Origin of the sequence: Bacillus sp. FSL W8-0640 (genome assembly GCF_038007725.1) — a bacterium.
GTDB classification, from domain to species: domain Bacteria; phylum Bacillota; class Bacilli; order Bacillales; family Bacillaceae_G; genus Bacillus_A; species Bacillus_A cereus.
Genome location: NZ_JBBOXT010000001.1, coordinates 3,205,413 through 3,263,083 on the forward strand (window position 1 = coordinate 3,205,413; position 57,671 = coordinate 3,263,083).

Below are 57,671 nucleotides of genomic sequence, written 5' to 3' on the forward strand. Positions count from 1 at the left end.
TATTCTTTATGTAAAAACGCACTGCACTCCTGGCTAGAAACGTATGCACAACAAACAGGCCTCAGCATGTGTTGGGGCCGCATTTTTCATATGTATGGACCTCACGAACAAGGTAATCGGCTCGTTTCTAACATTATCACTTCCTTATTAAAAAACGAGGAAGCACTATGTACACATGGAAAACAATCGAGAGATTTCCTCCATGTGAGTGACGTCGCTGACGCTCTCGTAACAATATTAGAACACGGCGTTACAGGCACCATCAATATCGCTTCTGGTCAATCTGTACAAATTAAAGAGTTAGCTTCTATCATTGCTAAAAAGATAGGAAAAGAACATTTAATTAAACTAGGTGCAATCCCTTTCTCTAAAGATGAACCTTTATTTGTCGGGGTTAATGTAGAACGTTTAAAAACTGAAGTAAACTGGAAACCAACATACGATCTAAATACAGGAATAGAAGAAACAATTTTATGGTGGAAATCATTTATACAAAAACATAACGATATGCATCATTAAAACGTAAATCCTTCGTTCCTCTCGCTAATTCCTTATACCATTCTTCTAATCTTTCCGGCGTAACAATATGATGCGTACCCATTCCTCCATGCTTACTAGCTTCAGAAAGAGTCAGACCAATTTGTAACTTTCTCTTTCTCATCGCATCATTCCACGGACTAAACCCAAACCATAATATACAGGCAAGAGGTGGATAAATCATCGATTCATGCGCAGATAAATGTCTTCCAACCGTATAACTTCCATGCTCATGATTATGAATAAATCTTCCCCTTCTCCATAGTCTCCACTCCTCTGGTAAATAACCATGAAATCGCTGTTTCATTAAAGGTATTCCAAAGTTAAGTTCCGGATAATTATAGTTAGGATCATCGACCATAATAAGCCCTTCTAGCCAATACATCCTACCTCCCAATTCATCTAGTGATTTCCAAAACTGATTTTTATCTTGCATGCAAAGAAACTCAGTCGTATTTAAAATCATTTTCCATCCTTGTACTTCTTGTTCTATCCTCATCACTTCATGATCTGTCGCATATGCATCAAACTCTGGATTTACAGAATCTCGCACTTCCCAATGCGGTGCGAATTTTTTACAAATCTCAACGGAACGATCTGTTGAACCTTTATTAATTAAAATACCATGATCAAAAAGTTTCGTATGATGCATAAGCCACCATGGCAATAAATATTCTTCATTGTAAAAATGCGAAATAACGGTTGTAGTTATAATAATCTCCTCCTCTTTCTCTATTAATCTACTTTTTATCCTACAACCAATATACTCATAAGCAAAAATATGTTTCCTAATTATTGATCAAATATTATTAATATTTTTGTAAGTTTTCCTTTGGTACCCAGCCCTTCTCACCATCTCTTCCTTCGCCCCAAACCCATCCATTCAATTCTTCTAATCCAATCACTCTTTCTCCAATACTCACATTTAATTCTTTCGCAGTATATTGTTTTATAATAATTCCTGTTCCATTCATATCTTTTTTTATAATTTGCTCCGGAACCCATCCTTTCCGGTCATATTTCTCTTCGTGACAAAACATCCAGTTTTCCCAGTTTTCCGGACCAGCGTAACTCTCTATCATTTTCACTACATCCCCCTCTTCTAAGCGAATTGGATTAGGATAATTGCTAACATGTGATTTTATAACGATATATTTCATAACAACCTCCAATAATCAGAAAATTAAGTTATAATATCATTATAACTTAAAGAGGAGGAATGCACGCATGTACTACAACACTTCATTCGAAAACGATCAACCTGTAGCCCGTCTATAAACTAAGACGGGCAATCATATAACACATACACTACGCCTCGTCTTAGGGAACTCATAATACCCTAAAAATAGACGGAGGTACTTTACATGAAACAAACAATTTTAGGAGCTATATGTTTATCACTAGCAGCAAGTATATGGGGTGGTATGTATGTTGTTAGCAAATACGTACTCGATTTTATCCCACCACTAACACTCGTTTGGCTACGCTTTATCATTGCTTTTGTTGTTTTGTATGGCATTTTGAAACTAGCTGAGAAAAAGCAAAAGAAAAAAGTAACCATTCGCAAAAAAGATTGGCTCCTATTCGCTTGGATTGGATTTATCGGCTATTTCATTTCGATCACATGCCAATTTATCGGAACAAAATTATCCGACGCTCATACAGGCTCGTTAGTTACATCAGCTACACCTGCATTTATGGTTATATTTGCAGCGCTCATTTTGAAAGAAAAACTAACCGCTCGTAGACTTTTATCTACTATAATAGCGACAATCGGCGTCATTATCGTAATCGGGTGGGATATTGAAATTGGCTCCTATTTTATCGGAACAATCATTTTAGTTGGAGCCGCTATTACGTGGGCTTTACTATCTATTTATGTAAAGATCGCTTCAATCCAATTCTCATCCTTAGTTATTACAACGTATGCCATATTCTTTTCACTCTTTTTTATTACACCCTTTATGATATGGGAACTACAAACATCCTCTATCGGAACAGTAAATACGTACGTAATATTAGGCGTATTATACTTAGGTATTGTCTCAACAGCAGGTGCCTTTTTCCTTTGGAATAAAGGATTAGAATTAATAGATGCAAGCATCGGTTCCTTATTTTTCTTCTTCCAACCTATTGTTGGATCATTACTTGGCTGGCTCTTATTAAATGAGACATTAAATAGTAACTTTTTTATTGGCGGTATTCTTATTATATGTAGCGTTTTAATTACTACTTTTGAAAAGAAATAAAAAGCAGGCAGAGATTCTTAGTCTCTGCCTGTTCGCATTATTGGATCTTGGTCGTGAAAACCAATACAAATCGGTATATTACTTTGCACTTCACTACGTACACTTATAAAACTACACAGCGTTTTAGCAATTAAATATAAAGTTACACCGACTGCTTTTTCACTTGTGTCAAAGCCATTTCCATTATACATATCTGCTAATTCTACAGACCCCGGCCCCTCAATATTATATGTCCATTCAGATGCCCAATCATCGTCCTCTTCTTCAAGTGGAATATATTCCTCACAAATATAAAACTGACTATCCCATTCGTTATCAAGGTCATACTCAAAATAAATCGCTTTTGATTCTTCATTAGTAGCCATTTCTACAGCTGCATCCAAACCTACTCGAATACTTTTCTTATATGACTCTAAATCAATTGCTTTAATTCGTTCTGCATATTCTGCAGACGCTAACATGCTACAAATTTCAAAATACTTCGCTTCTATTTGCTCTACTGCTAACGAAAAGACATCCTCTTGCATCTCTTCTAAATACTGAAATATATCCACACTAAACACTCCTCACTCTTTACGCACTCCAATGCGATGGACGGGATAACATTTTCGGTAATTTCGTATGCTTATCCCCTTTCGCTGCGTTAATTTGAACTTGCGTCAGAAAAATACTATTTGTAAAATCAGCCCCGCGAATATCTGCATCTCTTAAATCTGCTCCGATAAGATCTGCTCCTCTTAAATTTGCTCCATTTAAGTTAGCCGCAATTAAGTAAGCACCCCTTAAATTTGCACCTTGTAAATTTTTCTTTTTCAAATTTGCTCCCATAAGATCTGCTCCGCGGTGAATGATTCGTTTCTTACGTGCAGTATTCATTTCCTTCCATACTAATTCGCTCGTTTCTAAAAGAAGAATGTTCACCTCTGCCCTATGCATTGGAACATTTATTTTCATTAACTCATCTGGATTTAAATTCGAAAGTCGCTCTGTCTCCTCAATTGCGGTCTCCAGCTCTTTATGAATTGGCTGTGTTGCCTTTAAAAGAATCGCTTCATTCAAATACCAAAGCATTTCATGAAGTTGATGCATAACCGGAAAAGCATCGTACATTTTTCTTGCATGCTTTGCATCTTTCCGCCAATCAATCCCTTTAAACGTACCCTGAGAAATCTTCTGCCCAGCACCGAAACACTCAAATACTGTACAACCTTTATAACCTTTTCCTCTAAGATTTTTATGTATACTACATTTAAAATCTGATTGTAAGTTAGAACATGGTTTACCACCATCTTTATTCACTGCAAAATCTACCGATGCTGCGAACGGTAATGCAACGCAACATAGACCGAAGCATTTTTCGCAGTTTGCTTTTAAATGATCGTTATGATTAGTCAAAATCTATACCCCCTGTTGTCTTTTGACTATTTCATAATATTCCAACTGTAATAAATAATCAATTTTAAAATAAACCAGCATCTTTCGTTTCAATTCATAACTTTATCATTCGATTTCCTTTCAATTGAAAAGGACTATTTCTATTTAATGAATTATAATTAAATTATAAATTTTCTAACTAAAAAGGAGACTTATTATGGCACTAGAAATGAAATCAAACTGTCAAATTTGCGATCAATCGCTCGAACAAGATTCTGAAGCATACATTTGTGTATATGAATGTACATTTTGCGCACCATGTACAGAAGAAAGACATAACGTTTGTCCAAACTGCGGCGGCGAATTAGTACGTAGACCGAAAAAGAAATAATAAAAAGCAAAGCGATATCGCTTTGCTTTTGTTTAGGCATCTGAAATTATATATTTAAAAACTTCACACAAACAGGCTCTGGCACAGCAACATCAGATTGTAAAAGTGTTAACTTACCTGTAGATTCATCTCTTGAAAATAACACAAGATTATGTGACTTTTCATTTGTAGCAACAAGAAACTTTTCAGTAGGATCTAATACAAAGTCTCTTGGCCAATTTCCTTCTGTAGATGTATGTTCCACAAATGCAAGCTCACCTGAGTTTTGATCTACGCTATAAACAGCGATACTATTATGACCACGATTACCTGCATATACAAAGCGGCCGTCAGAAGAAATATGGATAGCACTGCCTTGACTATTTTCATCAAATTGTTCTGGAAGAGTAGAAATATACTGTAATTCTGTAAAGGATCCTTCTTCCGAGTTATATGTTAGCGCAATAACCTCTGAACTAAGCTCCGTCATTACATAAGCGTATTTTCCATTTGGATGAAAAGCAATGTGTCTTGGTCCACTTCCCGGATTCACAGACAGGCTATTCACTTCTATTAATGTACTATCTTTTACTTCATACGTAATTATTTTATCTATCCCTAAATCAACGCCCACTACATATTTTTCATCAGGAGTGTACCCCGCGTAATGTGCATGTGGTTTTTCTTGTCTTTCTTTATTCGGACCTGAACCTTCATGTGCCATAATAGATGAAGCAGGATTTACAGTTCCATTTTCTTCATTTATTTCAAAAGACTCAATCGTTCCTTTATGGTAATTTGCTGTAACTACTGTATGATTTCCACTATCAACACTAATATGACAAGGAGAAGCCCCTTCTACTACTTGTCTATTTTTCGCTTTTAGTTCTCCAGTATGACTATCAATGGAATAAGCAGCTACACCGCCAGATTCGCCTTCCTTAACAACAGAATAGAGATATTCATTATTTCGGTTAATCGTTACATATGTAGGGTTATCCAGCTTAGCAGTAAGTGTTACATTACCAATTTTTTTTGCTTCCGTGTCTAAAATAAACTTATATATTCCTTCGCTATTTTCTTTCGTGTAAGTCCCAACATATCCGATAAACTCTTTGTTATCCTTCATTTTCATAACCCTCTCTCCCTATATTTTTCGTTCATCATACTTCTTAAAATATTTTATGTTGAAAGAGTATCCAAAAAAATCGGAGTACCTCTTTATACGTTACCATATTTTATTGGTAAATAACTTTTAAACCCACTTTTTTTGATACGCTGCTATACTTTCATATTCTTCTTCCAATTGACGGGACAGACGAATATAGATTGGCGTTAAATCTTTATATTTCTCCACACTTTCCATGTTTGGCTCATGATGAAAATCTGCACCTACCATTTCAGAAACTACGGATAATGTATCTATTTCACCTAAACTATATAAACCGAGGATTGCAGCTCCTAAGCAAGAGCTTTCGAAACTTTCAGGAACATATACGTCTTGATGGAAAATATCCGCCATCATCTGTCTCCAAAGTTCCGACCTTGCAAAACCGCCTGTCGCTTGAATTTTTTTCGGTTCGCCAATTAGTTCTTTTAAAGCGAGAAGAACTGTATATAAATTATAAATTACCCCCTCTAAAACAGCACGGATAAGATGTTCTTTCTTATGATGCAATCCGAGTCCAAAGAAAGATCCTCGTGCATTTGCATTCCATAAAGGAGCTCTTTCCCCTGCTAAATACGGGTGAAATAATAAACCGTCAGATCCAGGATTCACTTTTGCTGCTATTTCAGTAAGCACCTCATATGGATCTTTTCCTAAGCGCTTTGCAAGTTCAATCTCTGAAGTGCCCAATTGGTCACGAGCCCATCTGAAAATCATACCACCGTTATTAACTGGGCCACCGATTACCCAATGGTCTTCAGTTAACGCATAACAAAAAATTCTACCTTTTGGATCTGTTACAGGACGATTTGTTACAGCACGTATCGCACCGCTTGTACCAATTGTAACAGCCACAACGCCAGGATCTATTGCATTTACACCTAAATTAGATAGTACTCCATCACTCGCTCCTACTACAAAAGGCGTAGAAACAAGTACATTCATCTCTTTGGCAAACTCTTCATCTAATCCTGTTAAACTGTGCGTTGTTGGAACAAGCTTTGAAAGCTTTTCATCTGTAATTCCTGCTACATGTAAAGCCTCTTCATCCCACTTTAAAGATTTTAAATTGAACATTCCTGTCGCTGATGCTATAGAATAATCAATTACATATTCTTTATATAACTTGTAAAAAACATATTCTTTAATAGAAATGAATTTATAACTTTTTGCGAATAACTCTGCTTGCTCATTCTGTAGCCAAACTAATTTCGAAAGTGGTGACATCGGATGAATTGGTGTCCCAGTACGAAGGTAAATTTCATGACCATTCATATCATTCTTTATTTTCTCCGCCCAGCTTGCACTTCTATTATCTGCCCAAGTGATACATCTCGTTAACGGCTTTCCCTTTTCATCTACAGCAATGATACTATGCATTGCCGAACTAAAAGAGACACAAAGAATATCATTCGGCTGTACACTACTTATTCGTACAGTTTCTTTAATCGTATTTATTACTGCATGAAAGATTTCTTCTGGGTCTTGTTCTGCTGTTTCAGGTGTAGGAGAATATAAAGGATATTCAATTCCATGACTAGCAATAACAGATCCATCAGTAGAGAATAGAACTGATTTTGTACTAGTTGTCCCAATATCTACACCAATCATATATTTTGAGCTCACCATCTCTTCCTCCTAACAAAAAATTGCTACAGTATCCCACCATAAAAATACATTCCTTTTATCTATTGATAACGTTGTATGCTACAATTATCTAAATAGAAACATCTTTATCTTAAACAAACATATCGAGTAGTAAAACGCCTCCAAAAGCGATAAATGAAAGTAACGTTTCTAATACTGTCCATGTTTTAAATGTTTCTTTCACTGTTAAGCCTAGGTATTCTTTTACCATCCAGAACCCAGCATCGTTTACGTGAGAAAACATTAACGCTCCTGCACCTGTTGCAATAACGAGTAACTCTAAGTTCACACCTGTCGTATTTTCAACGATTGGCGAAACGATACCGGCTGCTGTTGTTAAAGCGACTGTCGCTGACCCTGTCGCAATTCGAATTAACCCAGCTACTATAAATGCTAATACAATTGGAGATAGAGCTAAATGCTCAGACATTTGAGCAATAGCATTCCCTACCCCACTATCGATGAGAATTTGCTTAAATCCCCCACCAGCACCAATAATCGCAACAATTGAACCGATTGGTAATAAGCTATCTTCTGTTATCTTCTTAATAGCTTTTTTATCGATACCTTGACGAAATCCAAGAAAATAGAACGCCGCAAAACATGCAATCAATAGTGCAATTATAGGACTACCGATTAATGTGACAATCTTCATCAAAGTATTAGAAAGAGGCACATAAGGAGCTGCTGCAGCTAAAACCATTAACATAACAGGTAACAATATAACTAAAAATGAAACTCCTATTCCTGGTAATTTCGTTGATTTTGTATTTACACGAATCAATTCCGGCTCATTTTCAGGAATTACACGTTTGTGAATCCATTTCGCAAATATAGGACCTGCAATAATCGCTGCAAAAAATGTAATAATGAGTGAATACATTAGTACCTTCCCAAGATTCGCTTTATAAATACCAATTGCAACTATGGCCCCTGGATGCGGAGGAACAAGGCCGTGTACGACAGATAGCCCAGCAATTGCTGGTAATGCTATCAATAAAATATTTTGTTTCGTTGTTTTATGAATTGAAATTACTAACGGCAGTAATATTAAAATACCTACTTCAAAAAACACCGGGATTCCAATAATAAAACCTGCAATTAACATCGCCCATGGTAAGTTTTTTATCCCAAAGGATTTAATAAAGAACTCTGCCACTTGCATTCCAGCACCTGACTCTGCCATCATTTTCCCTAAAATTGTACCTAATACTAAAATACCTACTAAATGCCCGAGAACACTGCCGACTCCCGTTTCATAAGCACTCACTATTTTATCCATTGGCATCCCAGACATAATTGCTAAAAACAAACTTGCAATCGTTAAACTAATAAATGCATGCCATCTCCACCACGATACCCCTAAAATAACAATTACGATTGATAATAATGTAATCATTAAAAGGTACATATTCATACGCAGTTCCACCCCTTTATGTAAACCCTTTCAAAATTGCTATACAATTAAGAGAACCTATATAGTTCTTTCATGAGTAAGAATTTATATATCGATATACAAATCATCTTCACAAAATAATAATTTATACAAAAAGAATCTCCCTTATCAGAGATACATGTTAACTCACCTCTCTGATAAGGGGATTTCTCTTCCATAATTATAATGTTATTGTGATAAACGCTTCGCGCGATCAATTTTCCCTTTTTTAAAAGTGAATGACACTTTCTTCTCTTGCTGTTTTCACGTAGTAAGACTACAAACTCAGTATCCACTTTAAACGATGAAGTTACTTAGGATTTGTCTTCTCATGAAAAACAACTTTCGGAAAGCACCTTCACTTTCATAACATTATAATTTAGGCGCTTTCGCCCAATCAGCAGCAAATTTCTCAATACCTTGGTCTGTTAATGGGTGCATAGCAAGTTGTTCAATTACTTTATAAGGGATTGTTGCAATGTGAGCACCTGCCATCGCTACACGAGTTACATGATCTGGATGTCTAACAGAAGCCGCAATAATTTGTGTATCTAGTTGATGAACATCGAATAATTCAGCAATTTTAGCAACTAATAGTACACCATCTTCAGAAATATCATCTAAACGTCCTAAAAATGGAGAAACGTACGTTGCACCTGCTCGAGCAGCTAAAAGTGCTTGGTTCACCGTGAAAATAAGTGTAACATTCGTTTTCACACCTTTTTCAGTAAGGTAGCGACAAGCTTCTAATCCTGCTAACGTCATCGGAAGTTTAATTGTAACTTTTTCATCGCCACCGTTAATTTTAATCAGTTCTTCTGCTTGGGCGATCATCTCTTCAGCTGTAACAGCATCTGGCGTTACTTCTGCCGAAACAGATTCAACTTTAGGAACTGCCTGACAAATTTCTGCAATACGGTCTTCAAATTTAATGCCCTCTTTTGCTACTAAAGAAGGATTCGTTGTAACACCAGCTAAAACTCCAAGTTTATATGCTTTTTTTATATCCTCAAGATTTGCAGTATCAATAAAAAATTTCATGATTAATTCCCTCCAGTTTTTAAACGTTGATGAGTTACATGTTTAATATGCTTATCCCGTAAAAGCCCGATTTGTGTGGAATGAAGCCCCTACTTATTAAAGTTTCACTTTATTTCTTTTCTACTGCATGTCCGCCAAATTCATTGCGCAGAGCTGCTACAACTTTTCCTGTAAATGTATCATTGTCTAATGAGCGGTAGCGCATTAATAGAGACATTGCGATAACAGGAGTTGCTGTTTGAAGGTCTAATGCTGTTTCTACTGTCCATTTTCCTTCACCAGAAGAATGCATAACACCCTTAATCTCATCCAGTTTTGCATCTTTAGAAAATGCATTTTCTGTTAATTCCATTAACCAAGAACGAATGACTGAACCGTTGTTCCATACTCTTGATACTTTTTCATAATCGTAGTCAAATTCACTTTTTTCTAGAATCTCAAATCCTTCACCAATAGCAGCCATCATACCGTATTCAATTCCGTTATGAACCATTTTTAAGAAGTGACCACTACCAGCTTTTCCAGCATATAAGAATCCATTTTCTACAGCAGTATCGCGGAAGATAGGTTCAACGATGTCCCAAGCTTCTTGATCTCCTCCGATCATGTAACAAGCACCATTACGAGCGCCTTCCATTCCACCAGAAGTTCCTGCATCCATAAAGTGAATGCCATCTTTCTTTAATTGCTCATATCGGCGGATAGACTCTTTATAATGTGAATTACCAGCTTCAATTAAAATATCTCCTTTTGATAAAAGTGGTGTAACCTCATCAATAACAGAATCAACAACAGCGTGTGGTACCATTACCCAAAGAATTCTTGGTGATTGTAATGACTGAACAAGTTCACTTAAACTAGATGTACCTGTTGCCCCGTACTCTTTCATTTCTTCTACTGCGCTCGTATTTAAATCAAACGCTACTACTTCATGTTTATGATCCATTAAATTTTTCCCTAAATTTAATCCCATTTTACCTAACCCAATTAATCCTACTTGCATAATATAATTCCTCCTCAAATCATCTTTTATTAAAAATCCATATCACTACAATCTGGAATACCTTTCAGCACTGAAATGTTAGTATGTACAGAAAGGTATTCACAGTCATAGCTTAAGAATTCAACACATTTTTTGTAATTTGAACAACATTTTCTGTCGTAAATCCAAATAGATTCATGACTTCAGCTCCAGTTCCTGAAGCTCCAAATGTTTCAATTGATAGTACTTTTCCTTCTTGTCCTACATAACGTTCCCAACCGAGAGATACACCCATCTCAAGAGATACTCGTTTCGTTATAGAAGACGGAAGAACGGATTCTTTATATTCGTTCGATTGGCGATCGAATAACTCCCAGCTCGGCATTGCAACGATGCGAACAGAAACTTGATCTTCTTCTAATTTTGCTTTCGCACTAGCAGCTAAGGATACTTCAGAACCTGTCGCAATTAAAATTACATCCGGATTTTCATTTGTTTGTGTTAATACGTAAGCTCCTTTAGAGAAATTCTCTATGTTCGCTTTCGTTTCATTAAACACCGGTAAATTTTGACGACTCAGTACTAAAACGACTGGACCATCCGTTTGCTGTAAAGCATACGCCCAAGCACTTGCTGTTTCATTTGCATCTGACGGGCGGATAACTGTTAAACCAGGAATTGCTCGAAGAGCTGCCAATTGTTCAATTGGTTCATGCGTTGGACCATCTTCTCCTACAGCAATCGAATCATGTGTAAATACGTAAGTAACAGGTAACTTTTGCAGTGCAGCCAGTCGAATGGACGGACGAAGATAATCATTAAATACAAAGAATGTACTTACGAAAGGTTTTACTCCTCCATGAAGCGCCAATCCATTCGCTGCAGCGCCCATTGCATGTTCACGTACACCGAAATATATATTTCGTCCAGCATATGATTCTACTGCATATACTGCTTCACCTTTTATATCTGTCATCGTAGAATGAGAAAGATCCGCACTTCCACCGAAAATAGAAGGAATCGATTTCACATAATGATTAATAGCTTCCCCACTTGCAACACGAGTGGAAATCGTTTTTTCAGTATCAAAAGATAGAATGTCTTTTGCTTCAATTAAAACCTCACCTGTAATCGCTTTTTCTAATTCATCTGCCAGTGTAGGATTCGCTTCTCTGTATAAGTTGAACTGCTCATTCCAGTCATTGTCTTTTTCAATACCTTTTTGTTTTAGTTCATTAAAATGAGCTTTTACTTCTTCAGGTACAAAGAAATCTTCCTCATAATCCCAACCATACACTTGTTTTGTCGCTGTCGCTTCTTCTACTCCAAGCGGATTACCATGTGCTTTGTTCGTTCCAGCAACTTTTGGACTTCCATAACCTATAATGGTTCTAATTTCTATAAGAGTAGGTTGATCCGTATTTTCTTTCGCTGATTGAATAGCTTTTGTAATCGCATCAACATCGTTTCCATCTTCAACTCTTACATATTGCCAATGTACAGATTCTGCCCTTTTCTGAATATCTTCAGAGAAAGCAATGCCTAATTCACCATCAAGTGAAATTTCATTTGAATCATACAGTACAATTAACTTGCCAAGTTTCATATGTCCTGCCATTGACATCGCTTCATAAGCGACACCCTCCATTAAGTCACCATCTCCGACTAAAGCATACGTATTGTGATCTATAATAGAGTGACCATCCTTATTGAACTTCGCTGCTAAATGAGCTTCTGCCATTGCCATTCCTACAGCATTAGCAATCCCTTGTCCTAACGGGCCTGTAGTCGCTTCAACTCCAGGAGTATGCCCAAACTCAGGATGTCCAGGTGTTTTACTATTTAACTTTCTGAAATTTTTCAAGTCATCAATTGAAACGTCATATCCAGCTAAATGAAGTAGGCTATATAACAGACTAGATCCATGTCCCGCCGATAAAACGAAACGATCACGGTTAAACCATTCTGGGTGATTAGGATTGTAATTTAAATGATTCGCCCATAATGCATAAGCCATTGGTGCTGCTCCCATCGGAAGACCTGGATGACCTGAGTTTGCCGCATTAATAGCATCAATCGATAACGTACGAAGTGTATTCACTGCTAATTGATTTATGTTTTGTGTCATAGTAATCGTCCCCCTAAATGCTTTCATTAAAGAAAGTACTTATTTTTCCGTCTCTTGATCTAACCACCATTTAAATCCACTTTCTTGTAACAGTTCATTAGACGCTTCTGGACCATATGAACCAGACTCATATTCATGAAGCGGTAATAAGTTTTCCTCGAACGCTTCAAGAATTGGTTGTACCCATTCCCATGACAATTCAACTTCTCTCCAATGTGCAAAGAATGTAGCGTCTCCACTCACAGCATCATGAATGAGTCTTTCATACGCTTCAGGTACTCCCACATCCGCTTGCTCACAAGTAAAGTTAATACGCATCGGTTCAATTTCTCCATTTTTCAATGGATTTTTACTGTTTAACTGTAATGAAACGTTCTCACCTGGGCTAATTTCAATTATTAATAAGTTAGGTGCTGCATTTGGATTATTATCTTGATATTGCTGTTTTAACGTATTTTTAAATTCGATTACAATACGAGTAGACTTTTCTTTCATTCGTTTGCCTGTTCGTATATAGAAGGGAACGCCAGTCCAAAATGGATTATCGATCCACAGGCGAGCAGCAACAAATGTGTCTATGTTAGAAGAAGGATTTACTCCTGGCTCCTCTTTGTATGCTACAACTTGCCCGCCTTTTATCTCACCTGCAGCGTATTGTCCGCGAATGATATGGCTTTGAACGTCTTCTTTTTTCACTTTACGAAGCGTTTCCATTACCTTTCGCTTTTCCTCTCGAATTTCACATGCATTAACCTTTTCCGGCAGATTCATAGCAGTCATCATTAATATTTGTAACATATGATTTTGAACCATATCTCGAATGGCCCCTGCCTGGTCATAATATCCTGCCCTTTCTTCAACCCCAACTGTTTCACTCGCTGTGATTTGCACATTCGCTATATGTTCTTTATTCCAAATTGATTGGAGAACAGGATTTGCAAATTCTAATGCTTCAAGGTTTTGAATCATCGGTTTACCTAAATAATGATCAATACGGTATATCTCGTCTTCTTCAAACGTGCGACTAAGCTTATCATTCAGCTCACGAGCAGATGTAAGGTCGTGCCCGAATGGTTTCTCAATCATCAGACGTTTCCATCCATCCGTTTTATCAAGTCCGCTTTCCTTAATATTTAAAGCAATGGTCTCGAAAAATTCAGGAGCAACTGAAAGATAGAACATTCTATTCCCTTTTATATGTAGTTCTTCTTCCCTTTCACGAACGACTTGTAATAATCTCTCATAATCTTCCGGCTTACTCACATCTAATGGACAATAGCGAAAATTATCTAAAAAGCCTTCCAGTTCCGGAGTACCTTCTTCCCTCTGACGAGAAAACGTCTCTATTGATTCTTTTATTCTTTCTTGAAAATCTTCATGAGATACTTGACGTCTTCCAAGCCCGATAACAGATATTTGCTTTGGAAGCTTTTGATCTCTATATAAGTTATATAGTGCGGGGTAAATTTTGCGTTTCGCTAAGTCCCCTGTCGCTCCAAATAAAACAAAGGTCATTGATTCCAAGTTCAGTCCCCCTCTTGTTGTATAATCCTCGTCGATATACTAAAAATGAATTGTACAGAAGCCCCTGTTTTTATAAAAAAACAAAGAGTTATCAAATTCCAATTCTTTTTATACCTTTCGCTTTCTAATTGTCCCCAATATTAATAGTGGCAATTCAAAGCATTTCTACCACAACTTACTTATTTATAGAATTCAACAAAACATTTTATATCAGATTACTTTTAGTAATTAAATAATCTTATGTATAGTATATTAACCACATAAATTATTATCGTCAATAAAAATGTCTTGAATTACATACGATTTATTTCGTAATACTTTTCTAAGTGTATTCCTAGTTACCATTCATTTTCAAAGATAATGATCGTTATAATAAATATCATTTTTATCAAAATATTCAATTAATTTAGCACTAAACTCACGAGCAGACGTTACATTATAACCAAAAGGCTTCTCTATAATAAGACGATTTAATCCTTTTGTAGCTCACAATCCACTTTCTTTCCTTCATTCATATAAATCTATACTTTTCATATTTCTACTCAAAATTGATAGGCAATACTGTAACACCACATTGTTGCCTATTGTAATCGTTATAACTTTCTTTGTGCTACGAGTGTTATTATAAATCGGCCATAACATGAATAGCAGTACGTACTTTAAAGTGATGTAGCACTTTAAAATACCTATACTAAGTGAGTAATAATAAACATAATGAATAAATCATGCTGCAAAAATAACATCTACCCTTTCTTCAAAAAGCTTTACAGTAGTTTTTAGAAGTACGTTACATTATTTCATTTCATGCACTTTCCCCTTCTCTATATAAAATTCTCACTAACAAAATTCAAAATATTATACTTATTTTTCGTACTTTGCTATGCTATAACCACAAACAGGAGGTATAAACTATGAAAGCACAAATTATCCATTCTTTTGGGGATTCATCTGTATTTCAATTAGAAAAAGTTTCAAAACCAAAACTTTTACCAGGTCATGTTCTAATCGATGTAAAAGCAACAAGTGTAAATCCAATCGATACAAAAATGCGTAGTGGGGCCGTTTCAGCCGTCGCTCCTGAGTTTCCAGCTATATTACACGGCGATGTAGCTGGTATTGTTATTGAAGTAGGAGAAGGTGTTTCGAAATTCAAATCAGGGGATAAAGTATACGGATGTGCCGGAGGTTTTAAAGAAACTGGAGGTGCACTTGCAGAATTTATGCTTGCTGATGCACGATTAATTTCTCACAAACCTAATAATTTAACAATGGAAGAAGCTGCTGCTCTACCATTAGTTGCAATTACAGCTTGGGAATCTTTATTTGATCGTGCAAATATTAAACCTGGTCAAAATGTTCTCATTCATGGAGCTACTGGTGGCGTAGGACACGTAGCCATTCAACTAGCTAAATGGGCAGGCGCTAAAGTTTTTACAACAGCTTCTCAGCAAAACAAAATGGAAATAGCCCATCGTTTAGGAGCCGATATAGCTATTAATTATAAAGAAGAATCTGTTCAAGAATATGTACAAAAACATACGAACGGAAACGGATTTGAAGTTATATTTGATACAGTAGGCGGCAAGAATCTTGATCATTCTTTTGAAGCTGCTGCGGTCAATGGAACTGTCGTAACTATTGCAGCTCGTTCAACCCATGACCTCTCTCCTTTACACGCAAAAGGACTCTCTCTGCACGTTACTTTTATGGCATTAAAAATATTACATACAGATAAGCGTAATGATTGCGGAGAAATCTTAACGAAAATAACGCAAATTGTAGAAGAAGGAAAACTTCGTCCATTGCTAGATTCTAAATCTTTTACGTTTGATGAAGTTGCACAAGCACATGAATATTTGGAGTCAAATAAAGCAATAGGTAAAATAGTTTTGAAAAACGTTTGGTAACTTTCACTAAATAAAATGTTTGTTGTTGGGAAATAACAGCGAGATCGCTTCGCCTTATCTTTTTCTTAAGAGGCGTGCCACAACCTTAAAAGCTTTCCATCCTTTACAACAAGTAAAAAAATAACAGCTAAATTTTGAGGTGGGGGTCTTACTGCCCAGCAAATAGCGGGATAACATTCAAAAAAACCTTGCAGAAAAATTCTACAAGGTTTTTGTCTATAAATACAAATTAATCACTATATTAAAATGAAAGAGTTTGTAATTCATCACAATAATATTAAATATACGCTGCTTTAAAGGCTTGTTGGACAGCTTGTACTTCTAATGAGTCTTTACCATATAAGTTCGTTGCTACACGAATACAAGCTTCTTTTAATTCTTTAAAATCAGAAGTCATATTTAATTCATCCGTATTTGCATAATAGAAAATATCAAACATTTTATCTTCTCCAATGCCATGTACGTTTACTCCATTATGGCTTCCACCACTAGCAATCAAGTAAGCTACTTTATTAATAATGCTAGAGTTCGTGTGTACACCACCATGATCGTGGTCAGCATCAATAGGTAAGTTATTATAATGCCTATAATCCTCTGGATATCTAGAAGAGATAGATGATGGGTTTTTCATATCTCTAAAAATACGACCTGATTGTTCTCCCATTGTCCAATTGAACTTTCCGTTATTGGCATACTTTTCAACGGCTACTCCTAAAATATCAGATAACGCTTCATTAATTGCACCAGCTTCTCCTGCGTACTCAAGTCCAGACTCATTTCTTGTAACCGCGTGTGTAAATTCATGTCCTGCCACATCAAATGCTCTAACAATTGGATCTCCGTATACTAGCATAGCGCCATTACTAAATGCATTAAACCACTGCTTAGGATTTCCTTTATTCGTACCATTTGTGTTCCAACCATGAACGACAGAAATTACTTTTTGTCCGTTATTATCAAAGCTGTTACGGCCATATTTTTCTTGATAAAAATCATATACTTTCGTTGCTAAATAATGGGCACTAACTGCTTTAGGATCTGTAAAATTTGTAGAATTACTTGTTACTAAATCATCGAGATAACCCCATACATTTCTTCTATAATTATTATAATCTTTATAATTAGCAGTATATGTTTCAATTCCCTTACCACGAGAATAATCTGCAAGCATGTACATTCCATCACTTCTTTGTGTAATTCCAAACGTACGATTAATACCTAAGTCATCTTTTCCTGTACCTGTTAATTTTGAAGGATCTGTTGATTTATTTGATGTCGCAGATTGGACAATACTACTCTCTACTTGTATACCCAATTTTTGAACGAGTTCTTTTAATAGATTACCACCAAAAGCATCAATTAATACTGTACCGGATACATATTCAGGTGTAGATGCACTAAAAGTAATTTGATATGCGTTTGTAGCTTTATTTGTATTTTCATCTACATATACCACTTGTTTAATTTCTGGTTCTTCGATAAATGTGAGATCATTTCCATAGATGTTGAAAAGCTGTTTCTTTGCATCCTCTTCTGATAGAGTAATAGGTTGTTTCAAATCTTCCTGTTGTTGTAAATTTTGGGCACTATCTCCCAAAACGCTCGTAAGTACACCATCATCATTAATATGTGCTGTTAGTTGATATCCGTATACATCACGTCCTTCATACGTTTGTTGAAGACGTACCAATGTAGTACCATCATAAGATTTACGACTTTGCGTAACATTATAATTAACTTTGGATTCCGTATTAACTTGCTTTGATGATAATGCTTGTTCTGTTTGTCCTTTTAGTGCATCCTTTGCTACATTTTCTGCCGAATTTTGAGAAGGTGCTGTTAAATTACCTGTTCGGAACGTATCTTCCTTTGTTTCCACTTTTAAATCTTCTGTTTCCGCATGTACTCCTCCATAAGGCATAATCGCCGATAACACCACTCCTGTAGTTAAACCTACCTTTACGAAATTATTCATATTTTTACCCCTTTATAATCGTATTATTAAATTAAATAAATGTATTTTAGAATTTTAAGCATAGATAAAAAATTTTAACTATAGCCAATCGTTTTTACATACCTCTACATACATAGGTTAATAGATTGGTTTGCTACTTTTTTAGATTCAATTCATTTCTCAAAAATTATTCATTATATAAGCTATCTTTATATTTATTCATATACGTTATTTTTTGTGGTTCTGATAACATATTTATTGCCATCCACACATTCTTTTTCATTTCTAATTTTTGCATTGGTATCTCTTTTAAAAACTGATTACCTATAATCGCTTCCATTTCTTCATCAATTCTTTGTATAAGATTTTCTTCTGGATTATTTTGCAAAGAAGTATTTTTCAATCCCCATTTTGTTATTATAAATTCATTCATTTTATTCATAGGATTAATAATAGTAGCTTTACTAGTTAATCGTTTTTTTATTTCATCATGATAGATTTTAATTCTATATCCCTCTTTTAGTGGAATGATATCTTTTACAATTGTTACATTTGTTCCTTCCATTTCCTTCGTATAAATTTTTTCACCTTTTTCATTAAAGACCTCTATCGATGCATATTTTTCACCTGCATAATAGCTATGAGGCGTTTTAGTAGTAATCGTAAAAATAGCTCGATTTTGCTCTAAGTCTGTATTTAATACGGCAAACTGGTCATCTCCTAATCCTAGGAATTGAATCGTTTCATTTACCAACTTACTCACTTTCATTTCGTTAATATCAATCTTTAGACTATTAACTTTTTCTTTTACATAGGCATAATACGAACTGAAATGGTACATACTATTCGTTTTCCCACCTGAAATTTCAACCGTATACACTCCATTTGGTACGTCTTGTAAATTGATATCTGTTGTTTCAATTGTTTTCTCTTGAATAACTGTATTCCCTTCTTTTAATTTAATTTTTCCTCCTTTTAATGTATCTATTTCATTTGTATTTAAATGGATATGCAAATTCCCTTTTAGCCCAAGTGGAGCAATTTGCTGATTCGTAACTATTTCGAAGTTGGAGTTTATCGGAATATCAGAATCAACTATAGCTCTTGCTTTCGCTAATTGTGATTCAGGCACTATATAAGCTAAAGAAGTAACAGCCGGAAAACCTTTCGCCCTATTCATCTCTATTTGTTTATGATTAAGCTTAAAGCCCCACCTTTCAAAAACAGGTGTAAAATCAACTTGTCCATTCTCACTATAATACTGATTCATTAAATCTGGTAAAGAATGGTCACCTTTTTTGAAAGCAGCATTGCTAGCTAGTTTTCGATAACCTTGATACATTTTTGCAAATGCTTCATCGCCAGCTTTTTGTTTCGCCATCGTTAAAAGAATAAGTTTTTGTCGTAAATCTAAATCATCATAATTTTTATTTTCTTTCATTAAAGCATTATATAAATTCCGTTCTACCTGTTCCTTTTTCCCGAAATTAAACAACCAACCAAGTTGATCTGCTTTTTTGCCGTATTTACTATATTGATATTGAACACCAAATAGATTATTAGAAACTTCTCCTGTAAATATTCCTTGATTATCAAAACCAGCTTGGTATCCATGAGCGATTTCATGTAAAGTTCCCCAACTTAGTTTATCTAACCACATCTTTGTACTATCTGTACTATTCGCTGTCCAATTTGTGCCATAATAGGCACCGCCAGCACCAGATATATCTGCTTTTAAGAAATAACGATTTTGACTTTTTTTATTTTCAAACGTTGAGCCATCTAAACCAATAATTGAATCATACATCACAAAAATATCTTCATAATACGCAATTAACTCATCCAATGATTGAAAATCTTTTAAAGATCTTACTAACTCTTTATCTTTTTTAGGTACAAATAATTGAAAACTCTCCCCTTGAAGTAACGCATACTCTCCATCAAATTGATCCCATGTACTAAAAAATTGAGATACACTTCCTTGTTGTTTATAAATGGGAAGGGGTTTAGTAGCACTTTCATTCCCTACTTGGTACTCAAGTACAGCGTGCTCTTCACCATACGGAGTATCTATGAAAGGAACTAAAGACGTATCACCTTGGATAGTAACCCATTCATTTCCTACTTGTATGGATTTTTCATTTTTTGAGTCATTAGACAATAAACGTAATGTTAATTTGTCTTTAAAATTAGGATTTGTTTGTCTTACCTTTAATGGTGTATTTCTCTTCAAAATAAATCCTAAATCTTGTCGATCATGATATTTCCCCTTACTTATGCCCGCCTGAAATATCCAAGTAGGCTCTTCTAAACTAGTAATTTTTTTTGCATTTATTCGTTCATCAGCATGTAAGTGTATATTTCCTATGAGGAAAAACATTGTATACATTAGGCCTATAACAAGTAACCTTTTCATTTGCATATCTCCTTCTCTATTTTTTTATATACAAAATACAATAAAGCCCTCCTTCTTCACTTATAATTGTCGTCAATAAGTTACTTATCAGTGTAATTATTATAGTTACATTAACTCGTGATTATCAATCATTAAATGTATGTAATTTTGCATATATGAATATTTTGTGATAAATTCCAAAATATCGTATAATTATCAATATTTTTTCAGACATTATTCAATAAAAAAAACACGAAGACTCTTAAGTCTTCATGTTTTTTATACATGTTATTACACTTGTGATTGAATTAATTACTAAAATCTTTTTAATCGTAAAAAATCAATTATTTTTAGGCTGATAGCCGTACCTAATCTTTTACAATTTACTTATTCTTTTTGTTCTGTAATATTAAATTTTGAAACCAATTCCGTTAATTCTTCCACCTTTTCTTTCATTTTGTTGGATTGGATTGATATTTGTTCAATTGATACGGCCTGTGATTGAATTGAATTTACAGTTTGAAGAGTCTCCTTTTTCACATCCGTTGCAGTTTCAGAAACTAGCGAAAGAGAAGCATTTACTTCTTCTGTACCAGCAGACATCTCTTCTGTCGCTGCGGATACTTCTTGAATTTGACCTGTAATCTTATCAATATCTCTCATAATAGACAAGAAGGTTTGATTCGCTTTGTAAGCAGCTTCTTTTCCTTCTACTGCCTTTTGTTGTCCTTTTTGCATGACATTAACTGTATCTTGGGTATCTTTTTGAATGGATTTTATTAAATGATTAACTTCTTTTGCAGATTCTTTAGATTGCTCAGCCAAGTCTCGAACTTCTGCGGCAACCACTGCAAATCCTTTCCCATTCTCTCCAGCACGTGCCGCTTCAATAGCGGCATTTAAGGCAAGAAGATTCGTTTGTTCGGCAATATTAGTAATTGCAGCGAGAGCTGTATCAATCTGTTGTGTACGTGTAACAAGTTTATTTATTACTTTTGATGTTTCCTCGACAACATCATGCACACTATTCATTTGAAGAATAGAGTGATTTATCACTTCACTACCGATATTTATTCGTTCTGTAGTCGTTACTGCTACCTCAGCGACTACTGCTGAAGATTCAGCTACAGTTTGCACCCCGGTTGTAATTTCTTCCATTGAGGATGAGCTCTCCTGAATACTAGTTACCTGTCCTTCTATTTTTGTTTTTACTTCTAAAACAGTCTGTACAACCTCATTTGAAATACTAGACGCTCGATTTGTATCTTGTAATACACCCTCCGTAGTAAAAATAACCTCTTGTGTTGTCATCTTAACATTCGCAATTAATTGTTGAAGGTTATCTAACATACTATTAAAAGACTGAACAATATGCCCTAATTCATTATTTGCTTTATAAGGAGTACGTGTTGTTAAATCTCCAGCTGCTACTTTTTCCATATCATTTTGTAGTAATGTAAGTGGTTTTCGGATAGTTAATTTAATAACATATCCAATTAATATAATTATTAAAATTGCTAAAATCGAAATACTAACAAACATTATCATTGTATTTTGAGCACTATTATTATTTTCCTTCTGTAAAAGCTCTGCATTATTACTATTATATAAAATCAATTCACGAATTGATTTTATTGATTTTTGCATATTAGGTTCAATCTCTTTTAGATAATATGCATATGCTTCCTCATTATTAGACTTCCCTAATTCTTGTGCTTTCTTCATTTGAGTCCTTAATTCATTAAATGTTTCATGAAACGTGTTATATAATTCTTTTTCTTTAGTAGAAATAAGTTTAGCCTCAAACTGCTTTAAAAGATGATCATTTTCCTTACGAATCCCATCCATTTCTCTTATTAATTCGTTCATTCTTTTTTCATCTTTTGATAACATTATTTCCATAAAGTTCATATTAACGTGATAAAAATTAGATTCTACAATTCCAATCCACTCAATTGGCAGTAAATTATCCTCATACATATTAGAGGAAGTACTTTTCCCTCTTTCTAACCCCCAAAACCCTATTAGGGATAATACTATACATGCAATACTTGATATAGTTATTAATATGTTTAGTTTTGTACCAATCTTACTGTTTCTTAATAATTCCAATTCACTTTCTCCATTCTAATATATAGTTTAAGTAATGTATTTTATACCAAGAATCCAAAAATTACGATGTTTATTTTGTAATATGTAATTTTGCATATCGTCCACTACTGATTCAAAATAACCTAACATTGTAATTTTCGTTTTCCAAAAATTCATGATCATGAACACATCTCATTAATTCTTGAACTTCTTACCCAAAATATCCGCATATACTGTGGCACCAGGGAAAACCATCACTGGTATGATATATAAATTACGCTTCCATACAAGACTAGCTTAAAAATATTTTTCTTATTGCTCATTTTTCTATTCCCCCTCTATTAGAAGTACTCCTAGCACATCACACTAATAAAAACGATAATATTAAAAAATAAGGAAAGACATAATACGTATGTCTTTCCTCTAAAATTGTAATACTCAATATGCTCTTGGCTCTATTTGATTTTCCATTTAAATCCTCACATATCTTTCTTTATAATATCTCCTAACTCCATCCAATTTGTAATACGCGGGATATTGAGATATTGATTGTAAGAAGTAGTTTTTGCATATACATTTATCGGTTTTCCTATTAACGTTTCTAAAACAGCCGGCTTATCATCAAAGAAATAGTTTAATTTTATTTCTTGTATAAAGTGTATTTTTTCTTCATCCTTCATTCCATAGAAAAAGCGATCTTCATGTACCGGAAATCCTTTTTCTATTAACCATTTTTTTGTTTGCTCTCCATGCTCTTTAGGTCGCGCCGTTATATAGTAAATTTCATGTCCCTGTCTTTCTAATTCTTGCAATGTCTCTACAGCATAAGGAAACGGTGAACAAGAAGTATAATAAATCTCATCCAGCAAACTATTCCACATATGACCGCCTTCCTCGGAAGTCATGCCAAATGCTTCATGAATTTCAATTGTTTTTAAAGAATGGAATACATCCAACCCTACTTTTTTGTTTAATTTCTTATTATATAAATGAAAAGCATGCTGCCTTAAATCAATTAGTGTATCATCGATATCAAATCCAAACTTCACTCTTCATCGCTCCTTTCTGCAATCCATTTATCGGAACATATAAGTAGTTTTTATTCCCCTTATTGCTCATCTTTCCGATATGCTGGATAGCCAATAAATCTATAATCTTTTCCAATCTGGGTAAATGATATATCCTTAAATTCAATTGCATCTTTCATTTTAGTAATACCAGTCCCCTCTACAAAACTAGGCGCCAATCTACCTCCAATAATTTTAGGTGCGAAATATAAAATAATTTTATCCATTAGTTTATTTTCAATAAACGAAGCATTTACTTCTCCACCACCTTCAATAAGCAGGGAGGAAACTCCTTTTTGTCCTAAAACATCAAGCATTTCATGTAAGTTTATATGCTTTTCTCCGCTAGTAACAAATACTTTAACTCCTGCATTTTCTAATGCTTTCTTTTTTTCCTCTGCATGATTACTTGTTGTAAATATCCAGGTAGGAGCTTCTCTATCTGTAACAACGTTAGCTTCCATCGGTATGCGTAATGTCGAGTCCAATATTACTCGAATTGGATTTCGGCCATTTGGAATACGCGTTGTCAATGATGGATTATCCTTTTGAACAGTATTCGCTCCTACTAAAATAGCCGCATTTTCGTTTCGTATTTGGTGTACTTCTTGTCTTGCTTCTGTAGATGTAATCCACTTACTATCCGATAAAGACGTAGCGATTTTCCCATCTAATGTAACTCCTGATTTAATCGTTACAAATGGGCGCTTTGTCAAAATATATTTATTAAAGACTTCATTCATTTTTTTAGATTCTTCTTCACACACTCCTACAAGTACTTCAATACCTGCATCTTGTAGAATTTTAATTCCACGTCCAGAAACAAGCGGGTTTGGATCAAGTGTAGCAACTACTACCTTCTTAATTCCTGCTTGTACAATTGCTTCAGCACAAGGCCCTGTTCTACCATGATGAGAACAAGGTTCAAGAGTTACATAAATTGTACCACCACGTGCCTGTTCTCCAGCCATACGTATCGCATGTATTTCGGCATGTGGTTCTCCGGCCTTCATATGTGCTCCGACCCCTACAATTCGATTATCATTTACAATTACAGATCCAACCAATGGATTTGGAGTCGTTTGTCCCTTCATAGCCTTGGCATTTTCTAGTGCTAGCTTCATATACAATTCATGCTCAAGCATGTAAGTGTCCCCCTTCAAAATGTCCAGAACGCTGAATCTTCGTTTGCAAATATTTCTCATTAAACTCTGAGACATCACCCCATAACGGTTCACGACTCGTAACATTTAATCCAGCTTTTTGTAACGCTTCTAATTTTTTCGGATTATTTGTAATAAGTTTTACAGATTTTGAGCGTAGCGCTTTTAATACTTCAATTGTATCATCATAGTTTCGAACATCATCTTCAAAACCTAGGTTCAGATTAGCTTCTACTGTATCTAACCCATTTTCTTGCAAGAGGTACGTCATAGCTTTACTAAACAAGCCAATTCCTCTTCCTTCATGATTCGCTAAGTAAAATAAAGCACCTGAACCATGTTCTGTAATCATTTGTAAAGACTGCTTTAATTGGAATCCACAGTCACAACGTTTACTACCAAAGATATCACCGGTGTGACAAATACTATGCATACGAATTAGGGCATCTTCAGAATTCTCAAAATCACCATATACAAGTACACTAGATTGCTGCATATCAGCTAAATTAATAGATGAGAGTTTTTCGATAATTCCTTCTACACTATTTGTAACCTCACTACATTGTAACCAAGAATACCATTGAAAAACTTTAGTCTCCCCATATAAATTAATTGGCAATTTGATAGGGCCTACTAAATAAATATCCTTTCCATCTTGATGTATAAATTGAATTTTATCTTCTAACATATGAATTGTATCTGTTGTAACCATTAGGTACCTCCTAGTATAGAGAATCTCTAAAATTCTCTTCCATTGTTATATTTTTTATTGTTTAACTTACACAACGTAAGTGTTTTTACAGATGCTATTCTTTTTTCTCTCAGCTTATATGCAATATGTATCATTACAACTTTGGCCATTTAAAGAAAAGAGTTTTAGTTACATAAAACAACTTAGTTACTTTATGTAAGTGAGTATACATTCGTAATCAATTTACGTCAAGTAATTAATTATAAAAACATTTGTTACTAATAGTAAGATGTTATATAATTTATTTTAGGAGGTGAAGGAAAATGAATGATTCTACATTATGCCCTCGCTTTGAAAAAGGAATGAAATTTTTTAGTCAACGATGGACAGCACTAATTATTTACCAACTTTTTTCTGGATCTCAGCGCTTTTGTACACTTGAATCTTCTCTTCCTGTTAGCGGAAGATTACTTTCAGAAAGATTGAAAGAATTAGAACTAGAAGGAATTGTCGAACGTAAAGTCTTTCCTGAGACACCAGTTCGTATAGAATATTCTTTAACTCAAAAAGGATTTGCTTTAGAAGCTATTATTCGCGGAATAGAAGAATGGTCACAGGAATGGATAGAACTTGAGGAATAACATAAAAGCTTTTTCGTATATAGTTTTAAGTAATCAAATTACAGATACCTATTATTAAAACGCTAATTTTTCAAGCATTTATGAAAAGCTAGCGTTTTTTAATAAATAAAATGTAAGAAATAAAGCAAGGTGATCAAAACGATCACCTTGTTCCCTTACAGATTAAAATAGTGTTTTAAAATCTTTTATTCATACATACTCGATTAATAAAAAAAACGAATAAGCTTTTTTATTAATAAACAGTTTTATTTTTACAATACAGTTAGCTTCCCCTGCTATTTGCGGACAGTAAGACCACCACTGATTAAATTTCCATTTTATTACATTCGAATATTACTTATGAAATTTCACACGCTCTTCAAGTGGTTGGAATTCTTTTTCACCTGGTGCAGCTGTTGGATTACCAAATGGCATTTGTGCAATTAGTTTCCAATTAGCAGGGACATTCCATTCTTGTTTTACCTCATCGTCAATTAATGGATTATAATGTTGTAATGATGCCCCTAATCCCTCTGCTTCTAAACCTGTCCACACGACTAATTGGTGCATACCTGATGCTTGGTGTGACCAAATTGGGAAGTTTTCAGCATATGCAGCAAACTTTTCTTGAAGCGATTTAACGATAGCCTCATCTTCAAAGAATAATACTGTTCCATAACCAGCTTTAAAAGAATCCATTTTTTGTTGCGTTCCTGAAAAGTCTCCATCTCCAACTACTTTTCTTAATGTTTCAGTGGTAATATCCCATAATTTATCATGAGCTTCACCAAATAATACAACTAATCGTGCAGTTTGAGAATTGAAAGCGGATGGAGTATATTTCACAGCAAACTCCACGATTTCTTTAATTTTTTCATCCGATACTTGTACCTCTTTATTAATCCCATAGTAAGTACGTCTTTCTTTCAGTGCAGTATAGAAATCTTTTGTCATAATTCCGTTCCTCCTAAGTTTTAATATTCTTCAAAATGATACATCTCGAAGATAGTATGCGTTTAAATGAGTTCATTTTTGAATCATTGAACTTCCTAGCACCCATTGCCAGTCATTCTAAATCTAAACACACTGCTTCCTTCAGTTTTCCTAAAAAAAGCCTTATAACATCATTCATAAAATCTAATCATCATTCGGTACTATTTTACCCATTCTCTATTCATGTATCCTGCTTGTTTCATATTTACACAAATATGAAATGTAGCTACTTTAATCACCAAATTTCACATTAATTTAGAGCATCTTCAATTACAGCAATTTCGCTCACTCGAACAAAACGATGCAATTTAAAGAACATTGCAAAATTAAGTACTACCTGTAAAAGAACCCTCTTAGCCGACTATAAGAAAAAATAATAAAAAGCCAAAAACGAACAATAATATGTTCATTCTTGGCTTTTACTTAACCATCACATTTATTTTTACTATTGCTTCAAATGATTTTTAACTGCCCTTATTACCAATTCGTGATCTTCTTCTGGTGGTAATCCTGAAACTGTTATCATTCCAATAACCCCTACGTTTTTTATTCTGATAGGAAAACATCCACCAAACGCAGCGTATTCTGAAGTATCTAAAAGATATTTTTCATTATAGGAGACCCCAGTTATTTCACTTTGTATCTGCATATAATACGAGCTACGATCATGCAGGGAAACGACTCGTTTTTTACGCTCAATCCATTTCGTATTTTCCTCATTTGTCCCTGTCATCTTGAAATGAAATAATTGCACACCATTTTTCGTTATATCAACAGCAATCAATTTCCCCTCTTGCTTTGCTGTTTCAACGATAAATAAACCTAGTTGCAAGGCATCTTCATTTGTAAAAGAGGAAAATTGAAGTGTTTCCTCCTCTTTTAAAATTTGTTTACTTATTTCATTCAAATTTGAAGTACTCATATCTTTAACCTCCATAATTGTTTTATGCCACACCGACATTTTTTCGAAATTATTAGGCCATATAGTACAACCTTTCAATCACACTGATTCTAAATAAACTACTGTAACATCTTTGATAACTAGTAGTACCGTAAAGCTTGTTTTCTTCTTACTGGTGCTATTATGAATGACATTCAAAGTTATAAAAAGTACTATTCTACTTATCCCTATCTTACAGAGACTATTATGAAATATATTTAACATCTTAAAAATGTATGTACTAAAGAATAATATTTTTAATCACTAACTTTTTTGATCAATCGTTATAATCCAATTTCATCAAAATTTTTATCAATTATTACACTATCCAACAATAGGAGGAAACAAAGATAGATGAAAGTATATCCAAAAGCTGAAAAGCAGTTGAGTCCCTTGAGGGAATAGTTATAATTCACTACGTATAGAAATAGACATACAAAAACGCCATCCTTTCCTATAATTCTAAAGAAAGAATAGCGTATTCTTTTCAAAAATGAGTTCTTTTATTGAGAAACTTTGATTCTATATCATACATAAAAGGGCAACCAGTGCTAAAACAGCTGGAAATCCTTGTTTCACAATAATCGATTTATTAGATGTGAAACCTCCGAAAATAGCTGCTATCACCACACAAATCACGAAAAATAATTGGACCATATAACCAATTGGATTGAGCCCAAGTACAAGTCCCCAAATGAGACCAGCCGCTAAAAATCCATTATATAAACCTTGGTTTGCAAACATAATGGCTACGTTTCGATCTCCTTCTAAATGCTTCGGTAATTTGAAAGCACGTTTCGCTACTTTTGAATCAATAAAAAACATTTCAAGGATCATGATAAACAAATGTTCTAATGCTACGATCCCGACTAAAATAGCTGCGATTATTTCCACACTATTCTGCCCCCTACACTCTCTATTCTTTAATATTCTCTACATTTTTTTGCATCTGTAATAGAACATGAATAAGTATTTTTCGTTCTTCTCCACTGATATTTACGAACATTTCCTTCATAAAATGTTCCTTTTCTTTCTTGTTAAAATATTAATTGATGTATCAATTATTGATACATCAATTAATATACATCTCTCTTTTTATTTTTGCAAGTTTTTTTGCTCAATTGGTTTTATTTTGTTCCAGCAACTTTAAACCAATTCAAAACATCAGTTCGCATTTCTAGAAATCATAATTACTTTAAGTTCATTCTGACAATCATATTTAACTACATATATAAAAGAATTGAGTTATATCTCCATCAATTTATAAAAATTAATTTTTTCTAAAAACAGATACTTTACGTTTTTTATAGTAATAAAAATCATTTTTGTTTCAGAGGCAATCCATTTTGTTAGCTTGATGGGCATAGGATAGTACCCATATGACGAACCAATTATCTTTCAAGAAGACGGCTAGAAATCTGGATTTGGCACAGGCGTTGCCTACTTCCGTGATCCAGATGGTACTAATTTAGAGCTAATTGCTCCAAAAGGTCCATTTAGACGTGAATAGTTAAAATAAATTAATACCGAAACAGCCACCTTCTGCCTGGAAGGTGGCTGTTTCAAGTTGATAGAATGACTAAAAAAGGACAAACTCTCCAATGTGAGAAGTTTGTCCAAAAAGTTTTTCGTGTTAACTATTTTTACACTAATAGCAATAATAGTGAATTAGAATAATGACTTAATACTTGCTAAGACAGTAAGTACACCTACAATAATAACAAATACGTTACTCATTTTCCCTTTGTATTTAGCTAGTACCGGCACTTTTTGAATCGCATACATCGGTAATAGACATAAGATAGCAGCAACTAAAGGACCGCTTAGAGAATCAATAAGTCCAAGAATACTTGGATTTGTATAAGCAACAAACCAGCATGATAATACAACAAAAGTAAGGATTATTGTCTTAATTGTTTTTTCTTCAATATCTTTTCCACGTGATTTACCGAACTTAATAATCATGTCACGCATTACTTCAAATGCTCCGATATAATGGCCAAGGAAAGACTTTGTAATAGCCACAAAAGCAATAATTGGAGCTGCAATAGTGATTACAGGCGAATTAAGCTCATTAGCAAGATATGAAAGAATTGATAAGTTTTGTTCTTTTGCCATTTTTATATCATCTGGAGTCAAGCTCAATGCGCTACTCCAAACGAAGAACATAACAACAGCGAATGTCATGATATAACAAACCTTTTGTATTTGCGCACATTTAGCATCAGTGGCTTCGATTCCATACGTAGCTCTCTGTTTCACAACAAATGATGAAATCATAGGTGAATGATTAAATGAGAATACGATGATTGGTAGAATCATCAATATCGTTCCAAAATAGCCTGTTCCTGTTGAAGCAGTTGAAACAGCTGAAAAACTAAGCATTGACGTATTCCACTGTGGAATTAAAGATATTGCGATAAAAAGTAGAGAAACTATGAAAGGATACACTAACATACTCATTACCTTTACAGTAATATCTTGACCAAAATTCAGTATAGCGATAAGACCAAGAACTAATACAAGTGATAAAATAGCTCTTGGAGGTTCTGGCATGTGCAATTGATGCACGATAAAACTACTTGCAGTGTTTGTAAGCGCAACCGAATACATTAGTACGATTGTATAAATTGAACCGAAATATACGATGTTAAAAATGATACTCGCTTTATTTCCGAAATACTCTCTAATTGTACCTGTGATCCCCTCATCAGCAGAATTAGAAGCGTATATCATTTTAGCAAGCGCCCTATGTGAGTAATACATAACTGGATATGCAAGTAATGTAATTAGTAGTAAAGATAATAAACCACCTGAACCTGCATTAATCGGTAAAAAGAGCACCCCTGCTCCAATTGCAGTTCCAAATAGACTGAGTGCCCATGTAGTATCCTGCTTATGCCACTTTTTCGGATCTGCATATTGCTCATTTTTTCGTGCGGTATTTTCAGCTTGAACTTCTATTTTCTTTGCAGTATTCCCGTTCATATAATAACTCCCCCTTGTATCTATTCCTGCATCTCTCTTTGCACCTAACAAATATTCCCTTTCTGGAAAATGAATTCCTTACAAGTTGCCCCACATTGTATGTCCTTCATCATAATGAATCCAAATTGAAACATTCGCTAATTAGCGTCCTAATATAATTGTTAGCGTTCACAAAAAAGTTTACTCGTAATATCCGCTCTTTATATAAAGACCCCTTAAGAGAACAATATAGAATAGACTTCATAAATACGTTGCAACATTTCTAATAACAGTGTATTACTTTAATGGTTTCTCTTTTTTACTTTTAAAAGTAATTTTAGCTAAACCGGCCTCTCTTCATTTGCGAGGCGTTTCTTTCTCAATTCTATACATTACTTTCATAACTTCGGTAGCACTGATGATATTGCTTACACAAGCCACTGAAGCACATTACATACATTTCGCCTCTAATCACACACCTTTCTTACTAATAATCGCATTTTTTATATTTTCTCCAGAGATAATAAAATTTCTCTCGACGCCCTCATTATAACGTGTATATTTATAAAATTAATATTTTTATATTTTCAGAAATATTAAAGGGGAATAATTTTATATGGATAATATTTTACAGTTAGCATGTAGCCATTGTTTTTATCGCTTAAAGCTGAATTAGTTAGTAAAAAAATACAATAATACATTGTTTTTCTAGGTGACTTATTATAAAGATACTTATATCCCCTTTTATCAAAAAATCTTATTTTAAACATAAAAGATATTCTAATAAATAATTAATGTAGATAAAAAGAAAAAAATTCCAAAATACAAAAACCAAATTTTAGGATATATATTATTAATATTGAATTCATATACAATTTAAAAAGCTACACTGAGTAAAAAACAAAAAAGCTGCCCCATATGGACAGCTCATTTACATAATTATCGTTATCAGGAATATCTCTATGTTTGTAATGAATCGTTTTTACATCATTTCCTTTTATGCGAAAAGTAATTGTGTCCTCTCCATAAGGCGGATTGTGTGCACCCTCAAAAGTTTAAATTTTAAAATCCCTCATTAACTAGCTCTTTTATCGAGTTTAATTTTGAAGAAAGCTCGATAAACCATTCTTCATCCCCTGTTAATAATGCAAGATCTATAAGATAAAGGATTTGTTCCTTATTTATTACCTTTGATTCAGGGAGTTTGTTAACGTGTTTACTAAAGAGTAAAATCGCTTCGTTTATTGTGTACTGGCCGTCACGTTTCACAATACTAACTGTAACTATATCCTCTACATCATCAAGTGATACAATATAACCAACTATTAATTCACCTTCATTTGATATTCCACGAACCCAATCTCCTACTTTTAAAACATGATTATTATTTGACATCATACCGTTTCACCTTCCTATAAATATTTTTTGTGACGATAAAAAAGATATAAAAACAATTATACTGTAATATTTTTCATTACATTTAAGTGTTAAGAACTCACGGCTATATAATAATTAAGCCGCTTAACGCTCTTGATTGATAAGATCAACAACTTCTTTCATTGTATAATTCTTTAAGTATTCACCTAGATGCTCTTCAGCACCTAAGAAAATAGCGAAAAGAACTTTTCGCATGTTCGAACCTACAACACACTGATTGTTTGATTCTGGACACTTCGGCTGCAAAGCACCTTCAGAGGTTATCTGATAAATATGCCAAAGATTCACTTCGTCTAAATCGCGGGCGAAAATAAAACCTCCACCAGTTCCCTCTTTTGATTGTATAAACTTGTGCTTTTTTAACAAACTTAGTACTTTACGAATACGTACTGGATGTACACCTGCACTTTCTGAAATAGCATTACTTGTTGACATCCGATCTGGCTGTAAAGCTAAATAAGTTAAACTGTGTATGGCCAAGGTAAAGTCGCTGTTCATGATTTTCCTCCTACGATCAAAAATATTGTTTCTCATATATTAACTGTAGCCATAAATATTACAGATAGGTTAGAACGTTAAAACATATAGAATACTTCTTGCCATAAAAAATTAATTCTCTTATATTCTATCCGGTCCCACCTATATCTGATAACTTCATTTAGCTTTTTAAGTTGAAAATAAAATTAAACACTCCACTGTTTCTTCACTTGTTCTTCTGCCAATTGTTTAATTTTTGTCCATATCGTATCTTTACTTACAATAACATTTGTTTGATAATTTCTATCGTTATAATTGACTGTAACACATACTTCTATCATTTTCTGCTTCCTCCTTTCATACCACTTTCCCTAAAAAATATTACTTATTAATTAGCCAACTTTTGCAGTTCAATGTTTAAAAATGTTCGGACGCTACGTGGTAAAAATTTACGAATTTCTTCTTCGTTAAAACCAATTTGCAATCTTTTTTCGTCCAGCATAATTGGGCGACGTAACATTAGTGGATGCTCAATTATTAATGTATAAAATTCATTGAGCGAGAGCTCCTCAATATTTATATTTAAGTCCTGAAAAGTTTTGGATCTAGTTGAAATAATTTCAGTAGCCCCCTCTTCAGTTAAACGAAGAATCGATTTAAGCTCATCAACTGTCATAGAATTTGATACGATGTTTTTTTCAATATAATCAATTTGATGCTCTTCAAGCCATGCTTTCGCTTTTCGGCATGAGGAACAGCTTGCTGTTGTATATAGAATTACCATATTTAACTCACTCCTTTAATGTTATGAAACGTACATTTTAAACATCGGTTATTGAAATGTATTAAAAAAAATTACAGTTTAGAATCAAATACAAGCAATATTATTTATTCGAGAATATTTAATTTATCTACATTTTACAGACGATAACAACTCACTTCTAAAAACTATACTGTAATTTTAAACTTTACAGTTCTATAAATCAAATGTTAAGTCTTGGATTCATTCTATTAACGTATAATAGGAGCAGTTGAGACAATACTTGCCTCAACCGATTTTTATATCTCTTTATAATTTTTTGCAGTAATGACTGTTTCAAACTCAAATGTTTCGGGTAGATGATCTGCATAAGAATATTCAAAAGTTCGTCCATCCGTTAAGTAAGCTACTTGTTCAACTCGCATTAGGAAATCCTGATTTGTTAAGTTCATAAACTGCTTTTCCCTATCATCTGGGCGAATTCCTTTAACCCTGACAACAGATGTCCCTACTTCAAGACCAAGTTTATTTTGAATATGTGAGTATATCGACTCCTCTAAAACAGAAGCCTCAACACCTGGGATAACCGAAATTGGCATCCATGTATGCTCCATAATCGTCGGAATGCTGTGAATGATGCGGAGGCGAATGATTTTATAGACGAAATCACCGATTGAAACTCCCAATTTCTCAGCAACTACTTCATCAGCCCCAACAATCGCAAACTCGATAATTTTACTTTCTACCTCACTGCCGTATACAGCTTTCGTACCCGTTAAAGTTTGAATCATTCGTGCCTTTTCCTGTTGACGCCAATCTTGCACCACTGTTCCACTTCCGCGCCGGCGGATGATGTAGCCATCTCTAACTAATAGATCCAGCGCTTTCTTAATAGTAAGGGCTGAAACACCAAATTCTTCAGCAAGGACGGGGCTACTCGGAATTTTTTCGTTGATTTTATATTCACCGTCTAAAATTTGCTGTTTAATCTTTTGATAAATGCCGAGGTATTTTACTTGTGTTGATCCGCTTGCCATTTCCATACCTCCTTTATACTGCAAACTCTCTTCTATTCATTCAAATGTAAAGCCTCAAGTTTGTAAACGGAAGGTGATGGGGCAGCAAATCCATTTTCTAAGATTTCAATATTCGTTACCGCTTCTTCGTCTTTCACAAGTTTTGGTGCACCATTTATAATTGTTTCATACGCGGCATCATAGAAACGACCGTAATCACCAAGTGGCGTTTTAATTTGTTTTTCAATCCAGTCACCATTTGCATTACGATACTTAGCAACTCCATAGTACATCGGTGAATCTTCACCAAATCCTGCACTCTCAGGCATAACACCCGCTTTCAAATCATTTTCCTGCTGATCTTCACCATATTTAATAAATGATCCGTTTGTTCCATGAACGATAAAGCGTGGATAATCTTTTGCTACGACATGGTTCGTTTTCAGCTTAATCTTCAACTGATTTCCGTAATGTAAACCAACATCGAAATAGTTATCAACCGCACCTTCCATTTCATTATTACGAATATCGTATGTAACCGTATCTGGACGGCCGAATAGTGAAATCATACGGTCCATCGTATGAATACCTAAACTGTAAAATGAACCTTCTTCTTTTGGAGCTTCATGAGTGATTGAACCAGGACGGAAATAATCAATATGTGATTCAATCTCAATAATATCACCAAGGAATCCTTGTTCAATTACTTGCTTCACAGCTAAAAAATCACCATCAAAACGGCGGTTTTGATAAGGCATAACTACTACACCTTTTTCTCGTCCTAAAGCTAATAATTCTTTCGCATGTTCCACTGTATCGCAAAATGGTTTTTCAACGATAACTGATTTTCCAGCAAGTATAACTTTTTTCGCTAATTCGTAATGCGTATGTGCTGGCGTACAGACCGTCACCACTTGAATTTCCTTGTCATTCAACAATTCGTCCAAATCAGTAGTGAAGTAAACACCTTTTTCCTTATATGGAGCCGCTAATTTTTCATTTATTTGACGTACAAAAATCGTTTTTATTTTTATATTATTACGCGTGTTTACATAAGGTAAGTGATAGCGGTTAGCTGACTTTCCAAATCCAATAAAGCCCATTGTTAATGTCATATTTTTCAACTTCCTTGCTCATAAATTTTCGTTTCTATATTTATTATATAATTTAATTATTAAAAGTATATAGTTTTAACTTTATAATTATATATTAAATAAAAAATCCACGATAAAATTCGTTCTCACTATAAGTTATGGACCTATAAAGTGAAACTTTAATCAGTGGGGCGATTTATTCTCTACTGATTATTTACCCGTAAATACCGGGATGAAAAGGAGCGTAATGAACATGGCATATACTACTATATCTATGGAAATTTTCGGATCAACTGAACAAGTATGGCAATTAATCGGAGGTTTCAACTCCCTTCCAGACTGGTTACCTTATATACCTAGCAGTAAATTAACTGAAGGCGGTCGTGTACGTCATCTAGCTAATCCAGATGGTGAAACAATTATAGAACGCTTAGAAGTATTCAATGATAAGGAACGCTACTACACGTATTCAATCATGAATGCACCGTTCCCGGTCACTAATTATTTATCTACAATCCAAGTTAAAGAAGGTACTGAAAGTAACACATCGTTAGTAGAGTGGTCTGGTACGTTCACTCCTGTTGCAGTTAGTGATGAAGAGGCAATAAATCTGTTTCATGGTATATACAGCGATGGACTGAAAGCATTGCAGCAAGCATTTCTAGATTGATTCATGTAATTGATTGAGACGAAAAAGTTAATTAACAGTCAAACATTCGACTTTGTGGTTAAGTTCATTATGAAAGATAAACAAATACAAATTTCATGCCTGCTTGTTAATGACAAGAAATAAAAAATACTACCTCCAAATGGAAGGTAGTATTTTTTTATTAATCAGGAAAAACAATTAATCCCTCTTCTTTTTCCTCCTGTTTTAAATCTTCTTCTGGGAATGTTACAGTTGAATTTTTATCCCCTGTTTTTTTTGTTTCTTCACCTGGAAATACGAAAGTTGAATTTTCTTTTCCTTCATTTTTTTCTACGTTATCTGGAAATACCATAGAATCATTGGTAGTCAAATCACTATGAAAACCAAGGTTAGACAAAATCGCTTTTAAATCTGGTAAAACCCCTATTTTATCAGATGATGGGTCATTAGACTTTGTGCCTGTATTAGGATTACTTAAAATTGCTCTCAATTCTTTTGGTGTATATGCCTTACCTAAATGTTCTTTAGCAATCCCTTGAATTGATACAGCAGCCCCAGCGATTATAGGCGAAGCGCTAGAAGTACCACGGAAATTAGAAGTATAACGATTCATTATACTCTGATCTGTAACTTTTTGTCCTTTACTATTTTGATTTTGATATGTATCTAATGTGTCAACATACTCTCCCCAACCATATACATCAATTCTACTACCATAGTTAGAGAAACCTAAACGTTTATGAGGAACTCTTGCAGTAGATGCTCCAACTATAATAGCTCCTGAATCTTTAAAGTCTGGACTATTTCGATTTAAAATCTGTTTACCATTACGGTCTTTAAATTCATCTAAATCAATCCCACCATTACCAGCTGCTTCTACAATAATAATGCCTTTATCTGTACCTTTGCGAATTGCGTTAAATATACTCGGGTATACTTCTACTGGTAAAGGGTCATCTCCATATCCATCATATTTAAAGGATTCTTCTATTAATAAAACATCTCCAGCCTGTAAAGAATCTACGGCACTTAAAATAGCATCTCTTACATCGATTCTCCCATTATCTCGGATCACTGAAATTACTTTTGCCTTTGCTTTTGGTGCAATCCCAATGTTCCCAATCCTATTGTCAGCTGCAGAAACAACACCTAGAACTGAAGTACCGTGAGAAAGATCATTACTCATTTTTCCAGACATAAATTCAATATTTTGACCGACTAAATCTTCATGATTTAATAACCAGCCTTCTTCCAAATCTACAAAGGTTGCTCCTTGACCATCTCCTCCTTTAATTCCCCAAGCATAAGGAGCATTAATTCCTAAAGGTGCCTCTTCAAGATATCCCTGTCTCGAAAATCTAGGTTCATCATAAGGATTGATTGATAATACAGGCAATCTCGAGCTAGTTGTTGTGTTTATACTCTTATTAGAACGAAATTGTATTTTACTAGAATCGTTATTGGCAGCATGTACTGTATTTGTTACAAATGTCGTACCTACCCCAGCAAAAGTTGTAATTGCAAGTGATGATATCAACATACCTTTAAAATTTTTCATCTTTCCACCTCTAGTTTTCTATTAGAATTAACATATTTAATAATGTGTATGAACCGAAAAGCTTTTTATCTTATTATAAAAATTAATAGATTTTTATAACTTTTTGATTTACATAAAAACTCCTTTCATTCTTGTAATTCAATGTGTATATTTCAAAATAACAAACTAACTGTAACTATTATAGTTACACCTTTATTGATTTTCAACTACGAAATATAAATTTTTAAAAATAAATTTATATTACTTTAAAACAGAGCTAACCTTTTACGCATATAAAAAAACAAAATATCTGTGCAAATTACAGCGGTGAATAAGTTTATAGACTGCAAAAAAACAAGAAAAAGCAAAACACTAAGTGCTTTGCTCCTTATAAAATTCCTTTTAACTTTTCACCAATTAACCTCGCTACATACTCATAGCCTTCTGGTCCAAAGTGTAATCCATCTTTTTCACCATTTTCTACAAATCTTTTATAATCCCGTTCTTGAATCATTTCAGCGAATACGTTTAGAAAATAACTTCCTGTTTCCCTCGCCACTTTCTCCACCACGTCTGCATACTGACCAAGCACTCTATTTGTTCTATTACGCTGTCTTTCTTCATCAACTGGTGCAGGACTAATCAGTAGTACTTTATCTGATGAAATATGGTTCACAATCTTCTCTAAGTTTTCTTTATATGCTTGTAATGACACTTGAGAAAAAGAAACTGCATCATTCGTACCAAGAAAAACTGTTACGAAATCTGGTTTATATGATATTACATCTTCTTCAATCCTATTTAACGCATCGAATGTATTATCCCCTGGAACACCTGCATTCACTACTTTCCACTTCGGAAACATCTCTTGCAAACGTGGTGTTAATCTCGGCATTCCATCAAAAAATGTTTCATCAGCTGTAATACTATCTCCAAAGCATACTAACGTTTTCATTAAGCTACTCTCCTTTTACGTATGAAACAACTTTCCTTCTATTGCTTTTATATATCTTTCAGCAGAACGTTCAACTGCCTCATTTGCATTTTCTTTTACTACTCGATGAAAAGCATTGTATAAACGATTAAACTGTAACGGCTTCACTCGGTTCACCATTTCTTCCACTTTTCTCGCTGGTAATGGAATTAAGTTTGGATAGCTATACATAAAACTTACCCACCGCTCATCCGCTACAACTTGAATAATATCACCTGTTAACAAAATCCCTTTTCCATCATTACCTTCTTCCCAATGCAATACAGAACCACCACTAAAATGTCCTCCAAGACGATGTACAGTAATCCCATCCGCTAATTGTAAAGACTCACCAGACCAATAAATAATACGACTACTTGGGCGCATCACCCATTCTTTATCATCTTCATGTATATAAATTGGTACATCAAATGTCTCTGCCCATTCTACTTGCGTTGAATAATAATGAGGATGAGACAATGCAATTGCATCTAATCCACCAAGCTCTTTTATTTTCGCAATTGTCGTTTCATCTAAATACGTAATGCAGTCCCATAGTAAACGATATGACTCTGTTTTCACTATAAATGCCGTTTGACCGATCGCAAATCCTGGTTTTGTCGTAATACTATAAAGTCCATTTTCCTCTTTGATTATTTCATTTTTATATGTATCATCTGTTTGCAAATTTTCTAAAGTCGTCCAAGACTGCCCTTTCGGATTCACATATTGCCTCTCTTCATCACAAATATGACAACTCACCGGTTCCTCTACACTCGCTGCATACTGCACGCCACACGTTGTACAAACGAAATTTTTCATAATAATTTCCCCTATCCCTATATTTTTATTAAGCTGATTTTTGTTGATAATGATCTACTTTTTTATTTTCAATTAATAAAGTAAGTAAATAGGCAACTGTAACCGATAATGGAATTACAGTAAATCCTTTTTCGCTTCTGCAACATTCATCTCACTATCTCCCCCAAAATATTTGTACTAAAAAGTCACCTCAACCTCACCCATCCAATAACGCCAAGCTTCTAAATAATCTTCTAAATCTTTCGGGTGGCGCCGTAAACATGTATCTATACGCAAATATAATCCTATGACTATTTCTTCATATAAATCACGGTCATTTTTATGAAATACACATTGTTTCATCGCATAACCAATCGTTTCTTTTGTTAAATCTTCCGGAGTTGAACAGAACGCATAAATTAAATCATATATAGGATCTCCTAACACTGGTAAAGGATCAATTACACCGTGCAGTTTATTCCCTTGAAATATAAAATTATGAAATCCAAGATCACCATGCAATAAAAATGGCTGATTTATTCCAGTCCCCCTACTTGGACTATTTGCTAACTTAAAAACCGTTCTATACTCTTCCTCACTTATGTAACGTCTTACATTTTCATGAGCTTCCATCACATTTGTCGTTAAAAATTCATTCCAAGATTGAACTGGGCTTTCTTTCCATCCCCAGCCATCAACCTCTGTAGCTACTTCATACTTATTGATAACTTCCTTTACAAGTTTACTAAGAACACTCCGTTTATGGCCTAGTTTGCAAGAAGTTGTGCCCTCAAGGAATGAGTAAACAATATAGCGATTTAAAGGTTCCTTATATAAAAGCTTTGGAAATAATTCGTCCTTTTTATAAAACTGAAGAAAATAAGCTTCTTCACGTATGACATCCGATTCATTCAACTTTATAACGTATTGTTCATCTAACAAATATATAGTACTTGTCGTTCCCCCGTTTAATGCTTTTACGCTATTTGGATAATGTGAAATAACTTTTTCCTTAACTAGTTGTGCAGTGATTATTGAAATGTCCATTCTCTCACCCTTCAACTCCGAATATTTCCTTAATTCAAAAGACAACTTTACTATCATTTGACAAACAAAAGTAAAATCTTTTCAATCGCCCTGATATAACAAACAACAATTTTATTTTATTACAATGACTTTCTTCAATATTCCATTTATGATAACGTGATTTTATCACTCTAAATGCTCTTCATATACTCTAATAATTTCTATTGCAGGGTCTCTGTCTTGTAATTTATGAGCCAAACTTTCTACACCAAACACTTCTGTAAACGTATGACTACCTACAATTAAATTAATTCCTTTAAATTTCGCATGTTGCACTGTATATAATGTTTTTTCACCTGTTATGTACGTGTCACATCCTTTTTCTAATGCACGTTCAATCAAATTTGTATTATTTCCTGCACCGGTTAAGATCGCAATCCGTTTTACTGGTTTATCGTGATTTCTCCAGCTCTTCACTTTCTCTTCCATTTTTTCTTCAAGTTTTCCAACTAAGTTTGAAAAAGGAATGGCTTCTTTATATTCTCCTATTCCTGGTAGTTCTTCTTCCTCATAGGTTGAATATTCCAGTATTGTATCTATCCTAATTTCGTTAAATAACGATGTACACGTGCCAAACTTTACAAAATCTAACGGCAAATGAATCCAAAAATGATTCATTTCATATTGCTTCAATTTCTCAATACATGCCTCTTCCATACCAAATAAAAAACTCCACGGCGCATGATGTGTAACTATCATATCGACTCCATTTCGATACGCTTCTTCAATAGTTTCTAACGTTAAATTTGTTGTGTAACCGATTTTGTGAAATTCATCTTTACTTATATAAGTAAAACCATATTCATCATCGCCATATTTATGAAGATGCTCTCCAAATAGTGATGTTATATGTTCATTAAATTGCTTTGTATTCATTTTTATTTCTCCTTTCATTTACTTTTATATTTCATAAATAAGGAAATACTAAATTACAACGTTACATACATATAGGAGGACAATATGAAACCTGAATTTTTAAAAGCTGTACATGATGCAATCGGAAATGTCGAACACATTCATATAGAGGAAAGCGGTGCTGACAGCTTACTTATTCATCATGATGATGCACAGCAGTTACAACAAGTTGCTAAGGCGTTAGAAAATAATAATTTCCGCTCCGCTTTAAGAACAACTGGAAATGCTTCGTACATTGAAGTATTGAACAGATAATGAAAGTCCGGATGTATTCCGGGCTTTCTTTTTATCCCGCTATTCACCGGGCAGTAAGACCCCCACTGATTAAAGTTTCACTTTATATTGAAACTTCAAACTCTTTCACATACACCGCTGTTCCAGCAATATCTATTTGTAACTTCTCGTTTTCTATCCCTTTCGTTACATAAACAGTTACACGACCATCTTTATTTATTTCCTGTCCTTGCTCAACGATTAAACTCAATTCATGTTCAAAACCTTTCTCTAAATACTCCGCATAATACGCTCCCATTACACCTGAAGCTGTTCCTGTCACTGGATCTTCAATCGTCCCAGCGTAAGCTGATGAAAAATGACGGCCGTGCATTTGTGCTATTTCATCATAAGTTTCTAGACAAATTGGGTGAATAGAAGCATTAGGTATTTCTTTTAATACTGATGGAAATGCAGCATTATTAGGTTTCATTCTCTCACATGCATTAAGATTTTTAATCGGTACAATTACAGTCCAATTACCAGTACTTCCATATACAATCGGTAAACTTACATCTAAATCATTTACTTCTAAACCGATACTATGAGCTAATTCTTCTGTTGAACCTGTAAATTCTTTAAACTGAGGTGCTGCCTGTCTCATTTTAATAAAGGTTTCTCCATTTTCATTTACACCTATTTGTATCGGTAAAATCCCAGCCTTCGTTTCAATCGTAAGGTTACTTTTCTCTTCTAATAAACCTTTTTCGCGCAAGGCAAATATCGACCCTACTGTCCCATGACCACATAAATCCATTTCAAAACCAGGTGTAAAATAGCGCATTCTTATATCTCCTACTTCTGAGGAAAGAACAAAAGTTGTTTCGTTATATCCAACTTTTTCAGCAATAATTTGCATTTCCTCTTCCGTTAATCCATCTGCTTCTAATACAATACCTGCTGGATTTCCCTTATTTGGTTTATTCGTAAATGCGTCGTAATGAAATACGTTTATAGTCTTCATTTTCTTTTCCCCTTATTTGTCCATTTCTTTATTTTTATAATCAATAAGAAAATCGATCTAACCAACTTTCATAATCAGCTTTTTGAACTGGACGGATAATGAGTCTATCCGTCTCTACTTCTAATAACGATAGCTTCATTTAATTTCATCCCTCGAAATATTAATTGAATTTTCTTTATTATCTTACACAAAATACAAAATCTAGTAAATTATTATGTTTTTGATACATAAAAACCCAGTCATGCTTTATACATAACTGGGTTCTCCATCGTTTCATAATTTTCTATTTCACAAGAACTGCATCTCGTAATTCCCTCTTCAACACTTTTCCTAAAGCGTTTTTCGGTAACTCATCTATGAATACTACTTCTGGTATTTTATAGCTTGCTAATTTCTCTTTACAATACTGAAGAATACTTTCTTCTGTTAATGTTGTTTCGCCATCCTTCACAATGTAAGCTCTTGGAACCTCTCCCCAAAAGTCATCTGGAACTCCAACTACTGCAACTTCTAAAACACCATGTATTTCATGAATAACATCTTCTACTTGATCTGGATATACGTTGTCACCACCGCGTATAATAACGTCTTTATATCTTCCCATAATATGCAGGAATCCATCATCATCTATCATGCCAGCATCACCCATGTTAAACCAGTTATCTTTTACTACCTTCTTTGTCGCCTTTTCATTATTCCAATATCCTTTAAACATGTATGGACTTTTCACATGAATCTCTCCAACTTCATTTGTTGTTAGTTCATGTCCTGTTTCCGGATGAACAATTTTCACCTCTACATTTTTCAAGGTCTTTCCTACAGAAGACATCTTTTCTTTTCCCATCATTGGATGCCATGAGGTTACAACCCAACCTTCTGTACTACCATAGCCTTGCACCATATATATGCCTTTTTCCATATATTTTTGAATGAGTGTTTCTGGCACTTTTGTACCACCGCTTTGTGCTACTTTAAAGGTTGAAATGTTACGTTCTTTTTTATTTAGTTCATCAAGCATGTAACTATAAACGGCTGGGAAAGCAAGCATCGTAGTAATTTTCTCTTCTTCAATCTTATCCCAAATAAGAGCAGGATTCGAATCAGCTAAGAAGATCATCGTAACGCCATGATAAATACAATTTAAAATAGAAAGCACGCCACTCATATGAAACAATGGATGCACAGATAAAAAGCGTTCACCTGCTGGGATTTCTCTTTGTCCCGCAATTTCAGCAAAATAATGATGTAAGTTTTTATGTCCAATTACACATGCTTTTGCCTGTCCAGTCGTTCCTGATGTAAACAAGTAAATGGCATCGTCTTCTTCATGAACTTCTACGTTCGGTTCTGTCGTTGGCTGTTTTTGCAACTCTAATTCAAATGAACCAAAGTCTTCTTTTGTTGTTTGAATTACATAAGGAATTTCTTTAACAGCATCAACCTTTAATAACACTTCATTAAATTCTTCATCAATAACTAACACTTTTAATTTCGCTTCTTTTACAATCGTTTCTAATTCATAAACAGTCAGCTGATGATTTAGCGGAATAAATACCGCTCCAATTTTTAAACTTGCCATCATAACGCTTGGAAATGGGTGATTATTTTTGCATAGTATTCCTATACGATCTCCTCTTTGCACACCATTATGTAACAAATAATGTGCAAACTGATTTACTCGTTCATTATATTGCTGAAACGAATATCTTTTCTTCCCCCCTACAAGCGCTTCCAAATTTGGTGATTGCATTGCTCTCTTTTGTAATAATTGTCGCATCGTTCTCAAGTAAAACTCCCCTTTATATATGTTAGGTTTTTTATTTTACCAGATTAACTATTAATTTACTAAAGATTACACTTAGTGAATATAAGAAGAATATAAAATATCCATTTACTTTACAAGTAAATGGATATTTCCCATTATATATTAGAATACTTCTTGTTCATCACATATTGCACATACTCAGGTGCACTTTTATCAATCTCTTCATCGCTTAGTTTATATTCTGCACCATATAAATAAAAGGAAGGTATAAATTCCATACCTGTGTATAAGCATGTAGCTTGGAATGGTTTCGTCAACTCATCCATTGTAATTCCACTATTTTCATAGTCTTTTTCTAATCCACCTATAGAAATAGCTACACCAAATTCTTTCCCCTTCACTTTATCTCCTTTAGATCCGTACGCAAATCCATATGTTAATACATCATCGAACCATTTTTTTAATAATGGTGGTGAGCTGTACCAGTAAAGCGGAAATTGAAATATATATCTGTCATGTTCTACTAATAACTTTTGCTCTTCTTCAATATTAAACTCCCAATTCGGTGCCACTTTATACAATTCATGCACCGTAATTTCATCCGAATATTTCTCAAGTTCTTCAATCCATCTTTTATTAATTTTTGATTTTTCAATATCAGGATGTGCTACAATTACAAGTGTTTTCATCTTTTTTCATCCCCTTTATAAATTATTCAACCCTTTACGTATTAGTATGAATGAGTCACATATAATTGAAAAGTACGTACTTTAAAGTGCTATAGGAACCTTAAAGTACCTGTGGAGGTGTTATATGAATCAAAATGATAATTGCCCAATTGCAACAACACTCGATGTAATCGGTGGAAAATGGAAAGTTCATATTTTATGTATTTTGTCAGATGGAAAAATGCGAACAAATGAAATTAAACGAGAAATCCCAAACATTACACAAAAGGTTCTTACACAACAACTTCGGCAACTTGAAGCTGATGGGATTATCTATCGTACCGTATATCAAGAAGTTCCACCAAAGGTTGAGTACACACTAAGTGAATACGGAAAATCTTTAATGCAAATAATGGATAATCTGTTTGAATGGGGAAAAGATCATCAGATTAAAAGATTACATGACTAAAAAAGCACTATATACTTTGTTTCATCCTCTACGTTCATATTTTTTATTTCTATAAAGTTTATTTTCATCATTTTTTAGCTAACTTGTTTTCTTAGATTGATGGACGTGACCCCACATCCATCAATCTAAAAAGATACAATTAGAAAAATGAGATTTCTATAAAGTTTCGCATATAAACACTACTTCCGCCTTATTAAACGCTCGCTCTACTTTTTCTAATCTCAATTGTACGTAAGCTATAAAGAAGCACCCCTAAACCGAGAATTTTTTCATTATTAGACACATTAGAACCTAAGGTAATAGTAGGTACATTTAAACCCATAAACCTTTCACTCCATTCTATAGGCATATATCCCTGCTTACCAATTGCTAATGTACGTCCGTCTATTGTACGGAGAGTACTTTGAATAAAATCAAACTCAACTTCTACATCTGACAATTTTGTGGCTTTATCTGTCATCAAAGTACCTCGTATCATAGTAAATCCTTGTATCATTTTTTCTTTAAACATACCAATTTGGTTATAATTCGAGTCATAAATTACCCAATCATATCCGTCCACTTCAGTATGAAAATAAGCTAGAATTTCCCCGCTACTCGTTTCTAATCCGTAAACATCTTTATTATGTAAAAAAGGTATTACTGAAAAAAGAATATTTGATGAAACCATCTTTGTTCCTGCTATATACTTACCATCAGGATGATATAAACCAAATTGCTTGTTTCGTTTTGGTAATTCTAATACAACTAAAGTATCAACATCCCAAAATGTTGCATTACTTTTTATCATATTCTTTTGTATCAACTTTCCTTTTCTTAACTGCCAAAATCCAATTCCCAAAAAGATAGAAGCAGCGATAACAAAAAATATAAACTGCCCCCAATTAATATGTCCCCAATCTTCATATACAGCGCATAAAGCAAGAATAAAAATACCCGTCCCAATTAACAGTTTCATCTTTCCTTTTCGCTTATAGTAATCAAATAATTCCATTTCTATATCCCCCTTATTTCTGTTCCCCAACTATTAATATATCAAAAACATAGAATGCCCTCTATTCAAAAATATAAGTTCTTCCACTGTCCAGTTCATTGGAAACAAAGTGATAGTCGACCTTTTGAGCTCAAACCCCTGAGAAAGAATAAAAGCGAAATCAATATTTTTGTATTTTAGAGATAATACCCTTTCACCATCAAGCTAATAAAAAGATACTCCTTAAAAATAAAAAACGCTATTCTCTCTGTAAAATCATAGAAAAGAATAGCGCTTTTTATTTTGAAATAGAAATCATCATTTAAACTAAACATGCTAATATTGATTTTGTGCGATTGTCAGTTACCTCATAATAAATTTCTAATCCTTTCCGAGTACCTGTAACCATTTTAGCAGCTTTTAGTTTAGATAAATGTTGACTAATTGTACTTTGAGGCATTTGTAAATCCCCATACATTGTTGTTACATTAGTAGGACCTTTTGCAAGCATTATTTTTACTAAAGATAGACGAACTGGATGCGCCAATACCTTTAACACCTCAGCGATTTCTTGAAACATTTCTTTTTTTTCTTTCATCTTATTTCTCCCCTTTTATATACATATTTATGTTATCCATATATATAATTCGGAGGTATATGCGTTTTTGTGTCCGTCATTTTAAAAAAATATAAAAAAACTTTAATCCGAAACTAAAGGATTAGCTTAACATAATGTCTCACCATTAATGATGAATAGGAATCTCATTATAGAAGCAGCAGTTTTTATACTACAACTCTACATTCAACTAACTAAAACCAATGAAAAAAAGAGCAGATAGTCTGCTCTTTTATGATGCCTCCTTATGTTCCGTGGAATGTTTAACACTCCCCAGTCTCTTTAGTTTATTCCACCCTACCGCTACTCCTCGAAGCGATGAGAATATAGATTTAATGACAACATAAGTCATAAATTGGCGATAAATAAAACGTTGTAAAATTAACCATGCCAATGGTTTTGGGTTCTCTTCCTCTAATTTAAATGCGAACAGAGAAGCGAGAAGATCCATTAAAAAGAAAACAAGATAAAATCCTAAAACTTTTAGCGGATTACTACTAAATAGTCCTATAATCATTAATATATCTGCAAAAGGAGCAATGAATTGCAGCACATATTGGAATAACCACATATTAGGCAGTGCAATAAATCCTAATGTTTTATGCTTTGGATTACATAACGCTTTTCGATGTTTCCAAAGACATTGAAGTGTACCATATGACCAACGATACCGCTGTTTAATGAGACTTTTCACATCTTCAGGTGATTCCGTAAAAGCATGCGCTTTTTCTTCATATACAATTCTATGCCCTTGACGTAAAAATGTAATAGTAAGATCCGTATCTTCTGCTAACGTATCTTCGCTTAAATATCCAGATTCAACTACATTCTTTTTGCGCCACGCCCCAATAGCTCCTGGAACTACTGTAATACAATTTAACTCATCAAAAGCTCTACGTTCTAAATTAAACCCTGTAATGTACTCAACATGTTGCCAAGTAGTTAACAAATTCCGTCTATTCCCCACTTTGACATTACCTGAAACTGCAGCTACATTCTGATTTTCAAAGTGTCTAACCATTAGAGAAATGGCGTCTTGCGCAATAATAGTATCCGCATCTAAAGTGACAATGATTTCTCCTCGCGATTGTTGAAACCCTAGGTTCATTGCCGATGATTTCCCGCCGTTTTCTTTCTGAATGAAACGAACTTTAGGGTGTTTATAAAATGTTTCTTTCATTACTTTTGACGTACCATCTGTCGATCCGTCATCCACAACAATAACTTCAAATTCTCTATAATTACTATCCAAAATTGAGTGAATTGTCTTGGCTATCACCTTTTCTTCATTATATGCTGCTATGACAACACTAACAAAAGGTTGATAGGACGAATTAATATAGCGAGATAACGTTTTTCTTTTCTGCTTCCATGCAAAATAAATTAAGAATAAAAATCGAAAAATCCCTAATCCAATAGCAATATAAAAAATAGTTGTTAATATATGCTTAAAGTATCCTGCCCCTGAAAAGACAGCTTTATTGTAAAGCAAATATTGCTTCCCCTCAGAAGAAACAGGAGGCATGATTTCATCTCGTTCTTTATTCATTAAATCTGAAATTGTTACAAAACTATATCCATGCTTTTTTAGGTCTTTAATAATAATTGGGAGCGCCTCTACTGTATGTGTACGGTTCCCTCCCGCATCATGGAGAAGAATAATATTTCCCTCTCCCTTATAAATGGGATTAAGAGCACGCTTTACTAATTCATTTGTTGATGGTATTGCCCAGTCTTCGGGATCAACTTTTTCCGCTACCATTGTATAGTTCATATTTTGTGCACGTAAAATAGGCAATATTTCATTTGATGAATCCGGGTTAGCATCCGCTTCATATGGCGGTCTAAATAAAACCGTAGAATGTCCAGTTACTTCCTGAATTAAACGTTGCGTCGTATTAAGTTCTACTTTCGTTCGTAGTAAAGACGTATCTGCTATGTTAGGATGCTTGAAAGTATGATTGCCAATTTCATGCCCTTCATCGTATATTCTTTTTACAATACTAGTATTTAGTTGCGCGTTTTCACCAAGTACAAAAAAAGCAGCTTTTATTTGATTCTCTTTTAATATATCTAATATTTCTGGCGTATATTTCGGGTCTGGTCCATCATCAAATGTTAATACTACTTGTTTCCCATTTGGTTTTCCATATCGTTGCACTTCATATGCAGATGGTAAGGATTGATATACTTCATCTGTAATATAATCATCTTTGCCTACTTTAAAATCTCTCAATCCATTTTTTCTTTCATTCTCAATCTGTAAAATTTCACCTTGTCCAGAATAATTCACTTCATCTAAACTACTGATTTTATGTAATACATTAGGATTTTTTTGTACCTCAATAGGATTTTTTAAAACTTTCCATATTGTAGGATCTTCTGCTCCTAATCTCCATAGCGCAAACCCCTTTGCATGATTGTCCATTGCGATTTTCACTTGATTATAAAGAGTAACACCGTCTAAGAACCAAGCAGTATGTTCTTTCTCTCCTGTTTTATATCTAAAATACGGATTTCCACTCACCTTATCCCATTGAATTTTTATATTTGAATCATGAGCCATTGCCATAACTTCTGAGAAAGTCATAGACTTTGCAGCTTCTTTACTATTTACTTCCCAATCATATCCATAGTTACCGAAAGCAACTATAAGTTTATTAGACGGAATATTCAGTTCTTTTAATGTATGTTGGAACCATTTATTTGAAGCAATTGGTCCTGGTTCCCCCGCTCCATAGTGCTCATCGTACATCATTACAATCATTCGATCTATTATTTTTGCTAACGCACTATAATCAAAAGCCTTATCATTAGCTGGAACATCTTGTGTAACGAGCAAATCATGTTCATGAAATTCCTTAGTAAGTTCTTTCATAAAATTTGTTAAGTCTTTCAGGTACGGCCTCAAAGTCAATATTAATACCTGAAAACTGATTTTTTTTAACTTGGCTTACTAAATCATTAATAAACTTTGTCTTTACATCGTTTGAGGAACTCAGTAACTTATGAATTAGCCCACTATCAGGACCAGAAGCTTCCTCAGTATAGTTAGTAAGCAAAGGCATAATCTTCACTTGATTTTTTTCTGCCAACTTTACTATCTCAGGTTTTATCTCACTTCTAATCGTTAAATCTGCTTTTAAATGATACCACTCTGGTACTAACGTAGTTAATGAATCAATATTTTCTTTTAAAGAAGCGGTACTATTTTCATCCCAGTTTACATAAAAACCATACACTTCTTTAGGATGTTTACTATCCTTCGGCGGATTCACCAAATTTTTATTATCCTTCGTTTCGGTATTTGGGTTAAATGCTTCTTCCTTTAACTGCTGATCACTAAGTTTTTGATTAATTGGTACAAGTTTAGTATCTTGTTGTACAGCGGTATTCATATTTGGAATTTCTGGTGTTGAAAAAATACTTTGAAAGAAAAAATAAAATACAACACTTACACTAACTATTGAGATACATAGAAACCAAATAAAGGCTATGTTTCTCCTTCCTTTCGGATCATAAAAAACAGGTTTTTCTTTATCTTTCTCTTGTTGAATGTTTTTCTCCATTATATTTTTCACATACTCCTTCTTAATAGAACTATAGAATATTAAAGTGCAACTTTAATCAGTGGGGGTTTTGTTCCCCCCCCACTAATCATCAACCCTCACCAATCGGGCTGCCCAGCAAATAGCGGAATAAATCCTTTTAGCTTTGAAGTGAATCTCTCACTTCCATATTCTATTGATTCTTCTTTTCATTCCCTTGCTGGTGGCCTCTATTTTCTTGTTGAGACCCCCTACCATTGTTCCCTTGCTCGTTTCCGTCATTTTCTTTCTGGGATCCTCTTCCATTGTTCCCTTGCCCATTTCCATTATTCCCTTGTTGAGATCCTCTTCCATTGTTCCCTTGCTGATTCCCATTATTTCCTTGTTGAGGATTTCTTCCATTGTTCCCTTGCCCATTTCCATTATTCCCTTGTTGAGACCCTCTTCCATTGTTCTCTTGCTCATTTCCATTATTTCCTTGTTGAGATCCTCTTCCATTGTTCCCTTGCTCGTTTCCGTTATTTCCCTGTTGAGATCCTCTTCCGTTGTTCCCTTGCCCATTTCCATTATTTCCTTGTTGAGATCCTCTTCCGTTGTTCCCTTGCCCATTTCCATTATTCCCTTGTTGAGATCCTCTTCCGTTGTTCCCTTGCTGATTCCCATTATTTCCTTGTTGAGCTTCTCTACTGTTATTCTCCTGTTGATTCCCTCTATTTTCTTGCTGAGATCCTCTTCCATTGTTTTCTTTTATTTGCTTCGATGGCTGTTCCTCTGTTTTCTTTTGTTCTTTCTGCTCTTGCTTTTCATATTTTTTTTCTTTTACAGGAGACAAATCGAGTGTTGCATCAGGAGATGACTCCGGGTGTGATTGCACCTCTTCTTCGTTTTCCACCGGATTAGACGGGGTGACAGGAGGCGTAAGTGATTTGTTCTTCTCATTCTCTTGCTTTATATAAACACCTGTGCCAATTCCAGCTTTTCTAGCATTCTCTCGTATTTGCATTGTGCTACTTTGATATTCAACTGTAATATGTTTTAGCTCATATTCTTTCTTTAATTCTTTCATTGCCTTTTCCAAAAGTGGTTCTAGTGCCTTGTCCTTTGCAACAGCTGTTAGCATAACTTGCTTATCATTCGTTAAATACTTATCCTCTTGACTTTGCTTTATAATAGTACGTATTACTTCTTGTAATTGTTTATTTTCCCATTGCTTCAATTCTTTTAAAATACGCCTTCCATCATCATTACAAGCCTGCAAATCTATAACACGAAAATCCTTTGTTACGCTCACCTCTAAACTTGGATTTATATCAACTGAGACGTAAGCAAATACTTTTTCTTCTGGTTGGTTGTAGAAAAACAGCACTGCAAATAAAAAACAAGCAACAAGTATTGATGCAGGCTTTAAAAAGGAAGGAATCGAAAAATGCGATGCTTTTTGTTCTTGCTCATCAAACGAGATTTCCTCCCCGATTATGCAAGAATCCCCTTTTCTTTTACACGTAATAAACTCTCCATTTGGTGTTAAAACAACTACGCTATGCTTTTTTATATCCATCACAATTCCTTTATTCATCATGCTTTTCCCCTCTTATGTAATCCAGAATATATGTATAGTTGTTTGCAAAAATAATACACATTGCAATAATGTATTTTCTATGTCGTTCCAACGTTTTACGACTTACCCTAACACGCGGTTCAATCTGTTTAAGCGGTAACTTTTTCTTTCGGAACAGCTCTTCCATCATTTCCTCTTCTTTTATAATTATTTTCACAATTTCTATTAAGTGCTCACGTGTATCACGATGCTTAGGAGATTCTTTAGCAAGCTCTGAGAATGTGATTTTAAACTCAGCTAGCACACTTTGAAAATGAAGAATTTCCTCCTTACGGTTACTATTTTCCATCTCTTTCATATACTCCGTAAGCGACACTTGCATTTCTAACATTTCCTCTTGCTCATCTTCTTTTAAAAAGACAAAGTTATGTTTAGACTCCTTACGTATATAGTCAATTACATCTCTTTTTATAAGAAGATCAGCAAACGCTAAAAAGGATTTTCCTTTTGTATAGGAATACTGTTCAATTGCTTCGTTAAAAGCAAACAATCCAATGCTATATTCATCATCCTGTTCTGTAATATATCGACGGCAGACAGATGAGATTGATTTTCTAATAAAAGGCTGATACTGTACGATAAACGCTTCTTTGTCTTCTTCGTTGTTTTGTATGTTACATACGATATCTTCTATTTTCGGTTTTCTTAAGATCTTCATTACTAAACTCAACACTTGTAATCTCCCAGCCTCCTTCAAATAGCAAAATGGCCACTACACAAGTGACCATTTAACCAGATTTTCTTGGTACTTTTCTTCGGTCTTGTTTTCTTGCTGTTAGTTATATTTTTCGAGTCTAACTTTTCCCAACGTTTTCTTAATAATTTTCCTTTTCTCTCGGCACTAAAGTTAAGTTTGTATTTTTATCTACTTTCTTATTTTCTACCGTTCGTTTTGCTTATTCTCTTTCTATTTTATCTGCAATCCTTGAATAACTCTTCTCTATATAATTGGTAATTTCATCCTTCCATTTTGAATGCCACTTAATCTAGTAATTTTATTAATACTTCTATATTCTTTCATAGTCATTTTTCTTCTATTTATTTTTTTCACTATACATATTCGGAGGAGTACAAAGTTTTATGGGGGTCAAAAAATATTTTCATAAAAAAATACATATTTATTTCAAAAATAAAAACCATCAATTTGAAAAAGGGTAATCAAATTGATGGTTTTCTTATAATATCTATTAAATTAAGTTGGATTCTCATTATATCTAAAAAAGCACTAACTATTTTCTACCGGTTTTCTCCATTTTTATCTTTCTTGGTTATCATAATATGTCTTATCTGCGTATTTTCTATCATTTCCTTTTAGATAAGCTAAAATTACTTTTGGATTTTTAAGTAAAGTCCAGTCTCCATATGTATCAAATCTTCTGCATGAAGTTATCATTCCATTTTTAATAGTACCGAATTTCTTATTATTTTTCTTTCCCCATTCTTTTAACCGCTTAGCGAAATCTGCATCTTCTGCCATAAGCATGTTTTCATTAAATCCGTTGATTGCCATAAAGTCTTTTCTATAGCACCAAAAAATCCCTACAGATATAGCTCCGTACTTAAAAAGTAAGGGGATGATTATTAACATTGCGGAGAGAAATATTCCTAAAGATATTCTTTCAAACTTTCCATTTACCCCACCACCAATGTATTTACCTGAAGCTAAATATTTATCTACATTAGACAACATAGACTCTGTCATTATGGTATCAGCGTCTATAGTGACGATTATTTCTCCATTAGCTATTTTAGCCCCTGCATTTCGAATTTTAGATAAGTTTTTATCGTTATTTTTCAATGTAACACAATTATAAGATTTTGCTATTTCCTCTGTTTTATCTGTGCAACGATTTAAAACAACTATAACTTCCGTTTGCTCTTTATATGCCTCTGATGCCTTTGCAATTGAATCTAAACATTTTCTAATGTACTTTTCTTCATTGTGTGCAGGAATTATAATAGAAAACTTCACATCTTTTTTCAAATTGACTCCTGAAGTTTCGTTTGTCTCAGTCATAATATGCCCCCCTTATTTTATAAGGTAAATATCTGTTATACATAACTTATATTAATATTTATTAGGTTATATTATAGAAACTGAAGGTAAAGAGGCTCTTACTGTCGACGTTCAAAAGCAAGACGTACAGCAAGCCCCGTTAAAACACTTGCCATAAGCCAACGCTGCCGTTGGGCGTGTGCATTTCGCAATTTTACTTGCTGTACATACAATTACAAGGTTAACTATAAAGCTAACAATGATTTGCGTAAGGCCCAAAACTGCACCTTGAAAAAGTAATGACCCCTTCTCTGGATCTTCAAATTGAGGTAGAAGTGATACATACAAAATAGCAATCTTTGGAGTCAAAAGTAACCTATCCGTAGAGCTACTAAAACTACTACAAATAAAGCAAAGCAACATGTAATATTTCGAATCCACTTTTGTATATCATCAAAATACCTTTCTATAAATATAGCGTTGATAGTAAGCATAAGAAATAAAACAAAGAAAGGCAGCGAGGTATAGATCCATTTTTATCTTCATGGCTGGAACTGTACTCCTTACCAAACTTCTAAATGAAATGTATAGCTCAGTAGTTACCTTATTTTTCAAAAAGACATTCTGATTATTTCTTTTTCACTTCTTCTACAAATTCCCATGTTTCTCCGTTATCTTTTGATTGATAAAGTGCACTACTATCGCCATTGTAGTCTCCATCTGCCCCTTGTCCAACTAACATATTAAAAACCCCATCTTTCTCATATGGCATACTAGGAGAATCAAAAGGACTTATTGTGGACTGTGTATGATCTAATTTCACTTCATGCGGCGGATATTCTACCTTTTTGAAAGATACTCCCCCATCATCTGTGCGATATAACTCTCCTTCATTACCAGAAGGCCTAATTGCTCCTAAAAACCCAAGTTTATCATTTATAAAAATGATTCCTGATACACTACCAATCCCCCCATTAAATGGGTCTGGATTGATAACCTCCCATGTTTTCCCTTCATCACTAGTCTTGCTTAATGAATAAAAGGCGCTCCCTAATGCTTTATCTGTCATATTTAGTTTATAACCAACTTCTTTCGATAGGAAAAACTGTTCTTTTTCATTCTTTAAATCTTGTTGTTCCTTCTCTTTAAGCATATCTTCTTTTGGAGGCGTCTTTGATTTACTCCAACTTGCGTCACTTATTAAATTATATCTAGCAGGGACTAGCTCTTTCTCTTTTCCAGGGACAAATATAGATACAGTATATCCAATGATATCAGAAGCTGCTTCTTTAACACTCTGCCTCTTACCATCCTCAGTAATATTAATAATTCCCTCTGTATTGGATCCCCAATTTCTTTTTCCATAATAAATCAACCCATACTTACTTTCATTCCATTTTTTGACCGTTTGCTTAACTGGGATCGCCTTAACCGTTTTAATTAAAGGTTCTACTAATTTATCATCATTATAATCAGGCTTTGCATATCCATCTCGTATTATAGTAATATCTTCTGATTTCTTCTTATTATAAGAGATTAAATAAGTTTCTTCTTTCCCATCAACATTTTTCCCATAAACAAATGTATCAAACGCTGTGATTGTTCCATCTGAATGAAATGTAAGATCAAAATCAGTTGCCATATACAATTTCTTTGGCAAAGGATATTTTTTATTTATATCTTCAAAAATACCTTCTACTCCAGATTTATATATATTATTATGTTTAAGTTTAACTGACCTTTCATGTTTTAACTTTTCTATAAACCATGCCAATTTGCCATTGTAATTTATTGCACTTTTATAAATCTGCATCCCATAAAATGATGTAATTGCAACAATAATGATAATAGAAATGGATCTCCATGCTATTGAATTTGTTAATTTTTTAGATTCATATTCTCTATTTTTTATCACCCGCATTGTAGTAAATGTAGTTATGGATATAAAAAGTACTATACATAATAACAAAATGTAAATATTATAATTCATTCTTCCGTACTTACAGTATAAGGCCAACTCATAGCAAAAGATCCCGTATACAATTATTAGTATTGGATTTGTTACTAATGACAGAAGTATCCTTTTTGTATTTTCTCTAAATATAGAAACCACTCCTAATTATATGAATTACTGATATTAAGTATACTTTATGAATATTCACCATTCTTATCATCGGATTTATACACATTCAAATAATATTTTCCTTGTTTCGCTACGAGTTTTCCCTTTATAGTATTTCCTTCATCTTTACCACAAGCTACGTAATTTTACATGTCTAATTCATGATAAAGTACCCATGTCATCCCAATATTTTGTTCATTTATCACAGAAATAACTACTTCTTTCAGAACTATAACATCAAACGTTTAAACATCTGTCTGATCAGGAGTAATCAGATTCCCTTTTACAAGCGTATTGGAAGTCCTTCTCCTCTTCGAGGGATCCACCTGTTTGCAGTTCTTGTTTTACAGTAACTTTTGTTTGTTCTTTACTTTCTTTTCCTCTACTATCTTCCACTGTTAGTTCCACATTATATGTTCCTTTTTCTCCATATACGTGGGTAGGATTCGCTTCTGTACTTGTTGTACCATCACTATAAAATTTAATTTCTTCATTAAAAAGCATTTTTAATTTTTTTATATACTCTTACTGTCGACGTTCAAAAGCTAAACGTACTGCAAGACCTGTCAATACGCTCGCCATAAGCCAGCGCTGCACTCGCAGCCACGTTGGACGTGTGCCAAACCATTTCGCAATTTTACTTGCTGTACATACAATTAGAAGGTTAACTA

At 34.0% G+C, this 57,671-nt stretch carries 51 protein-coding genes and 9 pseudogenes (2 of these 60 cut by a window edge); 9 read left to right on the top strand and 51 right to left on the bottom strand.

Annotated elements, in window-relative coordinates:
• Positions 1-519, top strand: partial view of an NAD-dependent epimerase/dehydratase family protein gene (locus N2V80_RS16565; protein WP_061655949.1) — the 3' portion only. Its footprint begins 405 nt before the window's first position; only the last 519 of its 924 coding nucleotides appear in the window; the start codon falls outside the window, past its left edge; it ends in the stop codon at positions 517-519.
• Here N2V80_RS16565 and N2V80_RS16570 read toward each other — a convergent pair.
• Both N2V80_RS16570 and N2V80_RS16575 read right to left on the bottom strand, forming a co-directional pair.
• Positions 488-1,288 (bottom strand): glycosyltransferase family 2 protein, encoded by an 801-nt coding sequence (locus N2V80_RS16570; protein ID WP_080451002.1) that lies wholly within the window; start codon positions 1,286-1,288, stop codon positions 488-490. The genes N2V80_RS16565 and N2V80_RS16570 overlap by 32 nt on opposite strands.
• Positions 1,289-1,346: 58 nt before the next feature.
• A complete protein-coding gene (locus N2V80_RS16575; RefSeq protein WP_000875283.1) occupies positions 1,347-1,697 on the bottom strand; it encodes an SH3 domain-containing protein in 351 nt (116 codons plus the stop codon).
• A gap of 204 nt (positions 1,698-1,901) precedes the next feature.
• On the opposite strand from N2V80_RS16575, the gene N2V80_RS16580 reads away from it, so the two are divergent.
• Complete coding sequence (locus N2V80_RS16580; RefSeq protein WP_000814736.1) at positions 1,902-2,786, top strand: DMT family transporter; 885 nt, start codon at positions 1,902-1,904, stop codon at positions 2,784-2,786.
• Between the two features lie 17 nt (positions 2,787-2,803).
• Here the strand turns inward: N2V80_RS16580 and N2V80_RS16585 are convergent, their stop codons facing one another.
• Positions 2,804-3,340: a hypothetical protein gene (locus N2V80_RS16585; RefSeq protein ID WP_000350931.1), complete on the bottom strand. Its 537-nt coding sequence runs from the start codon at positions 3,338-3,340 to the stop codon at positions 2,804-2,806.
• Positions 3,341-3,359: 19 nt separating this feature from the next.
• Positions 3,360-4,181 carry a pentapeptide repeat-containing protein gene (locus N2V80_RS16590; RefSeq protein ID WP_000181431.1) on the bottom strand — a complete coding sequence of 274 codons (822 nt, stop codon included), beginning with the start codon at positions 4,179-4,181 and terminating at the stop codon, positions 3,360-3,362.
• Positions 4,182-4,377: 196 nt separating this feature from the next.
• Here N2V80_RS16590 and N2V80_RS16595 point away from each other — a divergent pair, with 196 nt between their 5' ends.
• Complete coding sequence (locus N2V80_RS16595; protein ID WP_061655176.1) at positions 4,378-4,551, top strand: DUF1272 domain-containing protein; 174 nt, start codon at positions 4,378-4,380, stop codon at positions 4,549-4,551.
• A 46-nt stretch (positions 4,552-4,597) separates the two neighbouring features.
• On the opposite strand, the gene N2V80_RS16600 is transcribed toward N2V80_RS16595, so the two are convergent.
• The 8 genes and pseudogenes from N2V80_RS16600 to N2V80_RS16635 form a co-directional block, all read right to left on the bottom strand.
• Complete coding sequence (locus tag N2V80_RS16600) at positions 4,598-5,665, bottom strand: lactonase family protein (RefSeq protein ID WP_080450912.1); 1,068 nt, start codon at positions 5,663-5,665, stop codon at positions 4,598-4,600.
• A gap of 120 nt (positions 5,666-5,785) precedes the next feature.
• Positions 5,786-7,327: a gluconokinase gene (gene gntK / locus N2V80_RS16605; RefSeq protein WP_000254931.1), complete on the bottom strand. Its 1,542-nt coding sequence runs from the start codon at positions 7,325-7,327 to the stop codon at positions 5,786-5,788.
• Positions 7,328-7,436: 109 nt separating this feature from the next.
• Positions 7,437-8,762: a gluconate permease GntP gene (gene gntP / locus N2V80_RS16610; protein ID WP_001057623.1), complete on the bottom strand. Its 1,326-nt coding sequence runs from the start codon at positions 8,760-8,762 to the stop codon at positions 7,437-7,439.
• A gap of 390 nt (positions 8,763-9,152) precedes the next feature.
• The gene (gene fsa / locus N2V80_RS16615; RefSeq protein ID WP_000667676.1) at positions 9,153-9,821 is read right to left on the bottom strand and encodes a fructose-6-phosphate aldolase; all 669 of its coding nucleotides are present in this window, start codon (positions 9,819-9,821) and stop codon (positions 9,153-9,155) included.
• 109 nt (positions 9,822-9,930) lie between these two features.
• A complete protein-coding gene (gene gnd, locus N2V80_RS16620) occupies positions 9,931-10,824 on the bottom strand; it encodes a phosphogluconate dehydrogenase (NAD(+)-dependent, decarboxylating) (RefSeq protein WP_001195925.1) in 894 nt (297 codons plus the stop codon).
• Positions 10,825-10,936: 112 nt separating this feature from the next.
• Positions 10,937-12,931 carry a transketolase gene (tkt, locus tag N2V80_RS16625; protein ID WP_000193046.1) on the bottom strand — a complete coding sequence of 665 codons (1,995 nt, stop codon included), beginning with the start codon at positions 12,929-12,931 and terminating at the stop codon, positions 10,937-10,939.
• 39 nt (positions 12,932-12,970) lie between these two features.
• Positions 12,971-14,455 (bottom strand): glucose-6-phosphate dehydrogenase, encoded by a 1,485-nt coding sequence (gene zwf, locus N2V80_RS16630; RefSeq protein WP_000445359.1) that lies wholly within the window; start codon positions 14,453-14,455, stop codon positions 12,971-12,973.
• A gap of 351 nt (positions 14,456-14,806) precedes the next feature.
• Positions 14,807-14,959 (bottom strand): annotated as a pseudogene (locus tag N2V80_RS16635) (glucose-6-phosphate dehydrogenase); the annotation flags it as partial.
• 407 nt (positions 14,960-15,366) lie between these two features.
• Here N2V80_RS16635 and N2V80_RS16640 point away from each other — a divergent pair.
• On the top strand, positions 15,367-16,362 hold the full coding sequence (locus N2V80_RS16640; RefSeq protein ID WP_061655177.1) for a zinc-dependent alcohol dehydrogenase family protein: 996 nt from the start codon (positions 15,367-15,369) through the stop codon (positions 16,360-16,362).
• Positions 16,363-16,639: 277 nt separating this feature from the next.
• On the opposite strand, the gene N2V80_RS16645 is transcribed toward N2V80_RS16640, so the two are convergent.
• The 7 genes from N2V80_RS16645 to N2V80_RS16675 form a co-directional block, all read right to left on the bottom strand.
• Positions 16,640-18,337 (bottom strand): M4 family metallopeptidase, encoded by a 1,698-nt coding sequence (locus N2V80_RS16645; protein ID WP_061655178.1) that lies wholly within the window; start codon positions 18,335-18,337, stop codon positions 16,640-16,642.
• Positions 18,338-18,503: 166 nt separating this feature from the next.
• The gene (locus N2V80_RS16650; RefSeq protein ID WP_061655179.1) at positions 18,504-20,732 is read right to left on the bottom strand and encodes a putative mucin/carbohydrate-binding domain-containing protein; all 2,229 of its coding nucleotides are present in this window, start codon (positions 20,730-20,732) and stop codon (positions 18,504-18,506) included.
• Positions 20,733-21,098: 366 nt separating this feature from the next.
• Positions 21,099-22,823, bottom strand: coding sequence for a methyl-accepting chemotaxis protein (locus N2V80_RS16655; RefSeq protein ID WP_061655180.1), 1,725 nt, complete (start codon positions 22,821-22,823; stop codon positions 21,099-21,101).
• Positions 22,824-22,850: 27 nt separating this feature from the next.
• The gene (locus N2V80_RS16660; RefSeq protein ID WP_000605687.1) at positions 22,851-22,985 is read right to left on the bottom strand and encodes a hypothetical protein; all 135 of its coding nucleotides are present in this window, start codon (positions 22,983-22,985) and stop codon (positions 22,851-22,853) included.
• A gap of 296 nt (positions 22,986-23,281) precedes the next feature.
• Positions 23,282-23,851, bottom strand: a complete 570-nt coding sequence (locus tag N2V80_RS16665; protein WP_000668223.1) for a 5' nucleotidase, NT5C type — start codon at positions 23,849-23,851, stop codon at positions 23,282-23,284.
• 59 nt (positions 23,852-23,910) lie between these two features.
• Entirely contained in the window at positions 23,911-25,014 is a 1,104-nt protein-coding gene (gene ribD, locus N2V80_RS16670; protein ID WP_000889429.1) for a bifunctional diaminohydroxyphosphoribosylaminopyrimidine deaminase/5-amino-6-(5-phosphoribosylamino)uracil reductase RibD, read from the bottom strand.
• Positions 25,007-25,744, bottom strand: a complete 738-nt coding sequence (locus N2V80_RS16675; RefSeq protein ID WP_061655181.1) for a GTP cyclohydrolase II — start codon at positions 25,742-25,744, stop codon at positions 25,007-25,009. Before N2V80_RS16675 ends, ribD begins: the two co-directional genes overlap by 8 nt.
• 302 nt (positions 25,745-26,046) lie before the next feature.
• Between N2V80_RS16675 and N2V80_RS16680 the strand changes: the two genes are divergently transcribed.
• Positions 26,047-26,364, top strand: coding sequence for a winged helix-turn-helix transcriptional regulator (locus tag N2V80_RS16680; protein ID WP_001000104.1), 318 nt, complete (start codon positions 26,047-26,049; stop codon positions 26,362-26,364).
• A 333-nt stretch (positions 26,365-26,697) separates the two neighbouring features.
• On the opposite strand, the gene N2V80_RS16685 is transcribed toward N2V80_RS16680, so the two are convergent.
• The 3 genes from N2V80_RS16685 to N2V80_RS16695 form a co-directional block, all read right to left on the bottom strand.
• The gene (locus N2V80_RS16685) at positions 26,698-27,297 is read right to left on the bottom strand and encodes a nitroreductase family protein (RefSeq protein ID WP_000158938.1); all 600 of its coding nucleotides are present in this window, start codon (positions 27,295-27,297) and stop codon (positions 26,698-26,700) included.
• Between the two features lie 484 nt (positions 27,298-27,781).
• Positions 27,782-28,297: a heme-degrading domain-containing protein gene (locus N2V80_RS16690; protein ID WP_002061924.1), complete on the bottom strand. Its 516-nt coding sequence runs from the start codon at positions 28,295-28,297 to the stop codon at positions 27,782-27,784.
• Positions 28,298-28,798: 501 nt separating this feature from the next.
• Positions 28,799-29,170 carry a DUF1304 domain-containing protein gene (locus N2V80_RS16695; protein WP_000402470.1) on the bottom strand — a complete coding sequence of 124 codons (372 nt, stop codon included), beginning with the start codon at positions 29,168-29,170 and terminating at the stop codon, positions 28,799-28,801.
• 481 nt (positions 29,171-29,651) lie between these two features.
• Between N2V80_RS16695 and N2V80_RS16700 the strand changes: the two are divergent.
• A pseudogene (locus N2V80_RS16700) lies at positions 29,652-29,786 on the top strand (VOC family protein); the annotation flags it as partial.
• A gap of 158 nt (positions 29,787-29,944) precedes the next feature.
• Here the strand turns inward: N2V80_RS16700 and N2V80_RS16705 are convergent.
• The 8 genes and pseudogenes from N2V80_RS16705 to N2V80_RS16740 all read right to left on the bottom strand — a co-directional run bounded on the left by N2V80_RS16705 (position 29,945) and on the right by N2V80_RS16740 (position 36,048).
• On the bottom strand, positions 29,945-31,264 hold the full coding sequence (locus N2V80_RS16705; RefSeq protein ID WP_001014189.1) for an aromatic amino acid transport family protein: 1,320 nt from the start codon (positions 31,262-31,264) through the stop codon (positions 29,945-29,947).
• 863 nt (positions 31,265-32,127) lie between these two features.
• Positions 32,128-32,298: pseudogene (locus tag N2V80_RS16710) on the bottom strand (DUF3888 domain-containing protein); the annotation flags it as partial.
• 7 nt (positions 32,299-32,305) lie between these two features.
• Positions 32,306-32,641, bottom strand: a complete 336-nt coding sequence (locus N2V80_RS16715) for an IDEAL domain-containing protein (protein WP_000987462.1) — start codon at positions 32,639-32,641, stop codon at positions 32,306-32,308.
• Positions 32,642-32,764: 123 nt separating this feature from the next.
• Positions 32,765-33,178 carry an Rrf2-family transcriptional regulator SaiR gene (gene saiR / locus N2V80_RS16720; RefSeq protein WP_061655182.1) on the bottom strand — a complete coding sequence of 138 codons (414 nt, stop codon included), beginning with the start codon at positions 33,176-33,178 and terminating at the stop codon, positions 32,765-32,767.
• 185 nt (positions 33,179-33,363) lie between these two features.
• Positions 33,364-33,498: a BA3454 family stress response protein gene (locus tag N2V80_RS16725; protein WP_000573532.1), complete on the bottom strand. Its 135-nt coding sequence runs from the start codon at positions 33,496-33,498 to the stop codon at positions 33,364-33,366.
• 47 nt (positions 33,499-33,545) lie between these two features.
• Entirely contained in the window at positions 33,546-33,941 is a 396-nt protein-coding gene (spxA, locus tag N2V80_RS16730; protein WP_000236194.1) for a transcriptional regulator SpxA, read from the bottom strand.
• A 275-nt stretch (positions 33,942-34,216) separates the two neighbouring features.
• Entirely contained in the window at positions 34,217-34,954 is a 738-nt protein-coding gene (locus N2V80_RS16735) for a GntR family transcriptional regulator (RefSeq protein ID WP_000146278.1), read from the bottom strand.
• 32 nt (positions 34,955-34,986) lie between these two features.
• A complete protein-coding gene (locus N2V80_RS16740) occupies positions 34,987-36,048 on the bottom strand; it encodes an oxidoreductase (protein WP_000176643.1) in 1,062 nt (353 codons plus the stop codon).
• A gap of 232 nt (positions 36,049-36,280) precedes the next feature.
• On the opposite strand from N2V80_RS16740, the gene N2V80_RS16745 reads away from it, so the two are divergent.
• Entirely contained in the window at positions 36,281-36,697 is a 417-nt protein-coding gene (locus N2V80_RS16745) for an SRPBCC family protein (RefSeq protein ID WP_000332044.1), read from the top strand.
• 160 nt (positions 36,698-36,857) lie between these two features.
• Here the strand turns inward: N2V80_RS16745 and N2V80_RS16750 are convergent, their stop codons facing one another.
• From N2V80_RS16750 to N2V80_RS16770, 6 genes and pseudogenes are all read right to left on the bottom strand, one after another.
• Complete coding sequence (locus N2V80_RS16750; RefSeq protein ID WP_000787686.1) at positions 36,858-38,234, bottom strand: S8 family peptidase; 1,377 nt, start codon at positions 38,232-38,234, stop codon at positions 36,858-36,860.
• Positions 38,235-38,601: 367 nt separating this feature from the next.
• The gene (locus N2V80_RS16755; protein WP_000855202.1) at positions 38,602-39,168 is read right to left on the bottom strand and encodes an SGNH/GDSL hydrolase family protein; all 567 of its coding nucleotides are present in this window, start codon (positions 39,166-39,168) and stop codon (positions 38,602-38,604) included.
• Between the two features lie 15 nt (positions 39,169-39,183).
• The gene (locus N2V80_RS16760; protein WP_000788161.1) at positions 39,184-40,008 is read right to left on the bottom strand and encodes an MBL fold metallo-hydrolase; all 825 of its coding nucleotides are present in this window, start codon (positions 40,006-40,008) and stop codon (positions 39,184-39,186) included.
• Positions 40,009-40,036: 28 nt separating this feature from the next.
• A pseudogene (locus tag N2V80_RS30535) lies at positions 40,037-40,144 on the bottom strand (DUF7010 family protein); the annotation flags it as partial.
• A 41-nt stretch (positions 40,145-40,185) separates the two neighbouring features.
• Positions 40,186-41,034, bottom strand: coding sequence for a phosphotransferase (locus N2V80_RS16765; RefSeq protein ID WP_061655183.1), 849 nt, complete (start codon positions 41,032-41,034; stop codon positions 40,186-40,188).
• A gap of 165 nt (positions 41,035-41,199) precedes the next feature.
• A complete protein-coding gene (locus N2V80_RS16770; protein ID WP_061655184.1) occupies positions 41,200-41,949 on the bottom strand; it encodes a Nif3-like dinuclear metal center hexameric protein in 750 nt (249 codons plus the stop codon).
• Between the two features lie 84 nt (positions 41,950-42,033).
• Here N2V80_RS16770 and N2V80_RS16775 point away from each other — a divergent pair, with 84 nt between their 5' ends.
• On the top strand, positions 42,034-42,243 hold the full coding sequence (locus N2V80_RS16775) for a hypothetical protein (protein ID WP_000801651.1): 210 nt from the start codon (positions 42,034-42,036) through the stop codon (positions 42,241-42,243).
• Between the two features lie 82 nt (positions 42,244-42,325).
• Here the strand turns inward: N2V80_RS16775 and N2V80_RS16780 are convergent, their stop codons facing one another.
• The 4 genes and pseudogenes from N2V80_RS16780 to N2V80_RS16795 all read right to left on the bottom strand — a co-directional run bounded on the left by N2V80_RS16780 (position 42,326) and on the right by N2V80_RS16795 (position 45,679).
• Positions 42,326-43,225: a PhzF family phenazine biosynthesis isomerase gene (locus N2V80_RS16780; protein WP_061655185.1), complete on the bottom strand. Its 900-nt coding sequence runs from the start codon at positions 43,223-43,225 to the stop codon at positions 42,326-42,328.
• A 46-nt stretch (positions 43,226-43,271) separates the two neighbouring features.
• Positions 43,272-43,364, bottom strand: a pseudogene (locus N2V80_RS16785) (GNAT family N-acetyltransferase); the annotation flags it as partial.
• Positions 43,365-43,508: 144 nt separating this feature from the next.
• A complete protein-coding gene (locus N2V80_RS16790; protein WP_002061911.1) occupies positions 43,509-45,002 on the bottom strand; it encodes a class I adenylate-forming enzyme family protein in 1,494 nt (497 codons plus the stop codon).
• A gap of 143 nt (positions 45,003-45,145) precedes the next feature.
• Positions 45,146-45,679 carry an NAD(P)H-dependent oxidoreductase gene (locus N2V80_RS16795; protein WP_000855231.1) on the bottom strand — a complete coding sequence of 178 codons (534 nt, stop codon included), beginning with the start codon at positions 45,677-45,679 and terminating at the stop codon, positions 45,146-45,148.
• 124 nt (positions 45,680-45,803) lie between these two features.
• Here N2V80_RS16795 and N2V80_RS16800 point away from each other — a divergent pair, with 124 nt between their 5' ends.
• Complete coding sequence (locus N2V80_RS16800) at positions 45,804-46,127, top strand: winged helix-turn-helix transcriptional regulator (protein WP_001072981.1); 324 nt, start codon at positions 45,804-45,806, stop codon at positions 46,125-46,127.
• Between the two features lie 193 nt (positions 46,128-46,320).
• Here N2V80_RS16800 and N2V80_RS16805 read toward each other — a convergent pair whose 3' ends face one another.
• The 11 genes and pseudogenes from N2V80_RS16805 to N2V80_RS16855 all read right to left on the bottom strand — a co-directional run.
• On the bottom strand, positions 46,321-47,121 hold the full coding sequence (locus N2V80_RS16805; protein WP_000418473.1) for a hypothetical protein: 801 nt from the start codon (positions 47,119-47,121) through the stop codon (positions 46,321-46,323).
• Between the two features lie 301 nt (positions 47,122-47,422).
• Complete coding sequence (locus N2V80_RS16810; protein WP_000660066.1) at positions 47,423-47,698, bottom strand: ArsR/SmtB family transcription factor; 276 nt, start codon at positions 47,696-47,698, stop codon at positions 47,423-47,425.
• 250 nt (positions 47,699-47,948) lie between these two features.
• A pseudogene (locus tag N2V80_RS16815) lies at positions 47,949-51,285 on the bottom strand (glycosyltransferase).
• Between the two features lie 172 nt (positions 51,286-51,457).
• Positions 51,458-52,843 (bottom strand): anti-sigma factor domain-containing protein, encoded by a 1,386-nt coding sequence (locus N2V80_RS16820; RefSeq protein ID WP_033667174.1) that lies wholly within the window; start codon positions 52,841-52,843, stop codon positions 51,458-51,460.
• Positions 52,833-53,555 (bottom strand): RNA polymerase sigma factor SigI, encoded by a 723-nt coding sequence (gene sigI / locus N2V80_RS16825; RefSeq protein WP_002101143.1) that lies wholly within the window; start codon positions 53,553-53,555, stop codon positions 52,833-52,835. The genes N2V80_RS16820 and sigI overlap by 11 nt, the downstream gene beginning before the upstream one ends.
• A 582-nt stretch (positions 53,556-54,137) precedes the next feature.
• On the bottom strand, positions 54,138-54,899 hold the full coding sequence (locus N2V80_RS16830; protein ID WP_061655486.1) for a glycosyltransferase: 762 nt from the start codon (positions 54,897-54,899) through the stop codon (positions 54,138-54,140).
• A 98-nt stretch (positions 54,900-54,997) separates the two neighbouring features.
• Positions 54,998-55,250 (bottom strand): annotated as a pseudogene (locus tag N2V80_RS16835) (LysE family translocator); the annotation flags it as partial.
• Positions 55,244-55,399, bottom strand: a pseudogene (locus tag N2V80_RS16840) (DUF3963 domain-containing protein); the annotation flags it as partial. The pseudogenes N2V80_RS16840 and N2V80_RS16835, both read right to left, overlap by 7 nt.
• Before the next feature lie 107 nt (positions 55,400-55,506).
• Positions 55,507-56,991 carry a WD40/YVTN/BNR-like repeat-containing protein gene (locus N2V80_RS16845; protein ID WP_023901655.1) on the bottom strand — a complete coding sequence of 495 codons (1,485 nt, stop codon included), beginning with the start codon at positions 56,989-56,991 and terminating at the stop codon, positions 55,507-55,509.
• 35 nt (positions 56,992-57,026) lie between these two features.
• Positions 57,027-57,501: pseudogene (locus tag N2V80_RS16850) on the bottom strand (PKD domain-containing protein); the annotation flags it as partial.
• Positions 57,502-57,525: 24 nt separating this feature from the next.
• On the bottom strand, positions 57,526-57,671 hold the final stretch of the coding sequence (locus N2V80_RS16855) for a LysE family translocator (protein ID WP_000254105.1). Its footprint extends 487 nt past the window's final position; 146 of the gene's 633 nt are visible here — the last part of the coding sequence; the start codon falls outside the window, past its right edge — the gene reads right to left on this strand; it ends in the stop codon at positions 57,526-57,528.

Excerpts from the sequence above, each read along its gene's own strand:
- N2V80_RS16745 (WP_000332044.1), top strand. The coding sequence starts at position 36,281 with ATGGCATATACTACTATATCTATGGAAATTTTCGGATCAACTGAACAA.
- N2V80_RS16805 (WP_000418473.1), bottom strand. The coding sequence starts at position 47,121 with ATGGAATTATTTGATTACTATAAGCGAAAAGGAAAGATGAAACTGTTA.
- N2V80_RS16755 (WP_000855202.1), bottom strand. The coding sequence starts at position 39,168 with ATGAAAACGTTAGTATGCTTTGGAGATAGTATTACAGCTGATGAAACA.
- N2V80_RS16830 (WP_061655486.1), bottom strand. The coding sequence starts at position 54,899 with ATGACTGAGACAAACGAAACTTCAGGAGTCAATTTGAAAAAAGATGTG.
- N2V80_RS16820 (WP_033667174.1), bottom strand. The coding sequence starts at position 52,843 with ATGATGAATAAAGGAATTGTGATGGATATAAAAAAGCATAGCGTAGTT.
- N2V80_RS16790 (WP_002061911.1), bottom strand. The coding sequence starts at position 45,002 with ATGCGACAATTATTACAAAAGAGAGCAATGCAATCACCAAATTTGGAA.
- gnd (WP_001195925.1), bottom strand. The coding sequence starts at position 10,824 with ATGCAAGTAGGATTAATTGGGTTAGGTAAAATGGGATTAAATTTAGGG.
- N2V80_RS16735 (WP_000146278.1), bottom strand. The coding sequence starts at position 34,954 with ATGGCAAGCGGATCAACACAAGTAAAATACCTCGGCATTTATCAAAAG.
- N2V80_RS16775 (WP_000801651.1), top strand. The coding sequence starts at position 42,034 with ATGAAACCTGAATTTTTAAAAGCTGTACATGATGCAATCGGAAATGTC.
- N2V80_RS16800 (WP_001072981.1), top strand. The coding sequence starts at position 45,804 with ATGAATCAAAATGATAATTGCCCAATTGCAACAACACTCGATGTAATC.
- N2V80_RS16750 (WP_000787686.1), bottom strand. The coding sequence starts at position 38,234 with ATGAAAAATTTTAAAGGTATGTTGATATCATCACTTGCAATTACAACT.
- gntP (WP_001057623.1), bottom strand. The coding sequence starts at position 8,762 with ATGAATATGTACCTTTTAATGATTACATTATTATCAATCGTAATTGTT.
- N2V80_RS16715 (WP_000987462.1), bottom strand. The coding sequence starts at position 32,641 with ATGATGTCAAATAATAATCATGTTTTAAAAGTAGGAGATTGGGTTCGT.
- N2V80_RS16690 (WP_002061924.1), bottom strand. The coding sequence starts at position 28,297 with ATGTCGGTGTGGCATAAAACAATTATGGAGGTTAAAGATATGAGTACT.
- N2V80_RS16725 (WP_000573532.1), bottom strand. The coding sequence starts at position 33,498 with ATGATAGAAGTATGTGTTACAGTCAATTATAACGATAGAAATTATCAA.
- N2V80_RS16705 (WP_001014189.1), bottom strand. The coding sequence starts at position 31,264 with ATGAACGGGAATACTGCAAAGAAAATAGAAGTTCAAGCTGAAAATACC.
- N2V80_RS16645 (WP_061655178.1), bottom strand. The coding sequence starts at position 18,337 with ATGAATAATTTCGTAAAGGTAGGTTTAACTACAGGAGTGGTGTTATCG.
- tkt (WP_000193046.1), bottom strand. The coding sequence starts at position 12,931 with ATGACACAAAACATAAATCAATTAGCAGTGAATACACTTCGTACGTTA.
- N2V80_RS16770 (WP_061655184.1), bottom strand. The coding sequence starts at position 41,949 with ATGAATACAAAGCAATTTAATGAACATATAACATCACTATTTGGAGAG.
- N2V80_RS16795 (WP_000855231.1), bottom strand. The coding sequence starts at position 45,679 with ATGAAAACACTTGTAATTGTAGCACATCCTGATATTGAAAAATCAAAA.
- N2V80_RS16780 (WP_061655185.1), bottom strand. The coding sequence starts at position 43,225 with ATGAAGACTATAAACGTATTTCATTACGACGCATTTACGAATAAACCA.
- N2V80_RS16660 (WP_000605687.1), bottom strand. The coding sequence starts at position 22,985 with ATGATCATGAATTTTTGGAAAACGAAAATTACAATGTTAGGTTATTTT.
- gntK (WP_000254931.1), bottom strand. The coding sequence starts at position 7,327 with ATGGTGAGCTCAAAATATATGATTGGTGTAGATATTGGGACAACTAGT.
- spxA (WP_000236194.1), bottom strand. The coding sequence starts at position 33,941 with ATGGTAATTCTATATACAACAGCAAGCTGTTCCTCATGCCGAAAAGCG.
- N2V80_RS16675 (WP_061655181.1), bottom strand. The coding sequence starts at position 25,744 with ATGGTTACAACAGATACAATTCATATGTTAGAAGATAAAATTCAATTT.
- N2V80_RS16575 (WP_000875283.1), bottom strand. The coding sequence starts at position 1,697 with ATGAAATATATCGTTATAAAATCACATGTTAGCAATTATCCTAATCCA.
- N2V80_RS16810 (WP_000660066.1), bottom strand. The coding sequence starts at position 47,698 with ATGAAAGAAAAAAAAGAAATGTTTCAAGAAATCGCTGAGGTGTTAAAG.
- N2V80_RS16740 (WP_000176643.1), bottom strand. The coding sequence starts at position 36,048 with ATGACATTAACAATGGGCTTTATTGGATTTGGAAAGTCAGCTAACCGC.
- N2V80_RS16595 (WP_061655176.1), top strand. The coding sequence starts at position 4,378 with ATGGCACTAGAAATGAAATCAAACTGTCAAATTTGCGATCAATCGCTC.
- saiR (WP_061655182.1), bottom strand. The coding sequence starts at position 33,178 with ATGAACAGCGACTTTACCTTGGCCATACACAGTTTAACTTATTTAGCT.
- N2V80_RS16760 (WP_000788161.1), bottom strand. The coding sequence starts at position 40,008 with ATGAAAAATTTCGTTTGTACAACGTGTGGCGTGCAGTATGCAGCGAGT.
- fsa (WP_000667676.1), bottom strand. The coding sequence starts at position 9,821 with ATGAAATTTTTTATTGATACTGCAAATCTTGAGGATATAAAAAAAGCA.
- N2V80_RS16685 (WP_000158938.1), bottom strand. The coding sequence starts at position 27,297 with ATGACAAAAGATTTCTATACTGCACTGAAAGAAAGACGTACTTACTAT.
- N2V80_RS16765 (WP_061655183.1), bottom strand. The coding sequence starts at position 41,034 with ATGGACATTTCAATAATCACTGCACAACTAGTTAAGGAAAAAGTTATT.
- N2V80_RS16580 (WP_000814736.1), top strand. The coding sequence starts at position 1,902 with ATGAAACAAACAATTTTAGGAGCTATATGTTTATCACTAGCAGCAAGT.
- N2V80_RS16650 (WP_061655179.1), bottom strand. The coding sequence starts at position 20,732 with ATGAAAAGGTTACTTGTTATAGGCCTAATGTATACAATGTTTTTCCTC.
- N2V80_RS16640 (WP_061655177.1), top strand. The coding sequence starts at position 15,367 with ATGAAAGCACAAATTATCCATTCTTTTGGGGATTCATCTGTATTTCAA.
- N2V80_RS16600 (WP_080450912.1), bottom strand. The coding sequence starts at position 5,665 with ATGAAAATGAAGGATAACAAAGAGTTTATCGGATATGTTGGGACTTAC.
- N2V80_RS16680 (WP_001000104.1), top strand. The coding sequence starts at position 26,047 with ATGAATGATTCTACATTATGCCCTCGCTTTGAAAAAGGAATGAAATTT.
- ribD (WP_000889429.1), bottom strand. The coding sequence starts at position 25,014 with ATGCTTGAGCATGAATTGTATATGAAGCTAGCACTAGAAAATGCCAAG.